This window comes from Flavobacterium degerlachei (assembly GCF_900106645.1).
Lineage (GTDB): Bacteria > Bacteroidota > Bacteroidia > Flavobacteriales > Flavobacteriaceae > Flavobacterium > Flavobacterium degerlachei.
In genome coordinates this window covers 115,344-170,880 of the sequence record NZ_FNMV01000009.1, presented here as the reverse complement: position 1 = coordinate 170,880, position 55,537 = coordinate 115,344, and the positions used below count along the sequence as shown (strand labels likewise).

General features: G+C 34.1%; 66 protein-coding genes and 2 tRNA genes (2 of these 68 only partly in view). 21 read left to right on the top strand and 47 right to left on the bottom strand.

Going from position 1 to position 55,537, the window contains the following annotated elements; genetic code table 11:
• The 3 genes from BLV91_RS10850 to BLV91_RS10840 form a co-directional block, all read right to left on the bottom strand.
• Positions 1–1,860: the 5' portion of an Ig-like domain-containing protein gene (locus BLV91_RS10850; RefSeq protein WP_245709673.1), read on the bottom strand. Its footprint begins 516 nt before the window's first position; 1,860 of the gene's 2,376 nt are visible here — the first part of the coding sequence; its start codon is at positions 1,858–1,860; its stop codon lies beyond the left edge, outside the window.
• Positions 1,861–1,878: 18 nt separating this feature from the next.
• The gene (locus BLV91_RS10845) at positions 1,879–2,424 is read right to left on the bottom strand and encodes an RNA methyltransferase (protein WP_091432996.1); all 546 of its coding nucleotides are present in this window, start codon (positions 2,422–2,424) and stop codon (positions 1,879–1,881) included.
• 69 nt (positions 2,425–2,493) lie between these two features.
• Positions 2,494–2,928: a DUF1573 domain-containing protein gene (locus BLV91_RS10840; RefSeq protein ID WP_091432993.1), complete on the bottom strand. Its 435-nt coding sequence runs from the start codon at positions 2,926–2,928 to the stop codon at positions 2,494–2,496.
• A gap of 159 nt (positions 2,929–3,087) precedes the next feature.
• Between BLV91_RS10840 and mutS the strand changes: the two genes are divergently transcribed.
• From mutS to BLV91_RS10810, 6 genes are all read left to right on the top strand, one after another.
• Positions 3,088–5,694, top strand: a complete 2,607-nt coding sequence (gene mutS, locus BLV91_RS10835) for a DNA mismatch repair protein MutS (RefSeq protein ID WP_175513996.1) — start codon at positions 3,088–3,090, stop codon at positions 5,692–5,694.
• 148 nt (positions 5,695–5,842) lie between these two features.
• Positions 5,843–5,918 (top strand) — tRNA-Gly (locus BLV91_RS10830).
• Between the two features lie 74 nt (positions 5,919–5,992).
• Positions 5,993–6,078, top strand: a tRNA-Leu gene (locus BLV91_RS10825).
• Between the two features lie 54 nt (positions 6,079–6,132).
• Positions 6,133–7,473, top strand: coding sequence for a tyrosine-type recombinase/integrase (locus BLV91_RS10820; RefSeq protein ID WP_091432987.1), 1,341 nt, complete (start codon positions 6,133–6,135; stop codon positions 7,471–7,473).
• 272 nt (positions 7,474–7,745) lie between these two features.
• Positions 7,746–7,985, top strand: coding sequence for a hypothetical protein (locus BLV91_RS10815; RefSeq protein WP_175513995.1), 240 nt, complete (start codon positions 7,746–7,748; stop codon positions 7,983–7,985).
• Between the two features lie 6 nt (positions 7,986–7,991).
• Entirely contained in the window at positions 7,992–8,573 is a 582-nt protein-coding gene (locus tag BLV91_RS10810) for a DUF2335 domain-containing protein (RefSeq protein WP_091432986.1), read from the top strand.
• Between the two features lie 490 nt (positions 8,574–9,063).
• On the opposite strand, the gene BLV91_RS17000 is transcribed toward BLV91_RS10810, so the two are convergent.
• From BLV91_RS17000 to BLV91_RS10710, 20 genes are all read right to left on the bottom strand, one after another.
• Complete coding sequence (locus BLV91_RS17000) at positions 9,064–9,213, bottom strand: hypothetical protein (RefSeq protein ID WP_175513994.1); 150 nt, start codon at positions 9,211–9,213, stop codon at positions 9,064–9,066.
• A gap of 34 nt (positions 9,214–9,247) precedes the next feature.
• Positions 9,248–11,746, bottom strand: coding sequence for a zincin-like metallopeptidase domain-containing protein (locus BLV91_RS10800; RefSeq protein ID WP_091432979.1), 2,499 nt, complete (start codon positions 11,744–11,746; stop codon positions 9,248–9,250).
• A 30-nt stretch (positions 11,747–11,776) separates the two neighbouring features.
• Entirely contained in the window at positions 11,777–12,244 is a 468-nt protein-coding gene (locus BLV91_RS10795; protein WP_091432976.1) for a hypothetical protein, read from the bottom strand.
• Positions 12,245–12,250: 6 nt separating this feature from the next.
• Positions 12,251–12,874: a peptidoglycan-binding domain-containing protein gene (locus BLV91_RS10790; RefSeq protein WP_091432974.1), complete on the bottom strand. Its 624-nt coding sequence runs from the start codon at positions 12,872–12,874 to the stop codon at positions 12,251–12,253.
• A gap of 13 nt (positions 12,875–12,887) precedes the next feature.
• The gene (locus BLV91_RS10785) at positions 12,888–13,436 is read right to left on the bottom strand and encodes a hypothetical protein (RefSeq protein WP_091432971.1); all 549 of its coding nucleotides are present in this window, start codon (positions 13,434–13,436) and stop codon (positions 12,888–12,890) included.
• Positions 13,433–13,624 (bottom strand): hypothetical protein, encoded by a 192-nt coding sequence (locus BLV91_RS10780; RefSeq protein WP_091432968.1) that lies wholly within the window; start codon positions 13,622–13,624, stop codon positions 13,433–13,435. The genes BLV91_RS10785 and BLV91_RS10780 overlap by 4 nt, the downstream gene beginning before the upstream one ends.
• A 2-nt stretch (positions 13,625–13,626) precedes the next feature.
• Positions 13,627–13,851: a hypothetical protein gene (locus tag BLV91_RS10775; RefSeq protein ID WP_091432965.1), complete on the bottom strand. Its 225-nt coding sequence runs from the start codon at positions 13,849–13,851 to the stop codon at positions 13,627–13,629.
• 244 nt (positions 13,852–14,095) lie between these two features.
• Positions 14,096–15,883: a leucine-rich repeat domain-containing protein gene (locus tag BLV91_RS10770; RefSeq protein ID WP_091432961.1), complete on the bottom strand. Its 1,788-nt coding sequence runs from the start codon at positions 15,881–15,883 to the stop codon at positions 14,096–14,098.
• An 11-nt stretch (positions 15,884–15,894) separates the two neighbouring features.
• Entirely contained in the window at positions 15,895–16,569 is a 675-nt protein-coding gene (locus BLV91_RS10765) for a hypothetical protein (protein ID WP_091432958.1), read from the bottom strand.
• A gap of 46 nt (positions 16,570–16,615) precedes the next feature.
• Positions 16,616–17,176 (bottom strand): glycoside hydrolase family 108 protein, encoded by a 561-nt coding sequence (locus tag BLV91_RS10760; RefSeq protein ID WP_091432955.1) that lies wholly within the window; start codon positions 17,174–17,176, stop codon positions 16,616–16,618.
• Between the two features lie 102 nt (positions 17,177–17,278).
• A complete protein-coding gene (locus BLV91_RS10755; RefSeq protein WP_091432953.1) occupies positions 17,279–17,701 on the bottom strand; it encodes a carboxypeptidase-like regulatory domain-containing protein in 423 nt (140 codons plus the stop codon).
• A 1-nt stretch (position 17,702) separates the two neighbouring features.
• Positions 17,703–18,143: a hypothetical protein gene (locus BLV91_RS10750; RefSeq protein WP_091432951.1), complete on the bottom strand. Its 441-nt coding sequence runs from the start codon at positions 18,141–18,143 to the stop codon at positions 17,703–17,705.
• Between the two features lie 12 nt (positions 18,144–18,155).
• The gene (locus BLV91_RS10745) at positions 18,156–18,602 is read right to left on the bottom strand and encodes a hypothetical protein (protein WP_091432950.1); all 447 of its coding nucleotides are present in this window, start codon (positions 18,600–18,602) and stop codon (positions 18,156–18,158) included.
• A 1-nt stretch (position 18,603) separates the two neighbouring features.
• Positions 18,604–18,795, bottom strand: a complete 192-nt coding sequence (locus tag BLV91_RS10740; protein WP_091432948.1) for a hypothetical protein — start codon at positions 18,793–18,795, stop codon at positions 18,604–18,606.
• Complete coding sequence (locus BLV91_RS10735; RefSeq protein ID WP_091432946.1) at positions 18,788–19,636, bottom strand: hypothetical protein; 849 nt, start codon at positions 19,634–19,636, stop codon at positions 18,788–18,790. Before BLV91_RS10735 ends, BLV91_RS10740 begins: the two co-directional genes overlap by 8 nt.
• A gap of 21 nt (positions 19,637–19,657) precedes the next feature.
• A complete protein-coding gene (locus BLV91_RS10730) occupies positions 19,658–19,939 on the bottom strand; it encodes a hypothetical protein (protein WP_091432944.1) in 282 nt (93 codons plus the stop codon).
• Positions 19,939–20,304: a hypothetical protein gene (locus tag BLV91_RS10725; RefSeq protein ID WP_091432941.1), complete on the bottom strand. Its 366-nt coding sequence runs from the start codon at positions 20,302–20,304 to the stop codon at positions 19,939–19,941. Before BLV91_RS10725 ends, BLV91_RS10730 begins: the two co-directional genes overlap by 1 nt.
• Before the next feature lie 87 nt (positions 20,305–20,391).
• Positions 20,392–20,979, bottom strand: a complete 588-nt coding sequence (locus tag BLV91_RS10720) for a hypothetical protein (RefSeq protein WP_091432940.1) — start codon at positions 20,977–20,979, stop codon at positions 20,392–20,394.
• 61 nt (positions 20,980–21,040) lie between these two features.
• On the bottom strand, positions 21,041–21,499 hold the full coding sequence (locus tag BLV91_RS10715) for a hypothetical protein (RefSeq protein WP_091432937.1): 459 nt from the start codon (positions 21,497–21,499) through the stop codon (positions 21,041–21,043).
• 45 nt (positions 21,500–21,544) lie between these two features.
• The gene (locus BLV91_RS10710; protein ID WP_091432936.1) at positions 21,545–23,152 is read right to left on the bottom strand and encodes a hypothetical protein; all 1,608 of its coding nucleotides are present in this window, start codon (positions 23,150–23,152) and stop codon (positions 21,545–21,547) included.
• A 322-nt stretch (positions 23,153–23,474) separates the two neighbouring features.
• Here BLV91_RS10710 and BLV91_RS10705 point away from each other — a divergent pair, with 322 nt between their 5' ends.
• The 7 genes from BLV91_RS10705 (at position 23,475) to BLV91_RS10675 (ending at position 30,963) form a co-directional block, all read left to right on the top strand.
• Positions 23,475–23,687 (top strand): hypothetical protein, encoded by a 213-nt coding sequence (locus BLV91_RS10705; RefSeq protein ID WP_091432933.1) that lies wholly within the window; start codon positions 23,475–23,477, stop codon positions 23,685–23,687.
• 502 nt (positions 23,688–24,189) lie between these two features.
• Positions 24,190–25,734 (top strand): RNA-directed DNA polymerase, encoded by a 1,545-nt coding sequence (locus BLV91_RS10700; protein ID WP_091432931.1) that lies wholly within the window; start codon positions 24,190–24,192, stop codon positions 25,732–25,734.
• Positions 25,735–25,914: 180 nt separating this feature from the next.
• Positions 25,915–28,353 (top strand): hypothetical protein, encoded by a 2,439-nt coding sequence (locus tag BLV91_RS10695; RefSeq protein ID WP_091432929.1) that lies wholly within the window; start codon positions 25,915–25,917, stop codon positions 28,351–28,353.
• A gap of 157 nt (positions 28,354–28,510) precedes the next feature.
• A complete protein-coding gene (locus tag BLV91_RS10690; protein ID WP_091432926.1) occupies positions 28,511–29,050 on the top strand; it encodes a hypothetical protein in 540 nt (179 codons plus the stop codon).
• A gap of 163 nt (positions 29,051–29,213) precedes the next feature.
• The gene (locus tag BLV91_RS10685; protein WP_139262322.1) at positions 29,214–29,654 is read left to right on the top strand and encodes a hypothetical protein; all 441 of its coding nucleotides are present in this window, start codon (positions 29,214–29,216) and stop codon (positions 29,652–29,654) included.
• Between the two features lie 2 nt (positions 29,655–29,656).
• Entirely contained in the window at positions 29,657–29,851 is a 195-nt protein-coding gene (locus tag BLV91_RS10680) for a hypothetical protein (protein WP_091432921.1), read from the top strand.
• Positions 29,852–29,994: 143 nt separating this feature from the next.
• A complete protein-coding gene (locus tag BLV91_RS10675) occupies positions 29,995–30,963 on the top strand; it encodes an RES domain-containing protein (protein ID WP_091432918.1) in 969 nt (322 codons plus the stop codon).
• A gap of 503 nt (positions 30,964–31,466) precedes the next feature.
• Here BLV91_RS10675 and BLV91_RS10665 read toward each other — a convergent pair.
• The 11 genes from BLV91_RS10665 to BLV91_RS16880 all read right to left on the bottom strand — a co-directional run bounded on the left by BLV91_RS10665 (position 31,467) and on the right by BLV91_RS16880 (position 36,808).
• A complete protein-coding gene (locus BLV91_RS10665; RefSeq protein WP_139262320.1) occupies positions 31,467–31,694 on the bottom strand; it encodes a hypothetical protein in 228 nt (75 codons plus the stop codon).
• Positions 31,695–31,701: 7 nt separating this feature from the next.
• Complete coding sequence (locus BLV91_RS10660) at positions 31,702–32,496, bottom strand: DNA methyltransferase (RefSeq protein ID WP_217636964.1); 795 nt, start codon at positions 32,494–32,496, stop codon at positions 31,702–31,704.
• Positions 32,493–32,831 carry a hypothetical protein gene (locus tag BLV91_RS10655; protein ID WP_091432911.1) on the bottom strand — a complete coding sequence of 113 codons (339 nt, stop codon included), beginning with the start codon at positions 32,829–32,831 and terminating at the stop codon, positions 32,493–32,495. Before BLV91_RS10655 ends, BLV91_RS10660 begins: the two co-directional genes overlap by 4 nt.
• The gene (locus tag BLV91_RS10650) at positions 32,828–33,055 is read right to left on the bottom strand and encodes a hypothetical protein (protein WP_091432909.1); all 228 of its coding nucleotides are present in this window, start codon (positions 33,053–33,055) and stop codon (positions 32,828–32,830) included. Before BLV91_RS10650 ends, BLV91_RS10655 begins: the two co-directional genes overlap by 4 nt.
• A gap of 2 nt (positions 33,056–33,057) precedes the next feature.
• Positions 33,058–33,264 carry a hypothetical protein gene (locus tag BLV91_RS10645; RefSeq protein ID WP_139262318.1) on the bottom strand — a complete coding sequence of 69 codons (207 nt, stop codon included), beginning with the start codon at positions 33,262–33,264 and terminating at the stop codon, positions 33,058–33,060.
• A 116-nt stretch (positions 33,265–33,380) separates the two neighbouring features.
• Positions 33,381–35,153, bottom strand: a complete 1,773-nt coding sequence (locus tag BLV91_RS10640) for a hypothetical protein (protein WP_091432902.1) — start codon at positions 35,151–35,153, stop codon at positions 33,381–33,383.
• A 43-nt stretch (positions 35,154–35,196) separates the two neighbouring features.
• Positions 35,197–35,586: a hypothetical protein gene (locus tag BLV91_RS10635; RefSeq protein WP_091432900.1), complete on the bottom strand. Its 390-nt coding sequence runs from the start codon at positions 35,584–35,586 to the stop codon at positions 35,197–35,199.
• Entirely contained in the window at positions 35,586–35,849 is a 264-nt protein-coding gene (locus tag BLV91_RS10630) for a hypothetical protein (RefSeq protein WP_091432898.1), read from the bottom strand. Before BLV91_RS10630 ends, BLV91_RS10635 begins: the two co-directional genes overlap by 1 nt.
• Before the next feature lie 191 nt (positions 35,850–36,040).
• On the bottom strand, positions 36,041–36,259 hold the full coding sequence (locus tag BLV91_RS10625; protein WP_091432896.1) for a hypothetical protein: 219 nt from the start codon (positions 36,257–36,259) through the stop codon (positions 36,041–36,043).
• Positions 36,260–36,437: 178 nt separating this feature from the next.
• Positions 36,438–36,593 carry a hypothetical protein gene (locus BLV91_RS16995; RefSeq protein ID WP_175513993.1) on the bottom strand — a complete coding sequence of 52 codons (156 nt, stop codon included), beginning with the start codon at positions 36,591–36,593 and terminating at the stop codon, positions 36,438–36,440.
• 14 nt (positions 36,594–36,607) lie between these two features.
• Positions 36,608–36,808: a hypothetical protein gene (locus BLV91_RS16880; RefSeq protein WP_139262316.1), complete on the bottom strand. Its 201-nt coding sequence runs from the start codon at positions 36,806–36,808 to the stop codon at positions 36,608–36,610.
• A 149-nt stretch (positions 36,809–36,957) separates the two neighbouring features.
• Between BLV91_RS16880 and BLV91_RS10620 the strand changes: the two genes are divergently transcribed.
• The 3 genes from BLV91_RS10620 (at position 36,958) to BLV91_RS10610 (ending at position 38,236) form a co-directional block, all read left to right on the top strand.
• The gene (locus BLV91_RS10620) at positions 36,958–37,350 is read left to right on the top strand and encodes a helix-turn-helix domain-containing protein (protein ID WP_139262314.1); all 393 of its coding nucleotides are present in this window, start codon (positions 36,958–36,960) and stop codon (positions 37,348–37,350) included.
• A gap of 45 nt (positions 37,351–37,395) precedes the next feature.
• Positions 37,396–37,587 carry a hypothetical protein gene (locus BLV91_RS10615; protein WP_091432891.1) on the top strand — a complete coding sequence of 64 codons (192 nt, stop codon included), beginning with the start codon at positions 37,396–37,398 and terminating at the stop codon, positions 37,585–37,587.
• Positions 37,588–37,888: 301 nt separating this feature from the next.
• A complete protein-coding gene (locus BLV91_RS10610) occupies positions 37,889–38,236 on the top strand; it encodes a YegP family protein (protein ID WP_091432888.1) in 348 nt (115 codons plus the stop codon).
• Positions 38,237–38,318: 82 nt separating this feature from the next.
• Here BLV91_RS10610 and BLV91_RS10605 read toward each other — a convergent pair whose 3' ends face one another.
• Complete coding sequence (locus tag BLV91_RS10605) at positions 38,319–38,513, bottom strand: hypothetical protein (RefSeq protein WP_091432885.1); 195 nt, start codon at positions 38,511–38,513, stop codon at positions 38,319–38,321.
• A gap of 474 nt (positions 38,514–38,987) precedes the next feature.
• On the bottom strand, positions 38,988–40,214 hold the full coding sequence (locus BLV91_RS10600) for a 3-deoxy-D-manno-octulosonic acid transferase (protein WP_091432883.1): 1,227 nt from the start codon (positions 40,212–40,214) through the stop codon (positions 38,988–38,990).
• Positions 40,215–40,427: 213 nt separating this feature from the next.
• Between BLV91_RS10600 and BLV91_RS10595 the strand changes: the two genes are divergently transcribed.
• The 3 genes from BLV91_RS10595 to BLV91_RS10585 all read left to right on the top strand — a co-directional run bounded on the left by BLV91_RS10595 (position 40,428) and on the right by BLV91_RS10585 (position 43,860).
• Positions 40,428–41,558, top strand: a complete 1,131-nt coding sequence (locus BLV91_RS10595) for a DegT/DnrJ/EryC1/StrS family aminotransferase (RefSeq protein ID WP_091432880.1) — start codon at positions 40,428–40,430, stop codon at positions 41,556–41,558.
• An 83-nt stretch (positions 41,559–41,641) separates the two neighbouring features.
• Positions 41,642–42,661 carry a UDP-glucose 4-epimerase GalE gene (gene galE / locus BLV91_RS10590; protein ID WP_091432877.1) on the top strand — a complete coding sequence of 340 codons (1,020 nt, stop codon included), beginning with the start codon at positions 41,642–41,644 and terminating at the stop codon, positions 42,659–42,661.
• Positions 42,661–43,860 carry a glycerophosphodiester phosphodiesterase gene (locus tag BLV91_RS10585; protein ID WP_175513992.1) on the top strand — a complete coding sequence of 400 codons (1,200 nt, stop codon included), beginning with the start codon at positions 42,661–42,663 and terminating at the stop codon, positions 43,858–43,860. The genes galE and BLV91_RS10585 overlap by 1 nt, the downstream gene beginning before the upstream one ends.
• 47 nt (positions 43,861–43,907) lie before the next feature.
• Here the strand turns inward: BLV91_RS10585 and BLV91_RS10580 are convergent, their stop codons facing one another.
• Together BLV91_RS10580 and fabD are read right to left on the bottom strand one after the other, a co-directional pair.
• Positions 43,908–44,162, bottom strand: coding sequence for a hypothetical protein (locus BLV91_RS10580; protein WP_091083655.1), 255 nt, complete (start codon positions 44,160–44,162; stop codon positions 43,908–43,910).
• A 139-nt stretch (positions 44,163–44,301) separates the two neighbouring features.
• Positions 44,302–45,177 (bottom strand): ACP S-malonyltransferase, encoded by an 876-nt coding sequence (gene fabD / locus BLV91_RS10575; protein ID WP_091432874.1) that lies wholly within the window; start codon positions 45,175–45,177, stop codon positions 44,302–44,304.
• Positions 45,178–45,352: 175 nt separating this feature from the next.
• On the opposite strand from fabD, the gene BLV91_RS10570 reads away from it, so the two are divergent.
• Positions 45,353–46,984, top strand: a complete 1,632-nt coding sequence (locus BLV91_RS10570) for a hypothetical protein (RefSeq protein WP_091432870.1) — start codon at positions 45,353–45,355, stop codon at positions 46,982–46,984.
• Positions 46,985–47,130: 146 nt separating this feature from the next.
• On the opposite strand, the gene BLV91_RS10565 is transcribed toward BLV91_RS10570, so the two are convergent.
• From BLV91_RS10565 to BLV91_RS10545, 5 genes are all read right to left on the bottom strand, one after another.
• Entirely contained in the window at positions 47,131–47,244 is a 114-nt protein-coding gene (locus BLV91_RS10565; RefSeq protein ID WP_245709671.1) for a GNAT family N-acetyltransferase, read from the bottom strand.
• 179 nt (positions 47,245–47,423) lie between these two features.
• Positions 47,424–48,140 carry a pirin family protein gene (locus BLV91_RS10560; protein ID WP_091432864.1) on the bottom strand — a complete coding sequence of 239 codons (717 nt, stop codon included), beginning with the start codon at positions 48,138–48,140 and terminating at the stop codon, positions 47,424–47,426.
• A gap of 191 nt (positions 48,141–48,331) precedes the next feature.
• Positions 48,332–48,907 carry a Crp/Fnr family transcriptional regulator gene (locus BLV91_RS10555; RefSeq protein ID WP_091432862.1) on the bottom strand — a complete coding sequence of 192 codons (576 nt, stop codon included), beginning with the start codon at positions 48,905–48,907 and terminating at the stop codon, positions 48,332–48,334.
• On the bottom strand, positions 48,907–49,239 hold the full coding sequence (locus BLV91_RS10550; protein WP_091432859.1) for a DUF6370 family protein: 333 nt from the start codon (positions 49,237–49,239) through the stop codon (positions 48,907–48,909). Before BLV91_RS10550 ends, BLV91_RS10555 begins: the two co-directional genes overlap by 1 nt.
• Positions 49,240–49,348: 109 nt before the next feature.
• On the bottom strand, positions 49,349–49,711 hold the full coding sequence (locus tag BLV91_RS10545; RefSeq protein WP_091432856.1) for a DUF983 domain-containing protein: 363 nt from the start codon (positions 49,709–49,711) through the stop codon (positions 49,349–49,351).
• Positions 49,712–49,803: 92 nt separating this feature from the next.
• Between BLV91_RS10545 and BLV91_RS10540 the strand changes: the two genes are divergently transcribed.
• Complete coding sequence (locus BLV91_RS10540; protein ID WP_091432853.1) at positions 49,804–50,667, top strand: AraC family transcriptional regulator; 864 nt, start codon at positions 49,804–49,806, stop codon at positions 50,665–50,667.
• Between the two features lies 1 nt (position 50,668).
• Here the strand turns inward: BLV91_RS10540 and purT are convergent, their stop codons facing one another.
• The 4 genes from purT to BLV91_RS10520 form a co-directional block, all read right to left on the bottom strand.
• The gene (gene purT, locus BLV91_RS10535) at positions 50,669–51,829 is read right to left on the bottom strand and encodes a formate-dependent phosphoribosylglycinamide formyltransferase (RefSeq protein WP_091432851.1); all 1,161 of its coding nucleotides are present in this window, start codon (positions 51,827–51,829) and stop codon (positions 50,669–50,671) included.
• A gap of 246 nt (positions 51,830–52,075) precedes the next feature.
• Positions 52,076–53,944: a peptidase U32 family protein gene (locus BLV91_RS10530; protein WP_091432847.1), complete on the bottom strand. Its 1,869-nt coding sequence runs from the start codon at positions 53,942–53,944 to the stop codon at positions 52,076–52,078.
• Between the two features lie 217 nt (positions 53,945–54,161).
• Positions 54,162–54,440, bottom strand: coding sequence for a hypothetical protein (locus tag BLV91_RS10525; protein WP_091432844.1), 279 nt, complete (start codon positions 54,438–54,440; stop codon positions 54,162–54,164).
• A gap of 383 nt (positions 54,441–54,823) precedes the next feature.
• Positions 54,824–55,537, bottom strand: the 3' portion of a protein-coding gene (locus BLV91_RS10520; RefSeq protein ID WP_091432841.1) for a pyridoxal phosphate-dependent aminotransferase. It continues 474 nt past the right edge of the window; the window shows 714 of its 1,188 coding nt (coding positions 475–1,188); its start codon lies beyond the right edge, outside the window; it ends in the stop codon at positions 54,824–54,826.

The following is a 55,537-nucleotide window of genomic DNA, read 5'->3' as shown; positions in this document are numbered from 1 at the left end:
GGAACTAATAGTTACACTATAAATACCAATAGTTGAAACTGCAATTGTTTGTGTCGTTTCTCCTCCTGGTGACCATAAATAATTCATTCCTGAAATGGAAGCATCTAATGTGATTCTTTCACCTTGGCATAAAAGCACTTCCTCAGTAATTGTGTTTATAGGGTATACTGTTGCTGTTACTGGATTTCTGGCGCTTGTACAACCATTTGAAACGGCTTCAGCATAATAAGTTGTTGATGCGTTTATGACGGGAGTTGTAAAAGAGTTTCCAATAAATAATAAAGAACCAGCAGCTGGGGCGTCGTACCAATTTATGTTTCCAGCTGAAGGGATTGCTTTTAAAGTTAGCGTTCCTGGCCCGCAAACTGATGATGGAGTAGTAGAGTTCACTGTAGGTGAATTATTCACAGTAGCAATAACAGCGGTTCGTGTCGGGCTTGTACATCCATTTGAAATAGCATCAACATAATAAGTTGTTGTAGTTGAAATAATCGGTGTTGTAAAAGTATTTCCTGTGGCTAATAAGTTTCCTGCTGAATTATACCATTGTACGTTTCCGTTTGAAGCTGTGGCTGCTAAAGTCGCATTTCCAGAGTTGCAAACTGAAGTTGTAGTTGTTGATGTAATTGTGGGTAACGTCTTTATGGTAGCTATAACTTCTGTTCTGGGTACATTTGGGCAACTCCCATTTGTGGCGTCAACATAATAGGAAGTTGTTGTGTTAATAGTTGGTGTAGTAAATGAATTTCCTGTATGTATAGATGAACCTCCAGTTTTTGTAGTATACCAATAAATGTTGCCATTTGAGGCAGTAGCTTGAAGTGTAACAGTTCCTGAGTTGCAAATTGAATCTGAAGTCGTGCTCTCTATTCTTGGAATCACGATAGTAGTGCTTGCGGAAATTTGAAGATTAGGATCTCCGAGCATTCCTCCGTACTCCACAATATAACCCTTTGATTGATAGTCCCCAGTTGAGTCTCCGTTGAGTCGCAGGTCATTCCAAGATCCTGGTGTTCCCGGAACCGTCGGTGATTTTACGTGCGCATAATGCTCATTGTTATTACTATTATTCGGTTCTCCATTATTCCAATTTGCATAAGTTGGAGATGTACCATTTGCTCTTCCATTCCAAAATACTATCCCTGCTTCTGGGCCAGTTACCCATTTCCACACGCCTTCGGATTCTGAATCACTACCACCAATCCAGCCGTTTCCAGTTGCCTGTGCACCACATAGTTGTGCTTCGTCAGCTGCTGTAATTGTAGCTAGGTATCCTGTTAACCCAAAATAAGTACTCGTTTCAGCAGCTGTTTTTGCTGCTGTCCAACTAATTCCTGGATTCAAAATGTATTGATAATAATGACCGTTTGATGGCAAATAATTGGCTTGCCCAATAGTAATGGAAAAATTTCTAACCCCTGATGGATTCGGAGATGAATTTCTGAATACGACATCTTTTATCGCTGCAATGAAATCGGTGTAAGATACCAATGCTCCAATAATAGGACTTGATAGTTTCAGTTTTCCTGCAATAGGATCCCAACTTGTTGTAATTGTAGGATGTGAACTAGGATTAGCTAATTGTAAGTTGTCTTGTCCATTTACATAACCAGATGAAATTTGAATATAAATAGCATCTGTACCTGTATCATCGGAGTCAATTATAGATACGTCAGTAACAATTTTTAGTGAACTTCCTGGACAATATACTTGATTTCCGGTTGCAGTAATTATGGGTGCTTGGTTTGCAAATAAAGATTTAGTTAATTTTGGTTTAGGAGACTCAGTATTTGCAAAGTTCTGATTTGAAATAAGAAATATAAAAACTAAAATTATATAAAATGATTTGTTTTTGCCCATTCTGTAAAAGTATAGCTTTTAAATTAACTTTTTTGGCCACTTCATTTTAGAAAATAAATCCCAAACTACAATCCCTGCGCTTACTGAAATGTTCAAAGAATGTTTGGTTCCTAATTGCGGAATTTCGATACATCCGTCGCATAATGCAACTGCTTCCTGTGAAACTCCGTGGACTTCATTCCCGAACACCAAAGCGTACTTTTTGCCTTTTTCTACTTCAAAATCTTGAAGAAATAGGGCACTTTCTACTTGTTCAATTGCTAAGGTAGTTATATTGTCGCTCTTCAAGTTTTCAATAACTTCAAGAACATTTTTGTTGTGTTCCCATGATACAGTTTCGGTTGCGCCAAGTGCTGTTTTTTGAATTTCCTTGTTTGGAGGGGTGGCTGTGATACCACATAAGTAGATTTTTTCAATCAAAAAAGCATCGGAAGTCCTAAATACGGATCCAATATTGTGCAAACTACGAATGTCATCTAAAACTATAATAATTGGAGTTTTTTCTGATTCCTTAAAATCTTCAATTGATTTTCGATCTAATTCGCTGTTTTCTAGCTTTCTCATTCTGTTTTGAGTTTTAGTCAAAAAAAAAGCTTCCGATTTAAGGGAAGCTTTTTTTATATTAATTAAAATTTAGCTTTTTGAAGCACCATCTGCAAGTACAACACCTTTAATTGTAAGGATTTTTGTAGCTTGTCCTGCTGCATTTGAAGTTACAGTTACCGTTTTAGTAAAAGCACCAACTCTGTCTGTAGCGTATTGTACTCCAATTATTCCTTTTGCTCCTGGAGCAATTGGCTCTTTTGGAGATGTAGGAACTGTACAACCACATGACCCTTGAGTATTTGTAATGATTAATGGTTTGTTACCGTTGTTTGTAAAAACAAATTCACGTTTTCCATCAGCATTGTGCGCAATAGTACCATAGTCAATCGTTTCATTTACAAATACTAGTCCTGCTCCATTTACTTTAGTAGTAACAGCTTTTGATTTTTTTCTAGTTTCTTGAGCTTGGGTAGTTGTAATTCCTAAAACAACTAACATTGCAATTGTAAATATTTTTTTCATTTTTCTGAGTTTAAAATTATACTGACAAATTTAAAGAAAATATCATGCCATTGACTTAAAATTTCCCTAAAAGTATTAATTTTTTTTGAAGTGTTTATTTTTTCGCTATTAAATATATAAATTCGCTGCTGTTACAATCACCTATAAATAGTAAATAATTTGGCAGCTAAAGATAAAGTAGTTAAGGAAACACCGTTAATGAAACAATATAATGAAATCAAAAGGAAGTATCCTGATGCTTGTTTGTTGTTTCGGGTTGGCGATTTTTACGAAACTTTTGGCGATGATGCAGTTCGGGCTTCTAAGATACTAGGAATTACTCTGACAAAGAGAGGGGCAGGTTCAGCTACTGAGACAGCATTAGCGGGTTTTCCTCATCATTCGATAAATACCTATTTGCCAAAATTGGTTAAGGCCGGACTTCGTGTAGCAATTTGTGATCAGCTAGAGGATCCTAAGATGACAAAAACTATTGTAAAACGTGGCGTAACAGAATTAGTTACTCCTGGAGTTTCCATGAATGATGAAGTCTTAAATTCCAAAACAAATAATTTTTTAGCTTCAATTTATTTTGCTAATAAATCGATTGGAATATCTTTTTTAGATGTTTCTACAGGTGAGTTTCTTACTGCTCAGGGGAATGCAGAGTACATTGATAAGCTATTGCAAAATTTTAGCCCGAGTGAGGTTTTGATTCCGAAAAACAATAAAAATGATTTTCGCGAAATTTTCGGAGACGATTATCATAGTTTTTATTTAGAAGATTGGATCTATAAAGAAGATTATGCATTCGAAATCTTAACAAAGCATTTTCAGACTGTTTCCTTGAAGGGATTTGGTATTGAAGATTTGAAGGAAGGAATTATTGCTTCGGGAGCCATTTTATATTACTTGTCCGAAACACAGCACAATAAGGTTCAGCACATCACTTCTGTTCAGCGTATAGCTGAAGATGCTTACGTGTGGATGGATCGATTTACGATTCGTAACTTAGAATTGTATCATAGCTACAATCCAAATGCGGTGACGCTTTTGGACGTAATTGATAAAACACTTTCGCCAATGGGAGGCCGTTTGTTAAAACGTTGGCTTGCATTACCTTTAAAAGATGGTAATAAAGTTCGAAGTCGTCATCAAGTAGTTTCCTATTTGAAAGAAAATCAGGAGGTTTTGCAGAGTATGCAGCAGCAAATCAAACAGATTTCAGATTTGGAACGTTTGATATCCAAAATAGCCGCGGGGAAAGTTTCTCCACGTGAAGTTGTTTATCTAAAGGAATCGCTGGACGCAATTATTCCCATAAAAGCTTTGGCTTTAGATAGTCCTCAAGATGCTGTAAGGATTATAGGAGATAGTTTGCATAGCTGTGATTTACTGCGCGAAAAAATTAAAAAGACATTAAACCAAGATGCACCGGTAGCTGTTGCTAAAGGTAATGTTATTGCTAAAGGAATCAGTGAAGAGCTAGATGATTTGAGAGCAATATCAACGTCAGGGAAAGAATTTTTAGATGGAATAGAAAAGCGCGAATCGCAATTAACGGGTATTTCTTCTTTGAAAATTTCCTTTAATAACGTTTTTGGCTACTATATTGAAGTAAGAAATTCGCATAAAGATAAAGTGCCCTCAGAATGGATTCGTAAACAAACATTAGTAAATGCTGAGCGTTACATTACCGAAGAGCTGAAGGAATACGAGACAAAAATTCTGGGTGCTGAGGAAAAAATCCAAAAAATAGAATCTGAGTTATTTGAGCAATTGGTTGCTTGGATCGCAACTTATATAAAGCCAGTTCAATTAAATGCCAATTTAGTGGCGCAATTGGATTGTTTGTGTTCTTTCACGCAGTTGGCAATCGAAAATAGATATGTTTGTCCTGAACTTGACGAAACTTTCGAACTGGAAATTAAGAACGGTCGACACCCCGTTATCGAGAAGCAATTACCAGTGGGAACGCCTTATATAGCAAATGATGTTTTCTTGGATAGGGAAACCCAACAGATGATCATGATAACCGGTCCTAATATGTCTGGAAAGTCGGCTATTTTGCGACAAACAGCGTTAATCGTGTTGCTGGCTCAAATGGGAAGTTTTGTTCCTGCTGACAGTGTACGAATGGGAACTGTAGATAAGATATTCACTAGAGTAGGGGCAAGTGATAATATTTCGATGGGTGAATCTACCTTTATGGTCGAAATGAATGAAACGGCCTCGATTTTGAACAATATTTCTGATAGAAGTTTGGTTCTGTTAGACGAAATAGGGAGGGGAACCAGCACATATGATGGGATTTCCATCGCTTGGGCTATTGCCGAGTTCTTGCATGAGCATCCTTCTCGACCTAAAACACTGTTTGCAACGCATTATCATGAGTTAAATGAGATGAGCGAATCTTTGCCAAGGATTCAAAATTATAATGTCTCAGTCAAAGAACTAAAAGATACTGTTCTTTTTATTAGAAAACTAGTCAAAGGAGGAAGTGCTCATAGTTTTGGAATTCATGTGGCAAAAATGGCCGGAATGCCTCAAATCGTAATTTTGAAAGCACAAAAGCTATTGAAGAAATTGGAAAAAGATCATTCTGGCGATGTATTGAATGGAATAAAATCCGAGAAAGACGAAATGCAAATGAGTTTCTTCAATTTAGACGATCCTTTGTTAGAGGAGATCAAAGAGGAAATTCTAAATTTAGATATAAATACCATAACGCCAATGGAGGCATTGATGAAATTGAACGAAATAAAAAGAATGCTTACAAGAAAATAAATTTATTGTTTTTAAAGTTTAGGTTATCAATAGTTTAACTTTTATCTTCAATTTTTTTGTAAAAAAGGCTTGTGTAATTCAATAAATGTCCTAAATTTGCATCCGCAATACAGAACAAGTATTGTAGTTCTTTTTAAGAAATGAAAATGCGAAAATAGCTCAGTTGGTAGAGCGCGACCTTGCCAAGGTCGAGGTCGCGGGTTCGAGCCCCGTTTTTCGCTCCAAACCATAAAATACCGGAATGGTAGTTATATTTAATTTTTATAAAAATTAGATATGAAAATCTGAAAGTAATAATGCTCGGATGGTGAAATTGGTAGACACGCTGGACTTAAAATCCAGTGAACAGCAATGTTCGTGCGGGTTCAAGTCCCGCTCTGAGTACAAAGAAAACCCTTATTTTATAAGGGTTTTTTTGTTTTTGGCTCTCTCCTTATTATGAAATATTTTGATATAATTATTCAAAACGAGCCTACAAACGAGCCTATAAACTTTAAAATCAAAGTAGGGATGCGGGACTTTTCAGAAGTTAAATTGTACATACCAAAAGTGGACGGAAAACCAACTGTTTTGCCAAATAACCGCTGGTATGTGTATTTTTATTTTAGGAATCCTGCTACTAACAAGATGGCAAAATTTAAGTATTCGTGCAAAATAAATACTTATAAAACGGTTGCTGATCGGAAGCAGGCGGGTAAGGTTTGGGTAGACTTTTATACACTACTGCTGAATCAAAATTACAACCCATTTAATAAAGTGGAGGTAATCTTAAAAACTTTCGACGAAATTGAATTTGCAAAAAAACAATCCATTGAAAAGGCTGATGAAAAATCCTTTGACGAGATTAGTTATACTGTAAAAACGGCACTAGAATATGCTTATAACAATAAATTAGGAAGTTGGAAAGATACAACTGCTAGCGATTATAAAACTCGACTGGGCGTTTTTATGGAATGGGTCGGTTTGAATTCATTACCTGATATTGATATAACCGAATTAAAAGAAGTTCACATTATCGCTTTTATGAACTGGTTGATTAAACCTAAACCCCAAGGTAGGGGAGTGGGAGGAACTTCGCAAGATAATTACAAACGATGTTTGTCTGGGTTATTTGGAAAATTGGTAAAAGATAAAATTATTCCTAAAAATATCGTTTCTGAAATTGAAACTAAAAAAGATGATCCTATAAAAAATACCCCGTTCACGGGTTATCAAGTAAAGGATATGCGAGACTATCTCCTGGTACACGATATTCAACTTTATTATTTTATTCAGTTTGTAATCTACACCTTTTTACGACCTCGTGAAATTATACGTTTGACAATGGAAGACATTAATTTGCGTGAAAAATATCTCCAAGTCGAAACCAAAACCAAACGAAAACAAACCAAAAAATTAGTGGGTCCTATCGTTACCTTTTTGGAAGGAATTGACGTAAGCAATCTACCCAGTAAGGCAAATCTATTTACAAAAAACGGAGTGATTGAGGTTTGGGATGCCAAAGAAAAAACCAAAGTTGATTATTACGGGCATAAATTTGAAAAGGTAAAGGCACATTTTAAGTTTAACAAAGACTATGGTATTTACAGTTTTCGTCATACCGCTGCAATTGACTTGTTTTACTCGTTTATGAAACAAGGATCAACGGAACATGAAGCTATTTTAAAACTAATGCCTATTACTGGCCATGCAACCGAAACGGCTTTGCGTAATTATTTGCGTGATGTTGGAGGAATGCTTCCAAAGGATTACGGTGCTGATTATACGCTGGAGTTTTAAAATTATATTTTATATTTACTATTGACTTTGTCAAAAAAAAAATATAACTTCGTAGAAATCTTACGCCAATCTAGTTAAAGTATTATGAATACTTTAACTAGATTGGTTATAAGAAGGTATGATATTTGATTACATTTAAAGAATCAAATACAACTTAAATTAGTGTAAAGTTTAAAATTAATGTGTGACTTTAAAAGTAAAACAATTGTATTACTTTTGCGCACGCTTAAAATAAACTATTTTATTTTTAATAAACATTTAACACAACAGTTATGGGAGAACCAAAGGTAATATACGAAACGAATTATTTATTTTCAAAATCTAGTTTTTGGAGAGGCTTCGGTTCTGTGCTAAACTTACCAGGTAATTTTTATGAGTTTAACACCTCAAAAACAGAAGAAGAAGCAGACCAAAAAGCATTAACCTCAGATTGGCAAAACGTTGGTAAAGACATCCGTGACGCTCAAAAGAAATTTGTTAAGCAAAACTTAAAAAAACTTTGCTTAAAATAATTCAATATGTCAAAAGATATCAATAAAAAACCAAAGAAAACTCCAGTTGTAAAATCTGTTAATGGCAAAGAGCAAGAAAGAGGCCACGAAGAGAATAGCGTTACTTCCGAAATTATAGAGATTGAAGAAGAACTAGAGCATTTAAATCCAGATGTATTTAAGGGTATAAATAATCAAAAAAAAGGTGAAATTCTACAAACCATCAGAAAGATTAGTATGATGAGCGTTACTCAAAATCATCATTCAGGACCACTTCCTTCCTCTGAAACTATGGTCCAATATAACTCTGTTATTCCTAATGGAGCCGATAGAATAATGATAATGGCAGAAAAGCAACAAGAACACCGAATGATTATTGAAAAGACGGCAATTAAATCACAATTAAGTCAAAGTAATAAAGGTCAAATATTTGGTTTTGTACTTTGTATTTTAATAATAATAGCAAGTACTTATTTGGGAAGTACAGGGCATGAGACTATCGGATCTATTTTAGGAAGCACTACAATTATCGCAATGGCTAGTATTTTTGTGCTTGGAAAACTAAATAAACCAAAAAAAACAAAAGAAGAAGATCTAGAAAAAGAGTAGAATTAAACATATTAAAACCTATCAATTTCGATAGGTTTTTTTGTTTCTGGACTCAACTGTTACTTCAAAATGGCTTTTCAATAAGCGTACATTTTAAATCTAAAACAGGTATGCCGTTGTGAGCATGTGTAATAACGTATGATTGAATTATATCGTCAATTTTAAAGTATAGAGTTGCGTGGTGAGAAAGAAATTTTTTTAATTTTTCATCTGATGCGTTTAAATGATTAAGCCTTAATGTTTCGCCAATACTAGGTTTTAGACCTAGAAAAATGCTGAAACTACTATTATGCAAAAGCTTTTTTATTGAAAGTTCGTTGTATAACGGGCTATTTTTATCAAGATAAATGTTAACGTATATCATGTCTTTTAGCTTAATGGCTTTACAAATATAATTAAAATTACTTCTTTAGATTAAAATAAACCTATAAGTGGATTTTACAAAAAAACCACTCCGTTACGAGTGGTTTAAAATTAACTTATAAGTGAATTATTTCTTTTTTACGGCTTTCTTTTTGACAGGTTTTTTAGCAGCTGTAACTTTTACAACTCCCCCGCCTTTTACATATTTATACCCTTTTTTTAAATGCGTTCCGCATGCTGTAGTTGCTTCTTTTTTTGAGACTTTTTTTGTTGCCATGATTTTTTTGGTTTAATGGTGATTAATTAATTTTTTAAATTCTCTCTATTTCTTCCGTGAATTTTAATTCTTCTTCCGGTTCATCGATCACTAATTTTGCGTTGGCAATATTGTAATGCAATTCGTCTAAGGAACGGTTTTGATATCGGTTTTTGTCGGCATAAACGTAATTGTTGGCAAAATCAGCGAATTTTTCTACAAACAGAATGATATCGCCATCAAATTGACTGGATGAACCGCCTCGCATTTTACCATCAGTTGTTAATTGGTAAATAATAACAAACAACTTGCCATCGTATTTTTTTCTAAAGGTTTCGTCTAAAGTAATTTTGTTATTCATTGACAACAACTTGCTAAAACTATCTATAACAATCACATCATTACGCATTATTAAATCGTGAATGTCTTGCATGGAATTTATCTCAGGACTATCAATTGTAGCTTTAGCATTTCCATTCCAAAAACGTTCCGCTTTGTTTTCGTATAATGCACTTTCGGGATGTTCTTCAATAGATGCATGACCTACCTTATAATTTTTTGCAAACGCATTCATTAACTGAAAAACAAAACTCGTTTTACCGCTTCCTTGACCTCCAGCGATTGTGATTGCAACGCTTTCTTTTTTCTTTTTTTCTATTTTTCCTAAAAATTCCGAAACATCAGGGTTCTCAATCTCATAGTATTCATGTGTAATATTAGAGCGGTTTTGTCTGCGATAGGCTAGTGAATTTCTGTTTAAAGGTAAAATTACCTTTTCTTCTCTTTGTACTTCTACAACGGGACTTCCTAACGTAATCGATTCCTCATTTTTATCGGTGAAAACATTTTCTACTGAAGTATTTTCAATTATCGGGATTACGGTTGCAGGATTATATATTTGTTCGGTACCAGGAGCGGGAATTTCTTTTGGTGCTTCTTCAAATAAAGGAGCTGCTAATCCCACTATTACTGCATCTTTTCTAATGCGGTTTCGTGTAGCTGTAGTTAACCCTTTTTTATGCCATGTCACTACGCCAAACTTATTGATTGAAGCTATTTTATTCTTATTCTCTAAATACTGTAATTCTTCGCCTTTTTTTACGGTTTCGAGTGTGCTTTTTGTTTTTGCTCCAAACAATGCTATTTGTTTTGGATCAATTTTTTTGTTTTTTTTTCGGACTTTAGTAATAGGGGGTGTTGCTTCTTTTTCGGTGTCTTTAGGTTCTGAAATCGCTTTTTTCACCGGTTCTTTGGCCTTTTTTTGAACTTTCTCAACTGCCTTACTCAATTCCTTTTCTAAATCGGAAAAGTATAACGGATTTCCTTTTTCGTTAAATTGTAAAACAAAATCGGCCACTTTTTGAGCAGCTGTACTGGCTTTCATAATAAACTTGTTATCTTCTTTTATTTGAGCTAAAACCGAATTCCAACTTTTTAAATAAGCCGCATGATTTTTATTGTTGTGCCAAATTATTCCAGCTTCAGCACTTAAAAATATGGCACCCAATTCGGCTACTAATTCTTCAAATGCGTATTTCTTTGAACCAAAACTACCCGAAAAATCACGGGCTAAACGTTTGCTCGAGCCTGTACTATGTGAGAACTCATGTAGTAAGGTTCTGTAATAATCTTGTACGGTTTCAAAATCGGCTAAATGGGGCATTTGCACATGATCTTTGCCCGGGGAATAAAAAGCACGATCCCCACCAAATTTTAAAGTTGGTTGCGGAGTTGGATAGTTTTTTATAATTGCTTCGGGAATGGGTAGGGTTTTAACGTCGGTAACTGGACTTTCATTTTCGATAAATCCAATTTTGAACGTGTCTAAACCAAAATTAATTCCTTCAATATCCTTTCCATTATACACATGATAATATTTAAGCATTGGGATAACGCCTAACTCTTTTTCTATTCCGTTTTCCGTAGCAAAACTTTCTACTTTTTTCTTGTCGTAAGACGAAAAACGAACGTCTTTTTGTCTGTCCTCGGTTTTGTATATTCGAGTGAAATAAACAACTTCAAACCCTTTCGCTCCTTTTTTTACTTTTCCTTTTAAGTCTTTTACTTGCTTAAAAGTCAAGAAAAACGGGTTTTCAAGCGGTTCAAGTTCGGTAAGCATCAGCACGTTTACACCTCTATATCTTTTTTTGGTAACAAAATTAAAAGGGATAGTGTAACCCGTTCCGTAATCCTTTGCTGTCCACTTTCGTTTGTAGTCGTTGGCATTGGCCACTTCAATCATTTTAATGATTTTAGCGGTAATCATGTCGTACACTTCGCTAGGAGAAACAGCTTTTCCTAAACCGTGTAATTCGTCTTGTGATGGTTCAAAATCTAAACCGTATAAGAAATTTTTAGGAACGGATTCCACGACCATACAGTCGTGTTCTTCGAGTTCAAAGTTTTGAATTTTTGGGAATTTGTCCAGGAGCGCAGTGATACGAAAAACGATTTCCTCGTTTTCTTCCTGAATGGCTTTTGTGCGAATGGCTTCGAGGTCTTGACGGCTTACAACAGCACCGCCCAGCCCGTTAAACTGGTTAATTACTGACATTTTGGTTTGGTTTAATGGTGTTTTAAAATCTTATTGCTCAACTACCCAAGTTTTTCCAAGGGCTTCGACTATAGTGTGAATTTGGTAATTGTCCACATTACTATCTAGTCCGTTCTTTAGGTATTGATCAATAAGGTTTAAAATTACTATTTCTATTTGAATATCTGTCATTAAATAGTTGCTTTTTGCAGGTAATTCAAATGAAGTCGTGTTAGATTTAGCAATCCCAAACAAAATGCCTTTGTAAAATAAACGAATTTCCTTTACTTGGATTAATCCAGCGGTTTTAACTGTCATGGCATACTGTGTTGGATTGTGAAAGCCTATATCAGCCACGGCATATAGTTTTGCACCACTCAAATGTAGTTTGCGAATGTTACGTAAATCCATTGTCATATTTTCTATGACTTTAGTGAAATCGCCTTTTTTCTTGAAAGCGAATAGGGTAGATACTACTGCAGCACCTCCTAATATTTTTAATACTGTTGCTCCTTCCATTGTGAATTATTTATAAGATTGAACATCGGCTGCTTTAACGAAGCCTATTTTTTGCCCCCAAAAAGTATCGTAATAAATAGTGTACCAGTTTCCTAATTCACTAGAAGTTCTAACAGTTCCTACAGCTTGGCCGTAATCAACTGTTTTTTCGACTATTTGGTTAGAATAATACGAGCCATCTGCCTTTGTTACTGCATCATAAATAGGCGTTCCGGCACTTAAAGGGGATTGTAGTTTTGTTCCAGCTGGGTACACATTGCGGTTTACATTTGGTAATTTTCCATATTGATCTAAACTTACTTGTTTAACTCCTTTTAATCGGAATAACATTGCTTCAGTTTGTGGCCCAAAGAAACCATCAGCCGTGATTTTCATCAATCCCTGAAGCTTGGTTACTTCAAGTCCTTGGCTACCCATTTTTAAAACTTTAGTTACATAGATAGCTATAGGTTTTGTTGTGGCGATTGGCTCTATATCAGGATTCGGAATACTACCTTCTGCTGAATCGCTGGTTGTTTTTTTGTTGGAGTTGTTGTAGGCATAAGCCCCAAATCCTAACAATAAGAAAACCCCAGCGTAAAGTAGGGTATTGTCTTTTTCTTTCTTTTTTTGCGTGGTCGTTTGGTTCATGGTGTGATTTTTTTTATACTGGAATTTTACTCTTAATAAACAGCGTTGTTTTTAGAAATAAGTACCCTGTTGTAATTGCTCCTGTTATCATTAAAAATAATTGCCATTTTGGGAGTGGTTTATCAATTGGAATGTCTTTATGAGAGTAAACGGTTTTTGTAATTGTAATTTTGTAATACAATTTTTGAATGTCGCTTTTAGTCTCTCCTACTTTAGTATTGATGTTTAAGCTATTGTCTTTGGGATCGTATTTTGTTTCTACTGAATTACTTCCCGAAGATTTTTTACTATTCAACTGGGATAAAAGGCGGTCAATTGCAATTTGGCAAACGCTATCACACTCTTTCCTTTCGGTTTTTATTTTCCCGATGACAATTTTTAAACTGTCATTAATCGCTATGCTGCGGATAATTACACGTACGTTATTAATACTATCGTGATTTATTGTAGTGGTTTCTTTCCATTCCTGTAAGGGTTGTTTTGCTTTGCAACCCACTAAAAAGATAGAGGAAAAAAGCAATACAATAAGGATAGAAAGGAAATAGGCTAGTGCTTTTTTCATGTTGTTTTATTTTTAGATTTCTTATGGTCGTCATGCATGATATACCAGCGATGAAGGTTGTAGCCTATGAAAATAAATCCTGATATTATTTTGAAAATAAATTCTAAATTGTCAGCGGCAAAAAGTAGTATCATAAACGAGTATAAGGCGGTGATTTTTAAATCAATTATTTCAGTTAAAAGTTTCATGCTTAGGTCTTTTTAGGGTTTTGGGTTTGGTTGAAGTTGAAATAGGTGAACAGGAAGTATAAGAACGCTCCCGCTACTTTGATCCAGTTTTCAGTCGTTTCCTTGAATCCTAGTCCATGCAACATGCTTAAATTTTGATTTAACAAAATGATCAAGGCGTAAATAAATGATCCTAATTTCCAAAGGATGGTGTTGATTTTTGGGGTTGGTTGGTTTAATGGTTGCATAGTTATTTTATTTTCGATTATGGCGTTAATACAATGGTTTTCTTCTAATAAATTTAAAATCTAGAGCTTTTCCTGTTGTCGTGAGCGCGCGACGTAATTGGTTCTTAACCAAGGCGTTTGATATGGTTTCGTTTTCCTTGCCAAATGCTAACCGCCGCGAACTCTTAGTGTCTTGTTCTATAGCGTTGTAAATTCCCGATTGGCTAGCTTGTCCAGGATAAAATAGATCCTTTGCCTATCCCGATTAAACACCTACAATCCAACCTTTAGCCTCTAACAGAGATTGTGTATTCGTGCCTGCAGCAGAGTCTATATTCCCTTGTGTAAATATCTCCCCACCATTAGTAAGATTTGAAATCCAAGATGTTGCCGAGTTCCAAGAAGATGTTACTATTTGATTATTATTAAGCCTTAAAGTGGTTAAACTACTAGGTAATGCAATAGTAGGGTCAAATGTTACTATTTGATTATTATCAAGCCTTAAATCAGTTAAACTACTAGGTAATGCAATGGTAGGGTCAAATGTTACTATTTGATTGTCGTATAGATTTAAATCAGTTAAACTACTAGGTAATGCAATAATAGTGTCAAATGTTACTATTTGATTGCTATCAAGGTATAAATCAGTTAAACCTGTAGGTAATGCAATAGTAGGGTCAAATGTTACTATTTGATTGTCGGATAGATTTAAACTCTCTAAACCTGTAGGTAATGCAATAATAGGGTCAAATGTTACTATTTGATTGCCACCAAGACCTAAACCGAGTAAACTACTAGGTAATGCAATAGTAGGGTCAAATGTTACTATTTGATTGTCACCAAGACCTAAACCGAGTAAACTACTAGGTAATGCAATAGTAGGGTCAAATGTTACTATTTGATTGCTATGAAGGTATAAATCAGTTAAACCTGTAGGTAATGCAATAGTAGGGTCAAATGTTACTATTTGATTATTATTAAGCCTTAAATTGGCTAAACTACTAGGTAATGCAATAGTAGGGTCAAATGTTACTATTTGATTGTTACTAAAAAATAAGTAAAGTAAACTACTAGGTAATGCAATAGTAGGGTCAAATGTTACTATTTGATTATTATCAAGATTTAAACCGATTAAGCTCTGAAAGCCTGATACTTCAATGTTTTCAAATCCCAAACCACTCAAAGTAATAAAACTAACATTAGGTTCTATTTTAATTAGCTTTGCCACGTTGCCATTAATCTCTACTGAATCAAAATCAAAGTCATTAGATAGTGGAGATTGATTTCTAGAAAAACCATTCCAATCAATGATTGAGTTCTTGTCTGTGATACCTGCACTACTCATTGCGATATCAATATCTTGAAACGTCAATTCTATATAATTCTCTGCAATTATCGGCTCTTTAACTAATGCTAAAACATAAACATCAGACGAGATAGGTAAATTATAAACATCTCCTTCAACTAATCCATTAGCTAATGCCACTGTGTTATTAGCGTACTCACCCTTTACTTCAAAAGAATTAAAGGACCCTAACTTCTCCTTCTCTTCCTTAGTAAAAACTTCACTTACAAATGGCTCAGTCGGTTCTTCTATGACTGATCCAAAAACAGTAATATTCGTCACTAACAAAGCATTTGCTATTTCGCTAGGTGGTATAGAAACTTCCGCTCCTTCTTCTCCCTCTATTTTAACAAAAGTACCGTCAGGTTGGGTATATATGCTGTCGGTACGGTAAAAACCATGAACAGCACTAGCAATTACAGTTGAGAAATCATTGTAATTAGTTGCTGTTATGTCGTTTTTCTTCCAAACGAATGACAAAGCCGAAATTGAAACTGTATTGCCTACTTTTGTTATTTTTCCTGTTTTTAAAAAACCATCAGGATTGTTGATCTTGTCAACTTGGTCCTGTAAAGGCTTTAACAACTCCATTTTTGAAACAACCCCTACCTCTTTAGTTTCAGGGTCGTGTACTAAAACGCCTGCAAACGGAGTGTTTGCAATTGGTTTTTTTAGAATTAATCTATTTATTATTTGAATAATATCCATGTAGTAGTAGGTTAAGGCAATGTTGTTACTGTTTTTGTTTCTCCATACCATAAGATCTGCCCTTCATAAGCTGGATTGGTAGTCATTCTCGCTCTGTAATAGTAGCTAGTATTTGGTTTTATCCCTCCCCCCCAGAAGTTAAACGATAAATTATTGAAGTTAACAGTGAACTCTAATAATTCCATTAGTGTTTTGCTCGATATTACGAGGTAATCTGAAAAATCAATACTTTTTGCTATTTCTATAGATGAATTGATGTTTCCTACTCCTTGTCCCTTTCGTACTGGCAATGCGCTTAAAGAAAAGCTGCTTGACGTTACTTTAGAAGTTCCTAACGTCTCTATTAAAGGCGATAGTCCTTCAGGCGTTGGATCAGGCTGCTGTATTGGCTCAGGAACGGGTGCAATGTATTCATCTGCCATTATTACCTCTACAATTGGTATGTAGTTATTTCTGTCAGAAGGGTCGCCACCGTTGTACCTAGCCGATTTCCATACTGTTTTGCTGTTTTTCATTCCTTGCACAAAATCCCCGATTTGAAGCACGTTCAAGTTGGTATTTGGAATGTCATTTTGTGAGCCTTTTTCGACTAACTTCAAATCTAAAAAGGGAATAGGAAAGCCGTTCCCGCCACTCGACGTGCTGGGTTTTACAATTCCTATCGTTATGTTATTAATTCCGCTCATTTTTTAATTTTTTTATACCAATACAAAAAACCGAAGCCAACTACTATTAAGCCACCTGTACCGATGGCGAAAGCTTTTTTTCGTAAACAAAATGTGTTAATCGGTCTAGCCATCCGTTTAGAAAACTCCCTCCTAAAGCATAGTAATAACTCGCTCTCGCTTTTTTGATCTTGTCAAAGAGTTGTTGTTGGTTTACGCTGTTGATTGCGATTGCAGTTTTAGGTCCTATATCGCCATCAATTGTAATGTTCTTTCTAAAGTCATTTACCAGTATACGTTGTACAATAGTTCCGATAGGTGATTCACCTGAATTAATAGCGTGATCGGCAATGATATCGGCAACCGATTGGTTCTTTAAATTGTCCCCGTGAACATCGTCCCAAAAGTATTTCTTGAACAAATAAGCTGCTTTTACTTTAGTAATGGCTTTCATGTCAGCAATTGTAGGCGGTCTCCCGATAATTCCCTCATAAAAACGGGCTGATATACCGTGATTAGTACCTACAAATTGTCCTAATGAGTTTTTGTTTCCAGAATCCTTTGAAAGGTTTTGGTACCCACCTTCGATAGTTTGTATTTTTGGTAGGAATATGTCAAAATTAGCCATGGTGTTTGGTTGGTTTAATGGTGGTTTTGTTTTTTAGTAATTACCTTAAACCAGTCAAACGCTTATTGACTGGCTCAGGTAACTTCACGCAATGAACAAATACTAAATTTTTGCTTTAACGACTTTGTTCTTGTCGTCAAAGTATTTTTTTACTTGAATTCCTAGCCCTAACAACGAAATCCAAATCAACCAATTGAATGGCTGTTTTTCTGCGGTTGTAGTACTGGTTTCGGTTGTTGTCGTTTTTTTAGGAATCGTGATTGTAAAACCGTCTAGTTCTTCAGCTTTGATTTTTAATATTACCTTGGCTGGTAAAAAAACTGCGGAAATAACATAATCGGCATATCCGATGTAAGTAATTCTAACCTCCGAAAAACTATCGGCTATTCCTGGAATAGTTACCGTACCATCATAGTTTGTAGACGCAATCGCTTTCCTATCTATAATAATGTTTGCACCATATAGCGGTTTTCCGTTTTCATCTACAACTTTGGTTTTAAGTGTAATTTTATCTGTTAAAGCCATCTTATAAGTAATTAGGGTATTTCGATCTTAAAAGTGCGTAATCCTTAGTGTTCAATTCTTCTTTTAACCATGTTTTAAGTGGTAAATTAGGTAGGCTCGAAAATGGATTGAAATTATATTGATTTCCTGTAACAGTGTTGTAAGCTCGGTTGCCAAAAGCAGTTATTACTTGTGCAAATTGAGATAGAGTTACTGTTTTTAAGGTTTCTAAAATTGATTCTTCATCAGTACCGCTATCTTTCATAGCGTCATATAAGTTTTCGGCTACTATCTTTGGATTAAAAGCAGGTAGGGATGGGGTAGAACCACCATTTCCTGTAGGGTCACTACTGTTGCCTGAATTGTCTTTTCTTTTTACAAAAACAAAATAGACTAATAGCCCTGCTGCTACTACGTACGCTCCAGTTTTTAAGTTTACTTCTTGTTGTGCTGTTAGTTTCATTTTTTGATTGATTTATTGAAAAAATGCACCGCCTAATAAAAACGATAATTGTTGTACTTCGTAGGGTGTAAACTGGTTCGCACACCATTGTTCTAAGTCTAAATCGCCACCAAATAGCGTTCCTGTTTTGTGTCCAAACGCATTGAAAACGCGTATGAACCCGTTATAATTCAAACCTGATAACTGGCGCGAAACATTGGCGAAATCATTAGAAAATACACCTATTGAGCTGTAAATTGCATTGGCTCTTGATTGTGCCTGTGCAAATGATACATTAGCGTCGGGGTAGATTGCATTTTCTTTTCGTTTTATAAAACGATTGGTGTAACTTGAATACGCCCAGTAACCTACTCCTGCAAAAACCGCAAACTTTATCAAAAAAGGAATGACCTCTACACTTTTTTCGATAATGGTTGAGCCTGTGTTTATTGGGTTTCCTAGTTTTGATATTTTTTTCATTTTATAAGAATTTTTGAAGTAAAGCAAATTTTATATCACTGGATAAATACCCAATTGCATTGGGTGATTTTACCAGTTTTAATACTCTTTGTAATTGATCTGTCGGGAGTTTATTTACTTCCTCTAGTGCTTTTTTTCGTGTTAGTAGCTCCATGTCGGAACTGGCAGTAACTGTTATTTCTGTTTTAGCCATGTGCGTATTTCTGTATTAATAATTTTAATTCGCTTGCAAAATTTTCGTTCTCCATGTAGTGCATAACCGAGCCAAGGAAGTTAATTTGAACCTCATTCAGGTTTTCTGCAACATGATCTATAAACTGTCTGTGTGTCTCACTAATATTTGGGCTACCTAATGCCGCTTGCATTGGCATTCCCCCGCCTTTCATAGCTGCAATAGCCCCTAACATTTCAGGTGCTTTATCCATCAAGGATTTAAAAGATTCACTATCAAAAATCGATTTGTTCTCACTTTTTACTAGCATCACCGCAATTTCCTTTTGGGCTTCGGCTGTGCTTAACTTTGTCAGTGCATCTCTATGATTTGATTCTAATAAGCGATGATCGTGCTTTAACTGCTTGTAGTCTTCTTTTAGTTCAACTAACTGTTCTTTTACAATCTCCAATTTTTCGCCTTTTACATGCATTCCTACCAGTTCAGCAACACCTAAGCCCATACTTGGATTTCCTAAATAGCTTTGTTGTGGTGCTGGAGCAGGAGCATAAGCTTGTTGTTGTGGAATTGCTGCTGTCTGAGTTTGTGGTTCGACGTAATTAGCCGGACTAACTTCAATTTTAGTAGTATGGTCTTTTTTAGAACTATTGCCATTTTTGGTGCGCATTTCGACCCAAACTAGCGTTGGTTTGGTTATTTGTCCAAGGGCGTTTTGTAAATAGCTTTCTAAATTTTCATTAGGAATGTCCGCTAAATAGATCATTGCCTTACCTACCTGAGCATTATTCTCTTGGTTGACAATAGTAATATAGCGGTTCTCATTTCCTTTAAGGTACTGTATAGTATTTTGTATGTTGCTCATAATTATTGCGTGATTTTGAGTTTAAAGAGGATCAGATGAGATTGTGGTTGATGTTTGCACGTAGCCTAAGTGTAATATTCTAGCCTTAGTGGAATCGTTTTCAAAAATGATTGAAACATTGTTTGTTAAAATCACATTGGGGGCATTGATAGCATAACTTTCTCCTGCTTCTATCTTTCTACCGTCAATCAAAACTGAAGCTTCGCCTGAGTTTTGAAAGGTTGGGTTTATCATACCTTTAAGTGGAAAATCATTTTGACTATCCATAATTACAGTATTGACTAATTGTCCTTCGATAAACATTAGTACTGCGTTTTTTCAATTAAAAACAATACCTGTACTGTGATATTTTCAGTAGCTGAAGCAGCATTAGTCACTAATTTTGTTTCGAAGTTTCTACCCCCGCTAAAATTTACTGGTCGCATAGATTCTCTAAAGCTACCTCCTGATGTTTTAGTAGAAAAACGTATATCGGCTGGTTTAATCACTTCATTACCATTGTCTAAAATGGATAAATTAACGATTCTATTTTCTGGGTTTCCTGCAACAATAGCAGCAATTGCAACTATTTTTCCGTCAGGGATGAATACTTTATCTGTAGCGATAGTTGTATTAGCAGCTAATGTGATATTAGCTGTTACGTATTCTGAATTTGAGTTGTTTTGCATTTGGATTGCTTTATTTAAAAAAAGCCTTGCCTACGATAGACAAGGCTTTTTTAAGGTTATGGTTTGGTTTAATGGTGTGTTACGTGATTATGCACTCACTTTTTTAGCAGTTTGTAAACCGCTTAAACGTACGTGTATGTAGTGTTTTTTTGTGTTATCTAAAGTAACTGCTGGTGCAAACTTGATTTTCATTTCGATTTTACGGTTATCAACCAAGTAACGAAGTGATTTCAAGACTGCGTATTCGTCAGAAGTTTTTTGTCCTGTATGAATGTTTGACAAGTCTTTAACTGGCATTCTTAATACTTCTCTACCGTCTTGTACTAAAACAAACAATGCGTTTTGTAACTCTTTAGGTGCAGCTGTATTATATGCTAATGCTCCTTCTAGTCCTGAATTTGCATCTGTTGCATAGTCAATTGCTATTTGGTCAAAGACAAAAGCTCTACCTGTTTCTAAGCGGTCTTTGTCAAAACTACATATACCGTCAATTCTTTGGGTTGTAGCGTCGATAAGCTCGATTGTTGATCCTCCAGCGATTTCTTTTTTGATTTCAAGAACTTGGTCGTCTAAAATCACTTTTCCTCCTGAGATATCTGAACGTAGTTGTTCTGATAATGAAGATAAAATTCCACCTAAAAAGGCAATTACGATTTGAAAAAATTGTGTATTCATTTTAATTTGGTTTAATGGTGATTATTGGTTTTTAAAAAAATTGTATTGTATGCTTTTTAGATTATACGCCTGTGAATCCTGACGATAAAGCTTGTTGTAGAGGTCTATCCCAAATAGATTCGTCAATTAGATCGTTACCCCAAGAACCATTAAGGCTTGCTAACATTGGTTCCTTGTGTCCTACTAAAGCATTGACAAATTTGTCAGTAGCTGTTAGTGAAGCACCTTCAACGGCTTCTTTAACAGGAACTGCGTTTGCAATTGTATCTGTAATTTCATCATACAGCTGTTTCACTCCCATACCTAAAGAGGCACTTTGAGCAATGGTGTTTGCTGTTGATGTTGCTGGGATGCAAGCTGCAAGTCCGATACCTACTACTCCAAGAATAATTCTCTTGTATGAACTCATAGAATCAGGGGCTAACGTAGCTAGACCGTCTCCTACTTTTGCTCCCAAAACCATAGAACCACCTTGAATGGCTACATTGGTTACTGTTTTTGAATTTGGTTTTTTAAACATTTTAATTTGGTTTTAATGGTGGTTTTTCATTTTTATGGTTGATTATTAGATCAAAAATTTAAGGGCTAATGCTCCCGCTCCTATAAGTAGAGGGATAGTTGCCGAGGACTTTTTAGCAGGAGGTACTCCAGCTGTACTATCTGTGTTTGCAGCTGCAGCTGGATTATTATAGACTGTTGTTGTCCCTTGCTGGGGAATAGTTGTAACTGATTGCTGAGGAACTGTTACGGCCACTTGTTGTTGTGGTGGCACAACGGTAAAGCTATCGTAAGACATAGGGTTGGTCCAACTACTGTAAGATTGTCCAACTCTGTATCCAGGCAATCCTTGATTAATTGTGAATGTTCCTGATTTCTTTCCAGCTGGGACTAATTTAAACCCTTGAGAAGTAAATTCTTGGTATATGTTTTTACGAAGCTCTACGATAGCTTTATCTCTTAAAGCATGACCTTTTCTTGTGCAGCTCGCATATTTACTTCTTTGACCGTTTTGAGCATCAAGCAAATAAGCTTCTGTTAGGATTTGAAATTTATCTAAGTTTGCTGTGGTTGCTTGCTTGTAAATACCTGACCATTCAATAATAAACGGCATATCTTTTTCTATATCTATCTTCGCTTTTTGTTCGCTGTAAGAAGCTCCCCAACATGATAAATCGAAACTATTTGCGAAAACGGCTCCAAATGTTTTTTCTATTGGTAATACTGCTTTTAAAACGTCTAATGCTGCTCCGACATAATTACCATTAGCGACATTAGTAACTACACCACCTACATTTACGCCTTGGATAGAAGCATTGTTCAACAAAGATGTTCCATTATCTATAAGAGAATATCCGAGCCCTTTGTTTGCTCCAGCATATGCTTTCTCTACAATTTCCTGTATGTTAGGATCAATACCATTTTGAACATTCCATTTAACTAAATCAAGCATTCGGCTTGTTACCTCTTTTGGTACTCCTTTATTTTCGATTTCATTTAGGAACATGTGAAAATTGGCAACGGTAGCTGCTATTGTCGATGGACTTCCTAGTCCTGTTTTATTTAGTGGTTTGCCTTGGCAGGCGCACCCTAATCCGTTTATATACGGACTTGCTAGACCTCTGTGTTTCATAGTGTAGTCGTGTTTTTTTGTAAAACTTACTTCTTTGTTGGTGTGGGTTGTAGCATCTATTATTGCGTTTTTGTTGCCATTTGGGATCACTACGTAAACGTGTGACCATTCGCCTGGCATTATTCCTGCTTGTTGCACCATTCTAAAAGCGTGAGTGATGTTCAAGTTTTGCAAAATTGTTGAGGCTAGAATTGAATAGGTCTTACAGTCAAAACCTGTTTTTCTAAAGTGCCATGCAGCACTAGGAGAATAAAGGTTTTGCGTTTCACCGTCTAGTTTGTACTGGAAGTGATTGTATAGAAATTGGTAAATGTTATTTGCCGTTTCTTCAATATTTCTTCCTTTCAAGAGCGGTGCTATTCTTTTCATTTGAGAAGCATACTTATTAGACCATTGCTCCATAAAGCGAAGTGTATCGTATGTAGTACTGTTGTCTGAGTTCTTATCAAACTTAAAATCCGTTCCTTGATAAGCAGGAATAAGCCCTTCAAAGGCTGTTCCTGATTTTAATGGACGGTATAATAAGGTGTCAATTGTACTCATGCTTTTCTTTTGTCTGTTTGAAGATAGTTTTCAGGGAGTGTTTTTTATGGCTTGCCGTATTTTTGATTTACTACAGCATTCAAACTCCTCCCTGCTTAACTAACCCAAAACAATTTTGTATGAAATAGAGCAGCAAAGATGAGTATGACAATTGTTTTGCTTTTTGGATTCTGTTGGATTCTGTTGGATTTTGTCGCTTCCTGTCGGATTCTGTCGCATTTTGTTGGATTCTGTCGGATTCTGTTGGATTTTGTAAGATTTACAATTGTAAAAACTGAGATGTTTTATTACTTTTGAAAAGCCATTAAACCAAAACGTTCTTATGAGTATCAAAAAACTACTACAGCCAAAAAGAAAAGCCGAATTGCAAAATTTATTACAAGGTTTTGGACGTGAAACCGTTAAAAAAGAAGTGATTAATGTAATTATGGAACTTAGAGCGGTTCCGTTAAAAGAAGCCCAGAATGTAAAGACCATCTTTCCAAAAGAAGTCGCAGAGGTTTTTAAACGCTTTGATTATGAAATTGAAGCATAAAAAAAATAGCTTTCTAAAACAGCTAGACTTCGTTAAGTGCGTAGCGAAAAACAATCGAACTCCGGCTAAACGGAGCCTATCACTGGTATTTTGTTAGTTTCGTTTTTTTCACTCGAGGAAGCGTCTCTTTCTTTACCAGAATCAATTTATATCATGCTTCTAAAACAATCTTATCATTATTCCTGATAAAACTCTTTGTTGCTAATGCCTGCAACTAATAAAAAGGATATTTGATGATTTGTAAGAATAAAACAATATATTTGATTTTAAGTAAAGTCCGATCACTGTCAGACTTACATACAAGTTAGCAGTAATTTATCACGAACATCTTGTAATATCAAACCGAAAATAGATTTAGAAAATTCTATAGTCAAACTTGCTTTACAAATACAGTAAAATGAGGTAGAAAAATCTTGAGATATGGTAAAACTTTAAAAAAAAGCGTTACTTATTGATGTTATATACAAGTTATAGCCAATTTTAAAAATCCGATAAAAAACATATGTCATTACCAAAGGAACATACATCAGAAACAAAAAGACTTCTTAAGAAAGTTCCAACTAATATAATAGGTAAATGGCTTTTAGAAGAAGGATATTATCCAGAACAATATGTTGTTCCTCCTAGCTTTAAAGTCAAGAAATTTGATTTAAAAGCGGTTCCATATTTCACTGTTGATACAACTGGTGTACAACCGAAATTTGACCCATTAAAGTCCGAATTAGTGAATGTTTCATTTCCTAAAACTGAACTTACTGACAGAACATTTGGAATAATCGAACCTAAAATTTACCACGATATCGTTTGGTACTTAATTAACGAATGGGATTTAATAATCAAAACTCTATTTCAAAGAAACAATAAAATTTATTCATATAGTTTTCCTATTCCAATCACAAAAAATTCCGAAGGCATTCTTGGTGATTTAAGAGCTGGAAGAATGATTTATGAATTTTTGGAAATGGCAGAAAATGATTTAGTCACAGAAGCCTACAATTACAAATATGTCCTAAAAACAGATATTAAAAACTTTTATCCTTCTATTTATACTCATAGTATTGCTTGGGCAATACACACAAAAGAAATAATTCGTAAAAAAGGAAATCGAAGTGATTATACAAACTTTCTTGGACTTAAGCTTGACCGCTTAATTCAATCTGCAAACGATGGTTGTACAAATGGTATAGCTATTGGTCCAGCAATATCGGATTTGATTGGTGAAATAATCTTAAGTACTGTTGATACTGAATGTTCTAAAGCTATTGACAAAAAAGGAATCGATTATTTGGCTGTCAGATTTAAAGATGACTACAGATTTTTATGCCAATCTAAACAAGAAGCAAATTTTATTATCAAAACTTTGCAGAAACAAATGGCTTTATTCAACTTAACATTGAATGAAAGCAAATCACAAATAGATGAATTACCTGAAGGATTATTCAGAGAATGGACAGCCGAATACCAACCATTCTCGTTAAAGTTTAAGAAAAAAATAAGTTATAAAACTTTTGAGAATTCATTTCGAGGAACATTAAAAGTTGATAAAAAGTTTCCCGGAACTGGAGTTGTTGATAGGTTTTTGAGTGAACTGTATTTAAAAAATAATGATTTAAAATTTAACTTTAAAGACAAAGATTTACTAAAAAGTATTAGTCTATTATTAATGCTAAAAGAAAGGAGAAATAAATCTTTCCCACAAATATTGGGAATAATTGAAAAAATAATAGAAACTAATAAAACTAAAGTAAGAACTATATCTAAAATAAGTTCATTGTTAGAGAATTTACTAAATGAAAAATTAAAAAATATTGATGATAATCAGTATGATTTAATTTGGCTAATTTATTTCATAAAATCACTAAATTTATTTTCAATAACATATCCACCAAAAATAAATTCAACTTTAATAAAAAGTTTGAAAAATAATAAAGTAGAATTTTTTAAACCAATTCCAACTGACATAAAGATTTTTGAAACAATTAAAGGTGTTGGAAAAAACATCTCGTTGTTAAATCATTTAGCTTTATTTAAAAAAGTGGAAGAATAAAAACTGGCTATAACCACCGTTTGGCAAGATTGCGAATTTTGTGGTAAATTCACGTTTACGTTTCGCAAGAAATTTTATCTTTAACAGAAAATAATCGGTTACGAAGTTCGCAACCTCGCCAAGCGGCATAACGTTGCCAGCAATTATAACCGAGCATTGTGTAAACAGAAAAATTATAGAATGAAGTATAAAAAAATACGAGAAGAAGAACTTAAAAACAAAGTTGGTGCTGACTGGTTTAAGCAATTTGACACAACCGAAATTCTTGGTAATATTGATTTTACCCTTTTTCCAAAACAGGATAGTCTATTTGGAAGAGCACCACTTTTGTGGGCGGAAGCAAAAACTGGAAATTTTGACATTCCAACTATGTTTGTTCAACTCGTTCTTACTATTGGAAAAGCAAGAACTTTTGACAAAACTTTACCTCCAGCATTTTTAGGAGCTTTTGACTTCAAAAAAATTGCCTTTGTTGATTATATAAATATTCAAGATATTTTTTATCTCAACGACTTTAATTGGAATGTTACCCCAAGTAATCACGATACAAAAGAGTTTAAATTAATCAAAGAGCGTATAGAAGCTGTCTTAAAGACGAAAACTTATGTTTTTGACTATCAAAAAGACGAAAAGCTACTTAATACTTTCATCAAAAATAATGTAGCTAAAGCAACAACAAAAAGTAAAATCAAAATTGACAAAAACAATTTCATTCCAATTTATTTACGTTGGATTGAGATTGTAAGACCAATCATTGATGTTAATTGGGACGACTTAAAAAAAGCAAATATTTTTGATAGTGATTTTTATCTAGCTGACATATTTGTTGATGACAAAGGGACACAAAATATTGATGATGATTTAACCATAAGAGATAGCTTATTTGTTGTCTTTCAAAATCAAGGCTATAAAATAGCAAAAGAAAACATCAAGCAAATGTTTGATGCTACCATAATCATTAGAAATAAAGACGCTTATTTACAATTTTGGAAACTCTACAAACGCCCACCAATAGAAGAGTTTCAAGATTATATAATAGAACGCAAAGATTTACTCGTACCGCAAGATATTAGAGAACGTAAAGGAGCATTTTTTACACCTCGGATTTGGGTTGAACTTTCACAAAAATACTTAACTGACTATTTAGGCGAAAACTGGCAAGACGACTATTACATTTGGGATTGTGCGGCTGGTACTGGAAATCTATTAACAGGATTGACTAACAAATACAATATTTACTCAAGCACATTGGACCAGTCTGATGTTAACGTAATGCACGAGCGTATTGTCCACGGAGCCAACTTATTGCACAACCACGTTTTTCAATTTGACTTCTTAAATGATGATTTTACGAAACTTCCACAAAGTCTACAAGAGATTATCAACGACCCAGAAAAACGTAAGAAACTGATTATTTATATTAATCCGCCATATGCGGAACACGGTAATAGGACAACATTTGCAGGCGATGGTGATCACAAAGCTAGCGTAGCTACAACAAGCAAAATTTATAATAAATTTAATAAAATTGTGGGAACTGCAACTCGTGAACTTTTTGCTCAATTTTTTCTTAGAATCCACGATGAAATACCCGACTGCATACTGGCTTCTTTTAGCACTCTAAAACACATAAATGCTCAAAATTTTTTAAAATTCAGGCAATATTATAAAGCGAAATATGAAATGGGATTTATTTGTGAGTCAAATACATTTGACAATGTAAAAGGTAAATTTCCAATTGGTTTTTTGATTTGGAATTTGAGTGATAAAAAAGAAATAAATAAAGTTGAAACAGATATTGTTAACAAATATGGAGAGTTTTATGGTATAAAATCTTTTTATGCTTTTGGACGCAATGATTTTATAAGCAGTTGGCTTCGTAAGTTTTATGATAAAAATAATGCGGTTATTGGTTATTTGATTTTACCTGGTGTTGATATGCAGCAACAAAATGGAGTATATATTACTCTAAAACCAACTGATAGTGATATAGCTCAACATAAAACAGCAATTATCACAAAAAATAATTTAGTTATAATGACAATTTACTTAACAATACGTCAAGTTATTAGACCATTATGGCTGAACAATAGAGACCAATTTCTTCATCCAAATGAAAATTGGACATCTGATTTAGAATTTCAAAATGATTGTTTAGTCTATTCATTATTTGAAGGGCAAAATAAAGTAACATCAAAAGACAGTATAAACAATTGGATACCATTTACGGAACAAGAAGTAAATGCCCAAAATCGGTTTGAGAGCAATTTTATGACTGATTTTATTAACTGTAAAATCAAAATAGAAAATGAAACAGACTTATTTGAAAATAGCACAAATCAACCTACAAAAAGAGAATTTTCAGAAGAAGCTAAAGACGTTTTTGATGCAGGTAGAGAATTGTGGAAATACTATCACAGTCAACACAATGTAAACGTAAACGCCAGTTTATACGACATTAGAGAACATTTTCAAGGCAGAAACGACAAAGGCAGAATGAACAGCAAAAGCGATGATGAAAAATATATGGAATTGATTGGCGAATTAAGAAATAAACTGAACTTTTTAGCCGACAAAATCAAGCCGAAAATATACGAATACGAATTTTTAAAAGAATAATAACTGCTGGCAACAGCCATTTTGAGCTAGCTGGAATTTAGTGGAATTATCGTTTCGCATCAAGTTTTCGTTAAGCCGAAAATTGAGTGGTTACGAATTTCCAGCCATCTCAAAATGGCATAACGTTACCATCAATCGAACCAAAAAATGAGAAATAATGATAGAAAAACAGATTGATTTAATTCAAAAACAAATTGAAAAACTTACTTCATCAGACTTTGACTTAAGCGCTTGGAAAAGTTCTTCCATACTTATTTTAGATAGAATATTTGGTAATGATTTTCAAGGAATAAAAGCAATTGAAAAGATAAATTATAAAAGTGGTGGATTATCGATGGGAAATCATTCATCATCTTGGAACAATATGGCTTCTTGCAAAAAACAAGGGGAAGAAATTCTGCTAACTTGCATAAATGAATTAGAAACTTTTGGAGAAAGAGAAAAACCTCAAAACAATAATTCTGGAATAAATATAAACTTAACGCAAAATCAATCTGTAAATATTAATCTATTAGTTTCTGCTCTTGAAGACGAACTGACTGTTTCTCAAATGAGAGAAGTTAATGAAATAATGCAAAGTACTGAAGATTCTCAAAACAAAAAAGTCAAAATTCTTGACAAAATAAAAAATTTCGGAAGTGATGTAGCTTCAAATATTTTAGCAAATATATTAACAAATCCAGCTATATGGGGATAATCGACAGCTGGTAACACACGTCTTGCGCCATTTGAGAATTTAGTGGAATTACCGTTTCGCATCATGTTTTCGTTAAGCCGAAAATACTCGGATTCCGAACCCTTGTGCATCGTGTAGCTGCAAATGGTGAGCAATATAAAAAACCTCGAGTAGAAAAAATATTATGACAAAATTCGAAATAATTACTATAATTCTTGCCGGACTTTCATTTTTTATAAGTCTTATCGCGGTCTATTTATCTGGCCAAGCTAATAACACAAATAAAAATATATTTCGAAGACAAGGTGTGATTGATCTTCATATGGCTTGGCAAGATATTAGCGAAGTTGATAAAAATAATTTGATTGCACCAGATATTGTTCGTGCAGTAAATGCACTTTCATTAACTGCTTCACTTTGGAATCATGACGTTATTGAAAAAAGTATTCTTTATCAAACCTATTGGAATTCTTACAGAGATCTGTACGATACATTAATTAACATTAATGAACTTGTTCCAGGTCATAAAAAAACATGCAGAAGTTTAATGACAAATGAAATAACAAAAGCATATGAAGGAATGAAAAATGCAGATTTATCAACAGTAACACAAACAAGATTATAATAATGGATTCATATACAGTTTATATAAAAATAAAAGAAGCAGCTGAAGCTTTAGAAGAATATCAAAAAGCAAATCCTTCACAAAGTGTATGGGATTCTTTAATTGAAGAAAAGGCTAAAATTATAACGGAAAAAAGACATATGTTGGCTTCTTCAGGTCAAGTTTGTATGAAATGTGGAGGAAGTGGTAGAATGTAACATTACTCACAACCACCGTTTGGCAAGATTTCGAATTTTGTGGTATATTCAAGTTTACGTTTCGCAAGAAATTTTATTCTTAACTGGAAATTAATAAATTATTTATCAATGCAAACTAAAGGCGAAACGTTATGTGATATTTTATGAAAGAAATACAGATATTAAACGAAGTTTTGAAATCAATTGAAAACTTCAATAAAGAAATATTAAAAAAACCAAGTGACTTTACTGAAATTAAAGAATACATAACTTATCTTGATGGAATATTTATGAAGCATTTTAAAATCTTTCATAATATGACACAAATAATAAAACCCAAATTATTACCTTTTAAAATGTTCAGGGTCCGTGAATACGAGCCAATTAAGAATAAAGATTTGTTTAATGAATATTCTTATCCTCCAACAGATTTCGTTGGAGATGGAAGATGCAATTTTAAAAAAAAACCAGTATTTTATTGCTCTAATAATCCCATTACTGCATTATTAGAAGTAATACGAAATACTGAGTATAAAAGTAAAAAATTTTGCATTTCTACTTGGTCACTAATAGATAATAATGAGGATTTAATTATTGATAATTTTTTACAATCAAATTTACATCCACTAAATATTTTCCAAAACTTAGCCAATAGCCAAATTGAAAATATTGATAAAGTTTTTGAGCAAAAATTAAATAATGAGCAAAAACTTGGAATTATTGAGTTTTATAAATTTTTAGACAGTAAATTTATAGAAGATAAAGATTATTCAATTTCTTCATTTTTAGCTCACAGAAGACTTTATGCAGACCATAATTTCAGAAGTGATATAATAATTTATCCTAGTGTACAAACCGAATCAAAGTCTGTTAATTTTGCAATTCAACCAAATTTTGTTGATAATTGTATGAAAATCGAAAGATTTTATATTGTTGAACTTGATTACTATGATAAAACGTCAAATAAATTCTCCCTAACTTTTTCGAAATATGGAAAAATTGAAAAAAATGTAATTCTTTGGAGAAATTTAAAACTTGATGATTTAGAAGATTACGAGGAAAACTTTAAAAATGACTTTAAAGCATATTTGGATAACCCTCATGAATTTAATTACGTAAAAAACACCACATAACAGCTATTACAATGGATTTTGGCAATTGGCTTAATGGAAAAATTGCTTTTTATTTGGAATGATTTATCAAACCTGAAAATAGGGCATAATTTAGTCCCAAACCCATTTTAGTGCCGGAACTTTACTTGCTTTCTAATCGTTCAATTTTATTTTGTTTGTACTGGAGGATCCTTTGAAGCCGCTCGTTGTCTTTTTTTAGTTCTTGGTATTGATCCAAAGTGAAAAAAAGTATTTCGGGAACGGTTTTAATCTTTTGTTCTGTTTGTACTTGTTCTAGTTGTTGTCGTTGTTTGGGTGTAAATCCACGTATGTAAGTGCTTTTTTTTATCATATGTAGTCAAAATGTAGATTTTTTAATATCATGTATTGAAATCGGGAGCCGAATGGCTAACCAATCGGGAGCGAACTATTTACCGTTCGGGAGCGGTTTGAGTAGCCGTTCGGGAGCGGGAAAACAGTAACTTACGCTAATTGCCATAGAAAATACGGCTATTAGTCGACAGTTATCCAAATAAATCCATTTGGCTTGGTTCCTTTAGCTTTTCCTGTTCTTTAAAGTGTTCGTGATGCTTGTTTAAGTAGCTTATTTTTTCCTCGCTTAAAATGTCCCAGTCCGGGTAATAGAATGAAAGTGTTTTTATGGTTATGGTTTCTCCGTTGCTTAATTTTTCATATACTACTCGATCCTTGGTAAAAAAATGACTGTGATTTGCGGTTTTTTCTATTTCCATGGCTTTTTTAAATGAAATCAAATTGTATTTTAGCTTGAGAAACATTTTTTTTTATCCTATCAACTGCATTTGTAAAATGTTTTTCTTCGATCTCAGCACCATAAAAAATTAAATCAAATTTTAATGATGAAAGAGCATCCGAACCACTTCCTAAATGAGAACTAAAAATTTTCATTCCTGGTGCGGTATAGTTTTTAAATTGCCAGTCATATAAAATTATTGGTTTTTCTGTTGGGTGAATTTTCTTTTGATTTAATTTCTTATTACCCTGCATTATGTGTCCTGAATGCATTGATTTACCCTGTAACATTCCGTTCCACATATATTTAAATATTAATGTTGGTTTGTCAAATGATGTCCATGCTAATTCGTAATCATTAAAAGAACTGTTGCCGTTGCATTTATCCCAAATAATCCAACCCGTTGGATTTTGTTTTATAAAATCATTTATTTCAATCCCTCGAGGTGTTTTAAATGGAGTCCCTATAAAATCATAATAGTTTGCGCCCCAAATAATCTGATTTTTTGAAACTCTTTTTACTTCTGCAAACCATTCTTTAGTTGGCAATATCCATTTTTCGGTAATTGGATAATCTTTTCTTTTTACATTTATCTTTGAATGTTTATTTCCGTAAAATTGTCTTTTCTCAGGACCTGAGAAGTAAGGAGGATCACATTCGGCCAGATCAAAAAAATGATTAGCAGTTTTTCTCATTAAATTCATATTATCAACTTTATATAAAAAAAGTTTGTCTTCAAATTCAAAAAAATGACTGTGGTTTGAGGATTTTTCTATTTTCATACTAAATCTCTTAATTGTTTGTCTAAATCGATTTTTAGCTTATTCATGACGTGCTTTGTGTATAATCCTCTATCTGTACGATTAAAAATGCAACATTTCAATATGGTTGCTGCTTGACAGATGCTAAAACTGATAGTATATTCTACTTTTTCTTGTTCTAATTTCATTCGAAGGAAAAAATATAAACCGTTAACAATGTCAAATGTGATTATAGTGTTCAAAAAATCGGTGTGCAGTTCTTTTATCGCTATGTATTTATTAAAAAGGTCTAGTTCGAATTGTAAAACTTCTAAATCCTTGAAATTTAGTTTTTCTTTTAAAGTTACTTTTGTCATGGTCGTTTGATTTCATGGATCAGTACTTTATTTTCATAAAATTGATATACCTGTACTCTTTTTACTGCTTCAGTACTTTTAAAGCGTAGTATCATCCCGTTAATGATTTCCATTGAAGGCTTTTTATTTAATGAAATAAAAGAGTGCCAAGTGATATTTTTTTGATTATGTGGCATTAAAGCCACCATTTTGATTTTACTTTTACCGTTTTGAACTGCTGGCATGGCTACGTTTTTTTTAGTTGGTTTTTTACTTGTTTTGATTCCTTTTTAAGTTGCTTGTAGTCATATAGTGCTTTTGGATGTGTTTTTGCATAAATGATTACGTTTCCTTTTTCAAATGAGAATGCTCTTTTACCATCAGCAGTAGCTTCTTTTACTTTTTTCTTAATTAATACACTTGCTTTTGAGTTTTTCCATATTTGCTTTATCATCTTCCAGTTTAAGGACCAGCATAAAAAAGCAATAAACAGTAATGAGAAAAAATTGGATAGGTAATTTAATAATTGTAAATACATGGTTTAATGGTGTTTGTGGTTTGTAAATAATTTTAACATGCGTATTTAATTGCAGCACGTTTTTGAATCGAATTTGTTACTTGTGCTAAATAATTAGCTGGTAAATTGTCTTTTACGTAGGTAATTAGTTCTTCAATGGTTATTTTGTCGTTAAAAAATCTACTTTCTTGCACATGATATTTGTTAGAATAATTAATTTTCGCTTTTCTAATCGCTGCATTCTTTTTCATTAAAGCGGCTTTAGCTGGCTGTTTTTCTTTCTCTTTCAGGTGTTTTAACCACGCTTTTTTAGTGTACCAAAAACCAATTTCCTTTTTGTCCGTTCGGGTGGTGTCTAGGTAGTCATGTGGGTTCAATGGGCGTATTCCTGTTTTTAGGAACCAACGTTGTGCGGAGTTGATTCGCCAAACCCATTCCCTCAACTTGTCAACCATCATGGATTTGCTTATTAGAAACTTGCCATTGCCATTGCTTACATAAAATTGATCTTCAAAGGCGGTTAGTGCTTTTTGGTACGTTCCAGCGTAGGGCGTTGATCCTCTATAAATTCTCGATAGGTGTTTGAAAAATTCATGTTTCACTAGTTCCATTTTTTCAGAACGGGTGAGTGTTCCGGCGTAGGCTTCTTTGTCTAAGGCTTCAAAATCAATGTGTTTGTAATTGTGAAACTCTCCCGAAGCTAGGCGAACCGCTAGGTTTTGATCGGCCAAGGTGTGATTTCTTAAGAATTCGGTTCTTTTTTCCGAAACTTTAACATTTGCGCCGGCCCCCTCAAGTTTGGAATTTTCATCTTGCGCTTGGATGCTCTTGTAAAAAACAAATGGAAAATCAGCCGAAGGCGTTCCTAAAACAGGAAAATCGGCTTGTCCGTTTTCTGTTTTATTAACTGTTATTAAAGTTCTTGTAATAGCCTTGTTTTTATCTGTAAACTCTTTACTAGTTTGAGGGGTAACGGCTTGATTTTCAACGTTGGTGTATTTTCCTGTTTTAGCATCAAAAAGCACTAAAATTTTACTCGAAAAATGCATTTTAACCCCTTTTTTATGCCCTGAAAAACAATAGTGGGTAAAGAATCCCGCTCTTTCTAGTTTGCGCCTGTGGTTGCGCACTGTGGCGTTGCATACGGGTAATGAATAAACAAAAGTATCTGTGTCGTTAGATCGTTCTAGTGCGGTTACGTGGTAACTATTAGCATCAAAAGGGCGCACGGTACTCGGTTCAGATATTCCTAATTTCATATACTCCTTAGTGTATTGAGCCAGTTGTTTAGCATATAAATGGAGGAAATTTTCGTAAACTTGTTCTGATGGGTATTTTAAGGTTTCTTCTTTTCTTTTTTTAACAAGCATTCCACGCTCATTATTGAACTCTTCTACTAGCAAGTTGTATTCTTTGGCTTCGTATTTTTTCTTCTTTTCGGCTAGTTTTATGTTTTTAAGAAAAAGATCAGGGAATTGTTTTTGAACTTCATTCAGTTTTCCTGAGCAAAAAACTTCTACTTGTGCGTTGTATTTGGTAATTTTTTCGTTCAGGGCTTCTACCTTGTTGTTGTGAATGGCTTTTTCTAGTCGAAAATTTTCCATTGTAATGGCTCTTGCTTCTCTATTGAGTTCTGGCCAACATGCTTTTAGCGGTTCTAGGTCTTTAGTTTCTTCCTCAAAAATTAGCTTTTCGGGTCTTTTTACGGGTGTTTTTTTAGACTGGTAAGTAGGTTTTGCAATAGCGGGGACTTTGGCAGGATTCCCAAAAATATTGGCTTGGTACAGGCTGCCAAAACTTTGTGCTTGGTTGGTTTTTGTTTGCATTATGGTGGTTGGTTTAATGGTGTGGTTTAGGTTTTATATGTTTTTAATAATTGGAATGAATAATAACTGGTTTCTCAGTAAATAGTAAATAAATTTTTTCTGGACATTTTATTTTTAGGTTGTTGTCCAGGACTAATTCAAATCTTTCGCTATCGAGCGTGATTACTTTTCGGGTGGCTACGGGATAGGTATCTTTTATTAATTGGTACAAATGCTTTTCGGTTTTTCGTAGTTTTCTGATCCATTTTAAATAGACAAGATAGGAGTGAAGTAATTTTCTTTCTTCGGGTGTAATTCTTCGCTTTTTATCGAATGCAATTTTACCGTGATGGTTCTTAAAGGCTTCGAGTAATAGAACAGGGATGGTTTTCATGTGAACGCCGTTAACGAGTACTTTTATTCCTCGTCCTGTATTATCATACGAAATAGCCATTAGTTCAGGTAAACTAATTGGTGAATTGCAGCATTAATGCGTTGTTCTTCCTTTTCAATTTCCACGGTTATAAGTCCGTGATAAATTTGTTCGCATTGTTGTCCCACTTCTTTTGAAGAAACATTAACAGCTCTTATCTCTTTGTCAATAACAATAAATGATTTTGGAGATTTAAGGAACTGATACGCCGTTTTTAATTTTGCGATAAAAATTTTAGCTTTTTTAACTTCAAATAATGTAACTGTAGTTTTTGAATTTTGCATAATTCGGTTGTTTTAATGGTGATCAAAAAAAGCAAAGGACTTGGGGTGCGTTGAATGTAAGTAGATAATCAAATCAGTATAGATTCAGGTAAGAACGTAGTTGCCTTTGCTGCTTTATAATTAATAGTAAGAACGTTAACCTTTCAGTACCGGTTTGGGAACCTAAAACCCGCCCCGGAACTTCTAGGGAATTATGCAAGTTTACCTTGCGCTTGGATGCCGTGTAGATTTCTGACGTATTTCATGCAATCATCGAACGTTGGATAAATTGTTCTAGGTTTGATTTTTTTGGGCTTACAAATTGCTACTGGTTTTTGTAGCTTTTCAAACTCCTTCACAAAAACAGTGAGCTCCTCTTGGGTAAGAGTACCTACTAGCTGTAGTGCGATATTTGTTTGAACTGTAAGCATTGTTTAATTTATTTGTATTTTTTAACAATATTTTTTTATATTTGTTTTTCAACCGGGGTGGTACCCGGTGAATCAATCCGTAAGGGTTGGTTTAATGGTGATGGAGGGCTTGGTCGCCCTCCATTTTTTTTTGGGCTGGTTTAATGGTGACGGACGCGACATTTATATACATGTTGGTTTAATGGTGAGAAAACGGCTTTTTTTGTGAACGCTCTTTGCGTTCGTTGTAGTTACTCTTTATATCATAAAACAGGATTACTAGCGCTATCACAAACCCTATTGTTAATGCCCCTATTAAAACTACTTCATAATTGTTATTTTCTAAGTACTTCATCTTTGGCACGGTTTTTAGGAGTTTTTAACACTTTTAGGAAGGGGTTTCTGATATGATGATCTCGATATAATACTGCTCAATGAAGCGTGTGACAATTCGAATTCTGCTGCCAGTATATTGAAAGCATCTGCACGTTTCATTTTTTGGATACGCATCGCTTTATATCTCTTAGATATCTCTTCTGTGCGCTGTTCGTTGAATTGTTGACGTGTCATTTTTAGGAATTTTAAATTTGTTTTATTAAATTTCTACAACAAAAGAACATATTAAAAACCACGTAAGCAAGTATTTTATCACAAAAAATGATATAAAAAACGTTGTTTATTTTAATTGTTTGAAAATCAATTATTTAAAAATATATATTTTGATAAAAAATTACATTCCTGAGAATTTAAGATACTTAATAACTTTAGAGAATTCGTCTATGGATGAATTTGGAGTTAGATTTGAACTTGGGAGAGGAATGATTAGTCAATATATAAGAAAGATTGCTATTCCAAAATTAGAAACGATTCAAAGGATATGTTTGTACTTTGAAATAACGATTGATGATTTTGTAAATAAAGATTTATCGGCAGCAAAACCTTATGCGGTAAAACAAGGGCAGTTGTCCTATAGTGAGGATAAAGAAATTGAGCCTTATGTAATAAGTCCTCGTTATGTTGAGTTACTGGAAAAATCGATCCAGGACAAAGAAAAGATTATCAAGTCGCTCGAGGAAAAATTAGGGGTTGATAAAAGCAATAAAACCGCGTAATTCTTTTATGCGAGTTGTGTATGTTCGAGAATAAACCAAACAAATATGAAAAAAATATTACTTGCAGGAATGCTATTGTTTAATGTTGTTGTTTTTGCGCAAGAAAATACATTTGAAAAAGCAAAACCAATTACAACCGAAAAAGAATATAATTACTTAACCAAAGGCTTGAAGATTCAAGAAGCAAGCGGTTTAGATATTATTGACGGGTATGAATTGATTTTTTTAAATGTTTAAATAATAATTTTCCGAACCTATAGATGAGCCTGTTCGGTTACTGTTCTTAAAAATCCTGATGAAGTAAGAGTTTGAAAAACAATTAATTATGTTTTTCAATTTGTATAAAAATTGTGTTCACAGAACTTAAAATCCAGTGAACAGCAATGTTCGTGCGGGTTCAAGTCCCGCTCTGAGTACTAAAGCCTCTTCTTTTGAAGAGGCTTTTTTTTGTTTATATACGAATGCTTCTTCAGTAGGGGTATATAGATAAACGTTAGTTTTTTTTAAGGTTTTAAATTAAATATCATCTATTCAAAATATGGCTTCTTTTGTAATTACGAAACGATTTAGCGGAGATTATAAGTTTGAGCTTACTTCTAGAAAAGGGAAAACCATTTTTACAAGTAGAGCATACGAACTAAGGATGGATTGTGAAGCTGACGTGGAGGTTGTAAGATCTGCTTTTCAGATTTGTACTTTTGTAAAGTTCAAAACAACTAGTGGAAAATTTTTCTTTAGGGTAGTGTTAGATGAAGTGGTTATGGCTACCAGTAGAAAGTATACTACAGAACTGATGGTGCAGAAAGGAATTAACGAAATTGTTAAATACGGCTCCGAAGCGGAGATTCTGGATTTTTCTAATAACGATTTTAAATTCGAGGATTAAAATCTTTAAGTTTTATTTTTAGGCAATAAAAAAGCCATCACGTTTGCACGGATGGCTTTGATTTTTTGATCGTAATTAAAAATTACTCAGCAGCAGGAGTTTCTGTAACAACAGCAGCAGAATCAACAGCTAATGCAGTAGTATCAACAGCAACAGAATCAACTACTACTTCAGTAGAGTCAACAGCTACAACTTCTTCAGCAGAAGCGTCAGCTTTTTTACAAGATACAACAGTTAAAACAGCAACAACAGCTAAACTTAAAAATACTTTTTTCATCTTAATTTAATATAAAGGTTAATTATTAATTCGACGCAAAGATATACATTTTTTGATATGTAAATAATTTTTTTATTTTTTTTTTAAAAATAATATTTCATTTGCGTTTTTGCCCAATATTGCAATAATAATGCCGAACAATAATGCTTCGAAAAGAAGTTGTTTTTTTGAATTAAATAAAATTTAGAAGTCGGTTTTTTTAGAGCTAAAAAAAGAGTTCTGTTTTATGGAATAGGATTGCTTGTTTTTAATTAATTGGTTTTAAATATATTATAAAGCTCTAGAAGAAAATTGGTAAATAGCACGATAATTTTAAAGGTTGTTGAATCGTTTTTGAAGGAGCAAATAATCCTCCTTAGATAGATGAGTTTATTGAGCTAGTTTGCCTACTATTTATTTTTTTTAGATTTAAAAGAAATTAATGGATATTTACCCTAATATAATTAAGAATTCAGCAATTATTTACTGCCCTATTTACAATGTTTTCATGATGATGTTTGTAGCGCCTTTATTCATTAATACAAAAGTGCTGCAAATGTGTCCTTTTTCACTTCTGATAGCATCGTTTAAAATTAAATCTTTAAAGTTGTCGTTCAGTTCTTTTTTAGTCGAAATGGAAACGCAGCCACCCATGTTTACTAAAGCAGAAGCCTCTGCAAAATGGGAGTAATTAGGGCCTATGACGATTGGTACCCCGTAAGTAGCTGGTTCTAATAAGTTATGAACCCCCGGGTTTCCAAAACCACCTCCCACATATGCAATGTCTGCATAACTGTAAATTTTTGTAAGAATACCAATAGTGTCAATTATGAAAACATCAAAATCAGCAAGGTTTTTGCCTTTCATTTCTGAAAACAAAACTGTCTTTTTTGTAATTCCGCTTTTTAAGAGTTCTATTTGATTGTCTTTTATGTTGTGAGGAGCAATGATGAATTTGACATTAAATTCATTTTTGTTAATAAAATCGAGCAATAGCGCTTCGTCTTTTGGCCAAGAACTCCCAACAACAATAGTAAGTGTGTTATTTTTAAATTGGGAAATGTATTCCAATGAATTGTCTTTTTCTAAAATTGCTGCTACCCTGTCAAATCGAGTGTCACCTGAAATGGCTACATTTGATTTTCCCAATTGCAGTAATAATTTTTTTGAAGCTTCATTTTGCACAAAAAAATAAGTGAAGCTGTTTAATGCTTTTCTGTAAAATCCGCCGTACCATTTAAAGAACATTTGGTTTTCCCTGAAAATTCCGGAAATTAAATAGGTTGGTGTTTTTGTAGTCTTAAGTTCATTGAGATAATTCAACCAGTATTCATATTTTATAAAAAACGCCATTTCGGGATGAACGATTTTCAAGAATTTCCTTGCATTGCTTTTGGTATCAAGTGGCAAGTAAACGGTAACGTCTGCAACGGTATTGTTTTTACGGACTTCGTAACCTGAAGGAGAGAAAAAAGTAACTACAATTTTGTGTGAAGGGTATTCTGTTTTTATTTTTTCAATAACTGGTAAGCCCTGCTCATATTCACCAAGCGACGCCGCATGGAACCAAATTGTTTTATCAGTAGCTTTTATTTTTTGTTCCAAAGAAGTAAAAACATTTTTGCGACCTTCTACAAAAAGTTTGATTTTTAAATTGAATAAAGCAACGAAATTTAAGAGGAAACCCGTAAATTGTATTACGATGTTATAAAGGAAGAGCATACTGTAATTTTTATTTTGCTAAAATACAGTTTCTTTTGTTTATCGTTTATATCTTAGTGCTTAAATTCATATTTTTGCAGTTAAGAATTTTGATAATGTCTAAAAGAATTACTTCAATTTAAAAGAGTGCCGTAGTCTAAATATAGAAAGTATGTGTTGTGTGCTTTGTACTATTTTTAAGTTGTGGCGCTAATTGGTTTAAATAAAATATAAATGAAAAAAATACAAATGGTTGACTTAAAAAGTCAATACGAAAAAATAAAAGAAACCGTAAACATTTCTATCCAAGAGGTTTTAGATACAAATACCTATATTAATGGGCCGGAAGTTCATAAATTTCAACAAAAATTAGAAGAATATCTTGATGTAAAACATGTTATTCCATGTGCAAATGGAACTGATGCTTTGCAAATTGCTATGATGGGTCTTGGTTTACAACCAGGTGATGAGGTGATAACTGCTGATTTTACGTTTGCAGCCACCGTTGAGGTTATTGCTTTATTGCAATTAACTCCTGTATTAGTAGATGTTGATATGTATAATATGAATATCTCAATAGAAGGTATCAAAAAAGCAATCACGCCAAAAACGAAAGCAATTGTTCCTGTCCATTTATTTGGACGTGCCGCTAACATGGAAGCAATTATGCAAATTGCAGCAGAACATAATTTATACGTAATCGAAGATAATGCACAAGCCATTGGAGCCAATTGTAATTCTTCGGATGGAACTAAAAAGAAAGCCGGAACCATTGGTCATGTAGGAGCTACTTCCTTTTTTCCATCTAAAAATTTAGGCTGTTATGGTGATGGCGGTGCTATTTTTACAAATGACGATGCTTTAGCACATACATTACGCGGAATTGTGAATCACGGAATGTACGAGCGTTACCATCATGATGTTGTAGGAGTAAATTCTCGATTAGACAGTATTCAAGCTGCTGTTTTGAACACAAAGTTACCTTTGCTAGATCAATACAATGAAGCAAGACAGGATGCTGCCAGGAAATATTCCGCTGCATTTGAAGGACATAAGAATATTATTGCACCGCAAATTTGTGATATATGCGATTGCCATGTGTTTCATCAATATACTTTACGTATTGTAAATGCTGATAGAAATGGATTAATGCAGCATTTGTTAGATAAAGGAATTCCTTGTGCTATTTATTATCCAATTCCATTGCATTTGCAAAAAGCATATCTAGATGAAAGATACAAAGAAGAAGATTTTCCAGTAACGAATCAATTAGTTACTGAAGTGTTGTCTTTACCTATGCACACAGAATTAGATGATGAGCAAATAAAATTCATTACAGATACTGTTTTAGAATTTTTAAAATAAAAAATATATAGACGCGATTTATCGCGTCTTTTTTATAAAACGAGAGGAGAGAATCTCTTTCATTTTACTATAAATATAAAATTATGAAAATACTTGTAACAGGAGGATTAGGATTTATAGGCTCACATACCGTCGTTGAATTACAAAACCAGGGCTTTGATGTATTAATTATAGATGATTTGTCTAATACATCACTAGAAGTTCTAGATGGAATTACAAATATTACGGGGAAAGTTCCGGCTTTCGAAAAGTTAGACCTAAGAGAAAAAAATAAAGTACAGGATTTCTTCAGAAGACATGTTGATATTGTGGGTGTGATTCATTTTGCAGCTTCAAAAGCAGTTGGTGAAAGTGTTGAAAATCCATTATTGTATTATGAAAATAATATTAGCACATTAGTTTATCTTTTGCAGGAATTGCAGAAAAAAGAAGAAGCCAGTTTTATCTTTAGTTCATCTTGCACGGTTTATGGTCAAGCCGAAAAAATGCCAATAACTGAAAATGCACCTATACAAACGGCTATGTCTCCTTATGGAAATACAAAGCAGATAGGAGAGGAAATAATAACTGATACGGCCAAGGTGACCAATATCAATGCTATTTTATTGCGTTATTTTAATCCAGTAGGTTCGCATCCTTCAGCAGAAATTGGTGAATTACCAATTGGTGTTCCTCAAAACTTAGTTCCTTTTATTACTCAAACAGGAATGGGTTTAAGAAAAGAACTGTCTGTATATGGTGATGATTACCCTACTGCAGATGGAACTGCCGTGCGCGATTATATTCACGTAGTAGATTTGGCGAAAGCCCATGTAATAGCTTTACAAAGATTACTGAATAAAAAGAACCTTGAAAAAGTAGAGACTTTTAACCTTGGAACCGGAACAGGAAGCTCTGTATTAGAAGTGATTCATGCTTTTGAAAAAGTAAGCGGACAAAAATTACCATATAAAATCGTGGGTCGTAGAGAGGGAGATATTACTTCGGCTTACGCCAATACTGATAAAGCCAACAATGTACTAGGCTGGAAAGCGCAATCAACATTAGAAGAAGCAATGGCAAGCGCTTGGAAATGGGAACAAAAAGTTAGAAAAGCTAAATAATGATAAATAAAAGTGTGCTGTTTTTGGGTCTTATTTTAATGCTATCATGCAAAAGTCATGATGTGAGTAAATCAAAATCTGCAACTCAAAAACAGCTTACTTTATCTGGTGGGAAAGCAATTGTTATTGCACACCGCGGCACACCAGGGTATTTGCCAGAACATACGATTGAAGGTTATACCAATGCAATCAAAATGGGAGCTGATTTTATTGAGCCCGATTTGGTGATGACAAAAGATGGTTTTCTAGTCGTTCGCCATGAACCTATGTTGTCAGGAACAACTAATGTTTCCGAAATTCCTGGATTTGCATCCAAGAAAACCACTAAAAATATTGACGGAAAGGATATTTCGGATTGGTTTGTATCCGACTTTACTTTAGCAGAAATAAAACAATTGCGAGCCAAACAAGCTTTTGTCGAAAGGCTACAAGAGTTTAATAACCAGTATTTTATCCCAACATTTGATGAGGTAATTGCTCTAGCAAAACAAAAATCAAAAGAATTAGGAAGAACAATTGGAATATACCCAGAGACGAAACACCCTTCTTTTCATGAAGCGCAAAATTTACATATTACAGATAAATTATTGGAACAGTTAACAGCAGCTGGCTGGAATAATTCAGATGCTCCTGTTTATGTACAATCATTTGAAGTTTCAAATTTGCAATATATTAGAGAAAAATCAACGGTTAAAACGATTCAATTATTGAGTTGTTATGACGTTGCGCTAAATGGAGATTTGATTTTTACAGTTCCAAAAGGAGAATTAATTTCTGATGGAATGCCTTACGATTGGTACTTGAAAGGAGATAAAAGAGACTTTGGATTCTTTAGAACAGCTGCGGGATTGGATTTTGTAAAAACCTATGCTAGCGGAATTGGCCCTTGGAAGACTTTTATTATTTCATACAAAGGAACTGATGTGAATAAGGACGGAAAAGCTGATGATATAAACGATGATGGAAAAGTGGATGATGCTGATAAAATAGCATTACAGCCTACAAACTTAATTGATGAAGCCCATAAGAGAGGTTTGCAAGTGCATGCCTATACTTTTAGAAATGAAAGCCGCCGTTTACTGCGGAATTACAATGATAATCCTATTTTAGAATACCAAGCTTTTTATAAATTAGGAATCGATGGAGTTTTTACTGACTTTACTGATACGGCAATAAAAGCAAGAAATAGAAGCTTTTAGATAAAAAAAATGGCTGCCAATTGACAGCCATTTTTTTTTTTTTGGTATTATTTTTCAGCGTCTTCTTTCATTTTATCTGCTTTCGCATCCATTTTTTCAGCACCTTCTTTCATCGTATTGCTAATTTTAACCTTAGTTGAATCTAAGGCTGCATCAACTTTAACAGCTGCAGTGTCAACAGCGTCTCCCATTTCTGTACCTATTGCATCAGTAGCTTCACCTACTTGATCTTTAGTTTCCTGCTTGCAAGAAACCAATGTTAAAGTTGCAACAACTGCTAATCCTAAAAGTGTTTTTTTCATGTTTGTGTGTTTTATAAATTATTGATTGGAGTTTAATCATTCCCCCTATAAAGATAAATGAAAAATTCCTCCAAATTTTCGTTGTGAGGATTATTTTTATGTTGGGAATTGAATACTAAAAACTGCGACTGAGTACTAATTATGCATTTGCTGTAACTGCTTCTTTATTGATTTTTCCAATCAATCCAGCCAATACTTTTCCTGGACCTACTTCTGTAAATAAAGTAGCTCCATCAGCAATCATTTGTTGTACAGATTGCGTCCACTTTACTGGAGCTGTCAATTGTATGATTAGATTCTTCTTGATCTCATTAGCGTCAGAAACTGCGCTAGCAGTAACGTTTTGATATACTGGACAAATAGGAGTTGAGAATGTAGTTGCTTCAATAGCTGCTGCTAATTCCTCTCTTGCAGGCTCCATCATAGGCGAGTGAAAAGCACCACCTACAGGCAATAATAAAGCTCTTTTTGCTCCAGCTTCTTTCATAGCTACACAAGCTGCTTCAACAGCCATAGTTTCTCCCGAAATTACTAATTGTCCTGGGCAGTTGTAGTTTGCAGCTACAACAACTCCGTCGATAGAAGCACAAACATCTTCCACTACATTGTCAGCAAGTCCTAAAACTGCCGCCATAGTTGATGGCTTGATTTCGCAGGCTTTTTGCATCGCTAAAGCGCGTTGTGAAACTAATTTTAATCCGTCTTCAAATGATAAAGCTCCGTTAGCTACTAATGCTGAAAATTCTCCTAATGAATGTCCTGCTACCATTTCTGGTTTGAAGTCATCACCTAGAGTTTTAGCTAAAATAACCGAATGTAAAAATACAGCTGGTTGCGTTACTTTTGTTTCTTTCAATTCTTCAGCAGTTCCTTCAAACATGATATCTGTGATGCGGAAACCTAAAATTTCGTTTGCTTTCTCGAATAATTCTTTGGCTAAAGGGGAGTTTTCATATAAATCTTTTCCCATTCCTGTAAATTGAGCTCCTTGACCTGGAAATACGTATGCTTTCATAAAAAGTAGTTTAAAGTTTAAGTTTTTTTAATCTTCGAAAAATAAAACTGACTGCAAAAATACTCTTTTTTAATATATTGTTATTTCAAATGATTTTTTCTTTAAAAATAAACTGGTTTTTTTGTAACAATTCTCTTATTTATAGACTTATAGTTTTAAATTAAGAGCTCGCTTTATGAAAAAAATTTTACCTATTTTATTTTTACTAATTATTGGTTTTCTACTATTCTATATGGGTTTGCCTGTAATTAGCTACGGATTTTTGGGTTTGCCATTTATTCTTTTGATTTTGACGATTTGTTATATTTTAATTTCAACTGGCTTTGCGGTTTCTCCAAAGACCAAACAATTGATAATCTCTTCAAAACCAAAGAAGTTTTTATTTATTATAGTATTGATACTATTGGCATATATAATAATTTTTCCAGTAGCAACAAGTCTTCCTGTTTTTAGAAGTGATTCGTATCAAACATTAATTGGTAAGGTGAAAATTGGTGAAAAAATATCAAATCATATTGCTCCAATATCAATTGATGAAATTCGGGTAGTAGACGAGGATTTAGCCCACCTTCTAGGCGAGAAAATTTTAGGTTCACAACCTGCTTTGGGAAGTCAAGTGGAGCTTGGAGAATTTTGCATACAAAAAGTTAATAATGATTTGTATTGGGTTGCTCCATTATTACATTCTGGATTTTTTAAATGGATGAACAATCAAGAGGGAACAACAGGGTATGTAATGGTTTCGGCAACAAATGAACGTGATGTAAGATTAGTACAAAATATTGATGGAAAATCTATCAGGATTAAATACCAGCCGGAAGCTTTTTTTCAAAGTAGAGTTGAAAGGCTTTTGTATTTTAATGGATACAGTACGGTAGGATTGACTGATTTTACTTTTGAGATTGATGATAAGGGAATTCCTTTTTGGGTTGTAACCAAGTATGAAAAGAGAATTGGATTTAGTGGAAATGAAGCTATAGGAGTTGTTTTGGTAAATGCCCAAACTGGAGAAATTAAAGAATATTCTACTGAATCTACTCCAGAATGGGTTGACAGAATTCAGCCAATTAGTTTTATTGAGGAACAATTAAATGATTGGGGAAAATATGTTCATGGCTATTGGAATTTTTCGAATGCTAATAAACTTCAAATTACCGAAGGATTAACGCTAGTTTACGGAGAGGATAACAAATCCTATTGGTACACAGGACTTACTTCTGTAGGTAAGGATGAGTCTGCAGTAGGTTTTGTGTTAGTCGATACCAGAACAAAAGAAACTACTTTTTACAAACAGGGTGGTGCTACTGAGTATGCCGCTCAAAGTTCAGCCCAAGGTAAAGTACAAGAAAAGGGTTTTCAAGCTTCTTTGCCCATTCCGTATAATATTAACAATATTCCTACTTATGTAATGACATTGAAGGATAAAGGTGGCTTGGTTAAAATGTTTGCCATGGTTGCCATTTCTGATTATACTATTGTAGGTGTGGGAAATACAATGCGTGAAGCCTTGACTTCATTTAAGAATGTCTATAACATGGCTGATAATAGAATCAACCCTAGTAGTGTTTCTAATAAAAAACTGTTGACTTCAGTTATTACACGTATCCAGAATGATGTGAAAAACGGAAATAGTTTTTATTATTTCAAAGTGAAAGATTATCCCAATATTTTTGTTGGATCCTCTCAAATATCGAGTCAATTACCAATAACGTTAATTGGGGATACGGTCAAAATTTCATTTGACATAGATTTAGAAGAAGTAATTGATGTTTCTAGTTTTGAAAACGTCAATTTGAAAAATAAATAGTTTTGGTTTATTATTTGTAGTAGAAAAGGCTGGATTCATTTAAAAATGAATTCAGCCTTTTTGTTTATTCATAAAAGTAGTCAAAGCGCCCTAAGGGCATTGATTTACGGTTTCAATTATTTTTTCTTTCTAAGTCTTTCCAATTACTATAAAACGTCTTGAAATTCAGGGTTTTTGTCAAAAACACTTTTTGCAAACGGACATAAGGGAAGAATTTTAATCCCTTTTTTACGAGTGAATTCTACCGCTTTTTGTACCATTTTTTTGCCAAAACCTTTGCCATTATTCCCTGTACTTACTTCAGTGTGCTCAATGATAATCGGTACTCACCCGCAAAAATAAAAGTCATTTTTGCCTTGACTTTGCTGTCAATTTCAATATAGAAAAGGCTTTTTTTTCATTGTATTCTAACTCTATGATTTCAGACATAATTAATTTTTTAATATTTCATTGGAACTTCCATTAATAAAATTTCAGCATCAGTTGTCATTTTTATTTCTAACGAATTGACATCCCAAATTCCGAAACCATCACGAGTTTCTAATTCTTGTCCATTAATAGTTACGCTGCCAGAAAGAATAAAGGCGTAAACACCATTTTCTTCTTTTTTTAAATCATAAGTTATGGAACTATCTTTGTCAAATTTACCCAAATGAAACCAAGCATCTTGATGAATCCATACACCGTCATCTTCTGAATTTGGAGATAGAATTTGTTGCAATTTATTATGACGGTCTTCTTTATTTAAAGAAATTTGTTGGTAACGAGGGGTTACATCGCGTTTGTTTGGGAAAACCCAAATTTGTAATGACTTTGTTTTTAAGTTCGCATTAGGATTAAACTCACTGTGCTGTATTCCTGTTCCGGCACTCATTACTTGAACATCTCCATTTTTGATTGTTGCAGCATTTCCCATGCTGTCTTTGTGTGCTAAGTCACCTTCAAGCGGAATAGTGATGATTTCCATATTATCGTGGGGATGCGTTCCAAAACCCATTCCCTCACCAATGATGTCATCGTTTAAAACGCGTAACGCACCAAATTGTACTCTTTCAGGATTGTACCAACTTCCAAAACTAAAACTGAAATTTGCTTTTAACCAACCATGATCAGCATGTCCTCTTGTATCTGCTTTGTGTAAAACTGTATTTTTCATAGTGTATAAATTTAGTGATTTTTTTATACTTCAAATTTACAAATATTGTACAGTGCTAGCACTTAACCTAGATTAAGAAAAATAGTATTCAGTGGTCAGTACTGAGTGTTCAGAAAAAAGATTAGGCTTTTAGTTTTAGAAATCACTGATGACTTAAAACACTGAACACTGATTAATATTTTCTATTGACCCTACTTTCTCAGCAAGCGAGATTTCATTTTACTAAAGAACTCAGGCGTAACACCTATATAAGAGGCTATTTGTTTTTGGGGAACTTTTTGAATTAACGTTGGGTATTTTTTGCAAAATTTTTCAAAGCGCTCTTCTGCTGATAAACTCAAATTATCCATCAAGCGCTCTTGATTGGCGACCAAGGAATTTTCGGTTAATATTCGAAAAAAACGTTCCAGTTTTGGTATTTCTGTGTAGAGAAGCTCTTGGTTCTCTTTTGAAAGTAGCACTACTTCAGCATCTTCAAGAACTTCTATGAAAAGATTTCCTGGTTTTTGAGAAATTAAACTATACATATCACCAATCCAATATCCTTCGCATGCAAAATTCAAAACATGTTCTACAATATTATCATTGATGTTGAAACTTCTCAAGGTACCGGAATTTACAAAATAGGAGTGGGTGCAGATTTGGCCAGAATGCAATAAGATACTTTTGACCTTAAAATGATGTACTTCTGTTTTTGAAAGAAAATGCCGTTGCTCTTCTGGAGAGAGAGTTATGTGCTTTGCAATATTTTGAAGAATTAAAGACATTATTTTTGTTCTTTATTTTCTTCGGGTAGTAATGTAAAAGAAGTGGCTATGAAACGGTCGTTTTTGACTTTACCAACTACTGCTGCCTTTCTGATGGCTTCACAAAAACCGTCAGTAGCATGGGCGTCTCCATGTTTGTCGATTGAACTACCATCAACAAAATAGGCTTTTCCATCGATACGAACGGCTAAGTCACAACCTTTTGCTTTTAAACCAAACTGACATTGTCCGCAAGAAGCTTCAACTATTTGAGTTTTTAAGACTTCTTTTTTGTCTTGCGCCGATAGGGATAGGGTTACGAATAATAAGCTAATTAAGGAAAAGTTTTTCATAGTTCATTTTTTCTAGTACGAAAATAAGTATTTTAATTCGTAATCAAAGAACCGTGAAGATAACTTGTATTTTATTTAAGAAGTAAATAGGATAATAGCACTACTCCTTTTAAATCGAATAATTCTTGAACATATAAATCCATAATAAGCGCGATAAGCGGATGTTGAAAGAAGCCATTGCTATAATGACAAAAGCAATAATAGGAATTATTCTTAGGTCGAATGTTTCTGTAAAGAAAAACTGGGCAATAACATAAGTGGCAATAGATTGAGCTACAGTTAATCCATAATTCACGTACATAGCACCAAAGAAATAGCCGGGCTCTTTTTCGAATTTAAATTGACAGTGTGAACAGCTCTTATTCATTTTTGGAAACCCGATGTTGAAGAAGATATTTTTTTCATCAAAAATTTTGCCTTGATGACAATTAGGGCATTCATTATTTAAGATGTGAACAAGTGTATTTGCCATTTTATTTTTTTTTTTCAAAGGTATTTGTTATTGCTGTCAGAGATGTTTTCTATATTCGCTACTTATAGCACAATTATGACATTCTTCTCTGTATGAAAAAATATCCGATTTATACAATTCAGCGATTTAATTGCAATTCAGTCAACAGCGATTTTTATATCAATACGTTCAAAAATCATTTGTTGACACATAGTTTTGTAGAAGAACCACATCGTCATGATTTTTATCTATTAGTTTTTTTTACCGCTGGTTCAGGGAGTCATGAAGTCGATTTTGATAAATTCAAAGTTCAAGCAGGTAGTGTTTTTGTTTTGCAGCCAGGGCAAATGCACCATTGGAGTTTGTCTGAAGATGTAGATGGTTTCGTGGTTTTTTATTCAAAGGAAATGTATAATCTTTATTTTGGACAAAAAGACATTGACAGTTTTCCATTTTATTTTTCTGTGAATACTAAATCGGAGATTGTATTAACGGATCAAGAATCAAATGCATTACAGCCTTTGTTTAAAATGATGCTCGCTGAAAGTTTAGAAAACAAATTTTTTAAGCAGGATAAAATATTGAATTTATTAGATATTATTCATATTGAACTGGCACGAAAGTACAATGAGACTGTTGTTCCTGAAGTGCATTCTTACAATAGTAAATTAAAGCAATTTGGAGAACTGCTAGAGGCGAAATTCATTTCTGAAAAAGCAGCTTCCTATTATGCAGATGCACTAAATATAAGCTTGAAGCATCTCAATAGAATTTGCAATGAAATACTGCAAAAAACCACAACGCAGGTAATAACGGAACGCATTATTCTTGAAGCGAAGCGGATGTTGATGAACAGGAATTTGACAGTTAATGAAATCGCAACCAAATTAGGGTACGATGACTATTCCTATTTTGTGCGATTATTTAAGAAGAATGCAGAGATGACACCAAAACAATTCCGACTATCAAAGCAGTAATTTAATAATGAACTTCAATTAATGCGGCCGCTTTCTTGGCACGTTCCACAATCTCCTCAATTGGTGTTTCTAAAGTGTCGTTTGTCAATGCAACGCCCATTCTTCTGTAAGGTCTTGAACTTGGTTTACCAAAGATTCTAAAATCAGTTTTAGCTAAAGCAGCAATTTTTTCTAATCCAGTGAATGTTGGGTTCGTACTGTTTTCCGAAGCTAAAATTACAGCACTGGCTCCTGCTTTTTCAAGTGTAATTCCAGCAATAGGTAAACTTAGAATTGTACGTAAATGCAATTCAAATTCATTAAAATTTTGAGTTCCCGCTAGCGTTACCATTCCGGTATCATGTGGTCGGGGAGAAAGCTCAGAGAAATAAACACCATCGTCTGCTAAGAAAAACTCCACACCAAAAAGTCCTGCGCCACCCAGTGCTTCTGTTACTTTTTCGGCCATGTCCTGTGCCTCGTATAAGTCTTTTTCGGAAATTCTTGCAGGTTGCCAGCTTTCTTGGTAATCGCCGCGTTCTTGACGGTGACCAATTGGCGCGCAGAATAAAGTTGGATTGTTATTTTGGGTAACGGTTAATAGCGTTATCTCCGAATTGAACTTGACAAAAGCTTCCACAATTACTTCCACAACATCACCACGCGAACCTTCTACTGCGTACTGCCATGCTTTCTTAATGTCAGCGGCTGTTTTTATGGTAGATTGCCCTTTTCCTGAAGAGGACATTAATGGTTTTACCACACAAGGCATTCCTACCGCTTCAACTCCTTTTTGCAATTCTTCGGCAGTGGTTGCATAACGGTAATTGGCTGTTTTTAATCCTAAATCTTTAGCAGCTAGGTCGCGAATTGCTTTACGGTTCATGGTAAAATTGGCTGCCTTTGCTGATGGAACTACTGTGATTCCTTGCTTTTCATAATCGTAGAAGCGTTCGGTACGAATAGCTTCAATTTCTGGAACAATAAAATCAGGTTGATGTTTTGCTACAATTCGGTCCAGTTCAGCGCCATCAAGCATATTGATGACTTCAAAACCATGAGCAACTTGCATGGCTGGTGCGTTTTTATAACTGTCAACAGCAATTACGGTTTGCCCGATGCGTTGCGCTGCGATTACAAATTCTTTTCCTAATTCACCTGAGCCTAGCAATAGTATTTTCATGTTTTTGTTGTCTTAAATGGAATGTAAAAATACTGAATTGCTTTTTTGTGACAGCAAATCCATCGTTTATTTTGTGTTAAATGAAGTGTTGAAAGATGAGCAGTCTTATTAAAGTTAAACGTATAAAAAGACCCATTTAGAAATTAAGTTCCATTTAGATTAATGGGACTTAATTTCGAAATGGTTTTAATGTAGAATTTGCGATCCATAAAAAAACCGATACTTTTTAAGGTATCGGTTGTTATTTTAGTGAACGTGATCTTCTTCAATTTCAAATTCGGCGTCTTTTTCCCAAATTTCCATTTCGCAAGGTTTGCAATTGAATTTGAGTTTGTATTCTAATTCACCTTGTTTTAATACTAATGGTTCTTTTAGCTTTTGATCCATGTTTTCACGATGGTATTTTGGGCATCTTTCTAATTCGTATTTAATACAATATTTAGTTGTCATTACACGAGATTTTCCTGGCTCCCATTGCAATTCAAACGCTTGTTCGATTTCAGTAACACCGTGACGTTCGTAAAATTTACGAGCCATTTTATTGGATACATTATACATGAAATCCAATTTAGTCTCAGGATAAGGATGTGAAGTTTTTACCATTTGGTGTTCTTCACGGTGGTAATTAGCAAGTCTGATTTCAGACAGTTGCTCATAGACCGTTCTACGCATTTCATTTACTTTCGATATTGGCATGAACCAATTTTGAGAGAACATTACATTAATTTCATCGGCGGTGTAAGGAGTGAACCCTGTTTTAGCCAATTGAGTTTTGATGTTTTCTTCTATCGAAAGATTGTTTTTGGTTTGTTCTTTTGCGTGTTCTAATTTTACTGTGCTTACATAACCATCTTCATCAGTAGCGATAAGTTCAAAACCAGTTTCGTTTTCAGTCAGTAATAAAGTAGTTCCTATTTTTCGAACTGCACTATCCTCACGCTCCACAATTTTAATGAATGCAGCATCATTGTTACGATAGATGAAAGTTCCCGGAGCTAATTCTTTTAAAACATTTGGATATGCCAAACCGTTTTCGACTTTGTTGACATAAATTCCGTCCGCTTCATTGTTTTCGTTGATGTAGCAAAGACCATCACCGTTATTCAACATTTCTCCGTTTTCTATTTCGTAAGCATTGGCCGTTGTTTTGATCAGTTTACCAATGTATTGCCCTTTTGATTTTGGACTTTCCCAAGAACCAATGGTACTATGTCGTTCGTTTACAAAATAATCAGTATAACCACGGTTGAAACTTTTATTCAAAGCAGAGTCAAAGGTAAAGGTACATTTTCCCGATGATGCTTTGGTGTATTTGTCGCTTCCTTCTAAAAAGCTATCTAGTTTTTGTCTTAAGAAAGAAACATTGTTTTTTACATATACAATGTCTTTCAGTCTTCCTTCAATTTTAAAGGAAATCACACCTGCTTCAATAAGATTTGGAATTTGATCAGAAACGTCAAAATCCTTGATAGAAAGTAGGTGACTGTTTTTGATTAAGGTTTCGCCATGACCATCAATCAGATTGTAAGGTAAACGGCAGTTTTGTGCACAAGAACCACGGTTTGCAGAGCGTTCTCCATTAGCAACACTCATGTAGCAATTTCCGCTAAACGAAACACATAAAGCACCCGTTACAAAAAATTCTAGTTCCACATCAGCAGTGTCGCTGATTTCTTTGATTTGATGCATGTTTAATTCACGGGCCAAAACGACACGCTTCATTCCAGCATCTTTCAAGAATTTTATTTTCTCAGCATCACGGTTGTTTGCTTGTGTACTTGCATGCAATACGATAGGAGGTAGGTCCATTTCCATAATGGCCATATCCTGAACGATAAGGGCATCGACACCTATTTTGTATAGTGCCCATATCATCTGGCGACAGGTTTCAAGTTCGTTATCGTACAAAATAGTATTCATAACGACAAAAACTTGTGCGTGATATAGATGTGCATATTTAACTAGTGCGGCAATATCTTCTATGGAATTTGTTGCGTTAGATCGTGCGCCAAATCTTGGTGCACCAATATAAACTGCATCGGCACCACTATTTATGGCTGCCATTCCATGAATTAAATCTTTGGCAGGAGCCAGTATTTCTATTTTCTTCTTCATCTTTAAAACTTTAGGCTTTTAGGATTTCGCCTAGAAGTTTGCAAAGTTCCTATAATTTATTCAAGATTTCTAATTAGGGAATAGGTTTTTTGGAAATAATTGAGGCAAAATGGAGATGTGAAGCTAAAGATTCTATCTTTTTGTTATAAATACTCAGCTTGTGTCTGAAACTCAGGAAAAATGTGTGTAGTTGGTTGATGAAATTACGGAGTCGAAATTACTGAAGTTTTGAGTAATTTATTTTTGGCATTCCAGCAAAACAAAATTCACCAAAAGCTTCTTTAATAATATCTATTTCGGAGTTGGTTAATTCTTTTTCTCCAAAGTGTAACTCGATTGCATTCGTAATTTGTGAATTGAATAAGCCAAGTTTGTCGATGGTGTATTGACAACGTTTGAGTTCTACTGATGGATATTCTTTTTCGGCTCCTATGTTTTCTAATTGTTCAATATGAAATTCAAGGAGCATGTTAATGATTCTTCTAAATTCGTCCATATTAAAAAGGTATTAATTAGATTAGTTTCAATGATATTCTCGGCAACTGAATAGCATAATATAGAAAAGGATTGTTTTTAGTGTGTTTTTAAGTCTCGTAAAGATATTTAAAAATCGATTTCAATCTTTAAAAGTAGAATATAATTGTATGTGATTTTTAATAAAATAATTTATGTTCAATACCCAATCCGCGTGAGGGATTGCTTCGCCAGTTCGCTATCGCTCGTGTGCAGTGGAAATCCTTTCTATTTTTTTTCTTTAAAAAATAGAAAGATTGCAACGTAAAGCCCGATTCGCCGCGGCGAACACGCCAAAAAAAATACCTCAAGAAAATTTCCTGAGGTATTTATGTGTTTATTTTAAACTGGATTTAAGACTTTAGACTATAGTGCCAATGCGTCTTTAATTCTTTTTAAAGCTTCTTTTAAAATGTCGTCGCTAGTTGCGTAAGAGAAACGAATACAGTCTGGGTTTCCAAAAGCATCACCCGTTACCGTTGCTACGTTAGCTTCGGCCAAAAGATACATAGATAAATCCATTGCGTTATTGATTTCGGTTCCTTTTAATGTTTTTCCAAAGAAAGAAGAAACGTCAGGGAATACATAAAATGCTCCTTCTGGAACGTTGATTTTTACTCCTGGGATTTCTTTTAGCAATCCCACAACTAAATCTCTACGGCTATGGAAAGCATCAACCATATGTTTAAGAACACTTGGATCAGCATCTACGGCAGTAATAGTAGCGCGCTGCGCAATACTGTTAGCTCCTGAAGTCACTTGACCTTGGATTTTAGTACATGCTTTTGCAATAAATTCAGGTGCTCCTATGTAACCAATTCTCCATCCTGTCATCGCGAAAGCTTTGGCAACTCCGTTTACAGTAATCGTTTTTTCTAACATTCCTGGGATAGATGCAATACTGCAAAAAGTCCCTGAGAAATTGATGTACTCATAGATTTCATCAGCAACAACGTATACATGTGGATGTTTTTCTAATACTTTAGCTAATGCAGTTAGCTCCTCACGGTTGTAAACAGATCCTGATGGGTTACAAGGTGTACTGAACCACATCATTTTTGTTTTTGGTGTGATAGCTGC

Excerpts from the sequence above, each read along its gene's own strand:
- BLV91_RS10760 (WP_091432955.1), bottom strand. The coding sequence starts at position 17,176 with ATGGCTAATTTTGACATATTCCTACCAAAAATACAAACTATCGAAGGT.
- BLV91_RS10725 (WP_091432941.1), bottom strand. The coding sequence starts at position 20,304 with ATGCAAAACAACTCAAATTCAGAATACGTAACAGCTAATATCACATTA.
- BLV91_RS10705 (WP_091432933.1), top strand. The coding sequence starts at position 23,475 with ATGAGTATCAAAAAACTACTACAGCCAAAAAGAAAAGCCGAATTGCAA.
- BLV91_RS10555 (WP_091432862.1), bottom strand. The coding sequence starts at position 48,907 with ATGTCTTTAATTCTTCAAAATATTGCAAAGCACATAACTCTCTCTCCA.
- BLV91_RS10530 (WP_091432847.1), bottom strand. The coding sequence starts at position 53,944 with ATGAAGAAGAAAATAGAAATACTGGCTCCTGCCAAAGATTTAATTCAT.
- BLV91_RS10770 (WP_091432961.1), bottom strand. The coding sequence starts at position 15,883 with ATGGATATTATTCAAATAATAAATAGATTAATTCTAAAAAAACCAATT.
- BLV91_RS10745 (WP_091432950.1), bottom strand. The coding sequence starts at position 18,602 with ATGAAAAAAATATCAAAACTAGGAAACCCAATAAACACAGGCTCAACC.
- BLV91_RS10655 (WP_091432911.1), bottom strand. The coding sequence starts at position 32,831 with ATGACAAAAGTAACTTTAAAAGAAAAACTAAATTTCAAGGATTTAGAA.
- BLV91_RS10600 (WP_091432883.1), bottom strand. The coding sequence starts at position 40,214 with ATGCTCTTCCTTTATAACATCGTAATACAATTTACGGGTTTCCTCTTA.
- BLV91_RS10775 (WP_091432965.1), bottom strand. The coding sequence starts at position 13,851 with ATGCAACCATTAAACCAACCAACCCCAAAAATCAACACCATCCTTTGG.
- BLV91_RS10810 (WP_091432986.1), top strand. The coding sequence starts at position 7,992 with ATGTCAAAAGATATCAATAAAAAACCAAAGAAAACTCCAGTTGTAAAA.
- BLV91_RS10690 (WP_091432926.1), top strand. The coding sequence starts at position 28,511 with ATGATAGAAAAACAGATTGATTTAATTCAAAAACAAATTGAAAAACTT.
- BLV91_RS10735 (WP_091432946.1), bottom strand. The coding sequence starts at position 19,636 with ATGAGCAACATACAAAATACTATACAGTACCTTAAAGGAAATGAGAAC.
- BLV91_RS10680 (WP_091432921.1), top strand. The coding sequence starts at position 29,657 with ATGGATTCATATACAGTTTATATAAAAATAAAAGAAGCAGCTGAAGCT.
- BLV91_RS10565 (WP_245709671.1), bottom strand. The coding sequence starts at position 47,244 with ATGGTACAAAAAGCGGTAGAATTCACTCGTAAAAAAGGGATTAAAATT.
- BLV91_RS10750 (WP_091432951.1), bottom strand. The coding sequence starts at position 18,143 with ATGAAACTAACAGCACAACAAGAAGTAAACTTAAAAACTGGAGCGTAC.
- BLV91_RS10700 (WP_091432931.1), top strand. The coding sequence starts at position 24,190 with ATGTCATTACCAAAGGAACATACATCAGAAACAAAAAGACTTCTTAAG.
- BLV91_RS10630 (WP_091432898.1), bottom strand. The coding sequence starts at position 35,849 with ATGCAAAATTCAAAAACTACAGTTACATTATTTGAAGTTAAAAAAGCT.
- BLV91_RS10570 (WP_091432870.1), top strand. The coding sequence starts at position 45,353 with ATGAAAAAAATTTTACCTATTTTATTTTTACTAATTATTGGTTTTCTA.
- BLV91_RS10715 (WP_091432937.1), bottom strand. The coding sequence starts at position 21,499 with ATGTTTAAAAAACCAAATTCAAAAACAGTAACCAATGTAGCCATTCAA.
- BLV91_RS10550 (WP_091432859.1), bottom strand. The coding sequence starts at position 49,239 with ATGAAAAACTTTTCCTTAATTAGCTTATTATTCGTAACCCTATCCCTA.
- BLV91_RS16995 (WP_175513993.1), bottom strand. The coding sequence starts at position 36,593 with ATGAAGTACTTAGAAAATAACAATTATGAAGTAGTTTTAATAGGGGCA.
- BLV91_RS10765 (WP_091432958.1), bottom strand. The coding sequence starts at position 16,569 with ATGAGCGGAATTAATAACATAACGATAGGAATTGTAAAACCCAGCACG.
- BLV91_RS10650 (WP_091432909.1), bottom strand. The coding sequence starts at position 33,055 with ATGCCAGCAGTTCAAAACGGTAAAAGTAAAATCAAAATGGTGGCTTTA.
- BLV91_RS10800 (WP_091432979.1), bottom strand. The coding sequence starts at position 11,746 with ATGTCAGTAATTAACCAGTTTAACGGGCTGGGCGGTGCTGTTGTAAGC.
- BLV91_RS10610 (WP_091432888.1), top strand. The coding sequence starts at position 37,889 with ATGGCTTCTTTTGTAATTACGAAACGATTTAGCGGAGATTATAAGTTT.
- BLV91_RS10675 (WP_091432918.1), top strand. The coding sequence starts at position 29,995 with ATGAAAGAAATACAGATATTAAACGAAGTTTTGAAATCAATTGAAAAC.
- BLV91_RS10820 (WP_091432987.1), top strand. The coding sequence starts at position 6,133 with ATGAAATATTTTGATATAATTATTCAAAACGAGCCTACAAACGAGCCT.
- galE (WP_091432877.1), top strand. The coding sequence starts at position 41,642 with ATGAAAATACTTGTAACAGGAGGATTAGGATTTATAGGCTCACATACC.
- BLV91_RS10625 (WP_091432896.1), bottom strand. The coding sequence starts at position 36,259 with ATGCTTACAGTTCAAACAAATATCGCACTACAGCTAGTAGGTACTCTT.
- BLV91_RS10815 (WP_175513995.1), top strand. The coding sequence starts at position 7,746 with ATGGGAGAACCAAAGGTAATATACGAAACGAATTATTTATTTTCAAAA.
- BLV91_RS10720 (WP_091432940.1), bottom strand. The coding sequence starts at position 20,979 with ATGAATACACAATTTTTTCAAATCGTAATTGCCTTTTTAGGTGGAATT.
- BLV91_RS10605 (WP_091432885.1), bottom strand. The coding sequence starts at position 38,513 with ATGAAAAAAGTATTTTTAAGTTTAGCTGTTGTTGCTGTTTTAACTGTT.
- BLV91_RS10785 (WP_091432971.1), bottom strand. The coding sequence starts at position 13,436 with ATGAAAAAAGCACTAGCCTATTTCCTTTCTATCCTTATTGTATTGCTT.
- BLV91_RS16880 (WP_139262316.1), bottom strand. The coding sequence starts at position 36,808 with ATGACACGTCAACAATTCAACGAACAGCGCACAGAAGAGATATCTAAG.
- BLV91_RS10525 (WP_091432844.1), bottom strand. The coding sequence starts at position 54,440 with ATGGACGAATTTAGAAGAATCATTAACATGCTCCTTGAATTTCATATT.
- BLV91_RS10840 (WP_091432993.1), bottom strand. The coding sequence starts at position 2,928 with ATGAAAAAAATATTTACAATTGCAATGTTAGTTGTTTTAGGAATTACA.
- BLV91_RS17000 (WP_175513994.1), bottom strand. The coding sequence starts at position 9,213 with ATGGCAACAAAAAAAGTCTCAAAAAAAGAAGCAACTACAGCATGCGGA.
- BLV91_RS10640 (WP_091432902.1), bottom strand. The coding sequence starts at position 35,153 with ATGCAAACAAAAACCAACCAAGCACAAAGTTTTGGCAGCCTGTACCAA.
- BLV91_RS10615 (WP_091432891.1), top strand. The coding sequence starts at position 37,396 with ATGAAAAAAATATTACTTGCAGGAATGCTATTGTTTAATGTTGTTGTT.
- BLV91_RS10580 (WP_091083655.1), bottom strand. The coding sequence starts at position 44,162 with ATGAAAAAAACACTTTTAGGATTAGCAGTTGTTGCAACTTTAACATTG.
- BLV91_RS10540 (WP_091432853.1), top strand. The coding sequence starts at position 49,804 with ATGAAAAAATATCCGATTTATACAATTCAGCGATTTAATTGCAATTCA.
- fabD (WP_091432874.1), bottom strand. The coding sequence starts at position 45,177 with ATGAAAGCATACGTATTTCCAGGTCAAGGAGCTCAATTTACAGGAATG.
- BLV91_RS10845 (WP_091432996.1), bottom strand. The coding sequence starts at position 2,424 with ATGAGAAAGCTAGAAAACAGCGAATTAGATCGAAAATCAATTGAAGAT.
- BLV91_RS10645 (WP_139262318.1), bottom strand. The coding sequence starts at position 33,264 with ATGATAAAGCAAATATGGAAAAACTCAAAAGCAAGTGTATTAATTAAG.
- BLV91_RS10795 (WP_091432976.1), bottom strand. The coding sequence starts at position 12,244 with ATGGAAGGAGCAACAGTATTAAAAATATTAGGAGGTGCTGCAGTAGTA.
- BLV91_RS10710 (WP_091432936.1), bottom strand. The coding sequence starts at position 23,152 with ATGAGTACAATTGACACCTTATTATACCGTCCATTAAAATCAGGAACA.
- BLV91_RS10660 (WP_217636964.1), bottom strand. The coding sequence starts at position 32,496 with ATGAAAATAGAAAAATCCTCAAACCACAGTCATTTTTTTGAATTTGAA.
- BLV91_RS10790 (WP_091432974.1), bottom strand. The coding sequence starts at position 12,874 with ATGAACCAAACGACCACGCAAAAAAAGAAAGAAAAAGACAATACCCTA.
- BLV91_RS10695 (WP_091432929.1), top strand. The coding sequence starts at position 25,915 with ATGAAGTATAAAAAAATACGAGAAGAAGAACTTAAAAACAAAGTTGGT.
- BLV91_RS10585 (WP_175513992.1), top strand. The coding sequence starts at position 42,661 with ATGATAAATAAAAGTGTGCTGTTTTTGGGTCTTATTTTAATGCTATCA.
- BLV91_RS10755 (WP_091432953.1), bottom strand. The coding sequence starts at position 17,701 with ATGGCTTTAACAGATAAAATTACACTTAAAACCAAAGTTGTAGATGAA.
- BLV91_RS10780 (WP_091432968.1), bottom strand. The coding sequence starts at position 13,624 with ATGAAACTTTTAACTGAAATAATTGATTTAAAAATCACCGCCTTATAC.
- BLV91_RS10685 (WP_139262322.1), top strand. The coding sequence starts at position 29,214 with ATGACAAAATTCGAAATAATTACTATAATTCTTGCCGGACTTTCATTT.
- BLV91_RS10740 (WP_091432948.1), bottom strand. The coding sequence starts at position 18,795 with ATGGCTAAAACAGAAATAACAGTTACTGCCAGTTCCGACATGGAGCTA.
- BLV91_RS10635 (WP_091432900.1), bottom strand. The coding sequence starts at position 35,586 with ATGGCTATTTCGTATGATAATACAGGACGAGGAATAAAAGTACTCGTT.
- BLV91_RS10545 (WP_091432856.1), bottom strand. The coding sequence starts at position 49,711 with ATGGCAAATACACTTGTTCACATCTTAAATAATGAATGCCCTAATTGT.
- purT (WP_091432851.1), bottom strand. The coding sequence starts at position 51,829 with ATGAAAATACTATTGCTAGGCTCAGGTGAATTAGGAAAAGAATTTGTA.
- BLV91_RS10595 (WP_091432880.1), top strand. The coding sequence starts at position 40,428 with ATGAAAAAAATACAAATGGTTGACTTAAAAAGTCAATACGAAAAAATA.
- BLV91_RS10560 (WP_091432864.1), bottom strand. The coding sequence starts at position 48,140 with ATGAAAAATACAGTTTTACACAAAGCAGATACAAGAGGACATGCTGAT.
- BLV91_RS10665 (WP_139262320.1), bottom strand. The coding sequence starts at position 31,694 with ATGGAAATAGAAAAAACCGCAAATCACAGTCATTTTTTTACCAAGGAT.
- BLV91_RS10730 (WP_091432944.1), bottom strand. The coding sequence starts at position 19,939 with ATGTTTATCGAAGGACAATTAGTCAATACTGTAATTATGGATAGTCAA.